52 protein-coding genes, 1 other RNA gene and 1 riboswitch (2 of these 54 cut by a window edge) are annotated in these 56346 nt (G+C 66.5%); of the genes, 16 read left to right on the plus strand and 37 right to left on the minus strand.

Annotated features, from left to right (window positions below):
- From pheT to queF, 8 genes are all read right to left on the minus strand, one after another.
- Nucleotides 1-1895: the 5' portion of a phenylalanine--tRNA ligase subunit beta gene (pheT, locus tag ACT53K_RS09715; protein WP_476228422.1), read on the minus strand. 529 nt of this gene lie to the left of the window's left edge; 1895 of the gene's 2424 nt are visible here — the first part of the coding sequence; its start codon is at nt 1893-1895; the stop codon falls past the left edge of the window.
- Nucleotides 1892-3076 carry a phenylalanine--tRNA ligase subunit alpha gene (gene pheS / locus ACT53K_RS09720; RefSeq protein WP_476228424.1) on the minus strand — a complete coding sequence of 395 codons (1185 nt, stop codon included), beginning with the start codon at nt 3074-3076 and terminating at the stop codon, nt 1892-1894. The genes pheT and pheS overlap by 4 nt, the downstream gene beginning before the upstream one ends.
- 71 nt (nt 3077-3147) lie before the next feature.
- Nucleotides 3148-3771: a LysE family translocator gene (locus ACT53K_RS09725; protein WP_476228425.1), complete on the minus strand. Its 624-nt coding sequence runs from the start codon at nt 3769-3771 to the stop codon at nt 3148-3150.
- An 84-nt stretch (nt 3772-3855) separates the two neighbouring features.
- On the minus strand, nt 3856-4221 hold the full coding sequence (gene rplT / locus ACT53K_RS09730; RefSeq protein ID WP_010543146.1) for a 50S ribosomal protein L20: 366 nt from the start codon (nt 4219-4221) through the stop codon (nt 3856-3858).
- Nucleotides 4222-4236: 15 nt separating this feature from the next.
- Nucleotides 4237-4440: a 50S ribosomal protein L35 gene (gene rpmI / locus ACT53K_RS09735; protein ID WP_010543145.1), complete on the minus strand. Its 204-nt coding sequence runs from the start codon at nt 4438-4440 to the stop codon at nt 4237-4239.
- 135 nt (nt 4441-4575) lie between these two features.
- On the minus strand, nt 4576-5859 hold the full coding sequence (locus tag ACT53K_RS09740) for a glycoside hydrolase family 130 protein (RefSeq protein WP_476228426.1): 1284 nt from the start codon (nt 5857-5859) through the stop codon (nt 4576-4578).
- A gap of 48 nt (nt 5860-5907) precedes the next feature.
- Nucleotides 5908-8178 carry a glycosyltransferase family 4 protein gene (locus ACT53K_RS09745; RefSeq protein ID WP_476228427.1) on the minus strand — a complete coding sequence of 757 codons (2271 nt, stop codon included), beginning with the start codon at nt 8176-8178 and terminating at the stop codon, nt 5908-5910.
- 140 nt (nt 8179-8318) lie between these two features.
- Entirely contained in the window at nt 8319-8765 is a 447-nt protein-coding gene (gene queF / locus ACT53K_RS09750) for a preQ(1) synthase (RefSeq protein WP_476228739.1), read from the minus strand.
- 53 nt (nt 8766-8818) lie between these two features.
- Here queF and ACT53K_RS09755 point away from each other — a divergent pair, with 53 nt between their 5' ends.
- Complete coding sequence (locus tag ACT53K_RS09755; protein WP_476228428.1) at nt 8819-9649, plus strand: sulfurtransferase; 831 nt, start codon at nt 8819-8821, stop codon at nt 9647-9649.
- Nucleotides 9646-10833, plus strand: a complete 1188-nt coding sequence (gene metC, locus ACT53K_RS09760) for a cystathionine beta-lyase (RefSeq protein ID WP_476228429.1) — start codon at nt 9646-9648, stop codon at nt 10831-10833. The genes ACT53K_RS09755 and metC overlap by 4 nt, the downstream gene beginning before the upstream one ends.
- A gap of 6 nt (nt 10834-10839) precedes the next feature.
- Here metC and ACT53K_RS09765 read toward each other — a convergent pair whose 3' ends face one another.
- Nucleotides 10840-11271, minus strand: coding sequence for an RrF2 family transcriptional regulator (locus ACT53K_RS09765; protein WP_476228430.1), 432 nt, complete (start codon nt 11269-11271; stop codon nt 10840-10842).
- A 59-nt stretch (nt 11272-11330) separates the two neighbouring features.
- On the opposite strand from ACT53K_RS09765, the gene ssrA reads away from it, so the two are divergent.
- Nucleotides 11331-11676: a transfer-messenger RNA gene (ssrA, locus tag ACT53K_RS09770) on the plus strand.
- Nucleotides 11677-11729: 53 nt separating this feature from the next.
- Here the strand turns inward: ssrA and ACT53K_RS09775 are convergent.
- The 12 genes from ACT53K_RS09775 to rimP all read right to left on the minus strand — a co-directional run bounded on the left by ACT53K_RS09775 (nt 11730) and on the right by rimP (nt 24097).
- Nucleotides 11730-12167 (minus strand): hemerythrin domain-containing protein, encoded by a 438-nt coding sequence (locus ACT53K_RS09775; protein ID WP_476228431.1) that lies wholly within the window; start codon nt 12165-12167, stop codon nt 11730-11732.
- Nucleotides 12168-12344: 177 nt separating this feature from the next.
- Complete coding sequence (pnp, locus tag ACT53K_RS09780; RefSeq protein ID WP_476228432.1) at nt 12345-14672, minus strand: polyribonucleotide nucleotidyltransferase; 2328 nt, start codon at nt 14670-14672, stop codon at nt 12345-12347.
- Between the two features lie 176 nt (nt 14673-14848).
- Nucleotides 14849-15118, minus strand: coding sequence for a 30S ribosomal protein S15 (gene rpsO / locus ACT53K_RS09785; protein ID WP_459117956.1), 270 nt, complete (start codon nt 15116-15118; stop codon nt 14849-14851).
- A 21-nt stretch (nt 15119-15139) separates the two neighbouring features.
- Nucleotides 15140-16105, minus strand: coding sequence for a tRNA pseudouridine(55) synthase TruB (gene truB / locus ACT53K_RS09790; protein ID WP_476228433.1), 966 nt, complete (start codon nt 16103-16105; stop codon nt 15140-15142).
- 39 nt (nt 16106-16144) lie between these two features.
- On the minus strand, nt 16145-16729 hold the full coding sequence (locus tag ACT53K_RS09795) for a thymidine kinase (RefSeq protein WP_476228434.1): 585 nt from the start codon (nt 16727-16729) through the stop codon (nt 16145-16147).
- Nucleotides 16729-17160 carry a type II toxin-antitoxin system VapC family toxin gene (locus tag ACT53K_RS09800; RefSeq protein ID WP_476228435.1) on the minus strand — a complete coding sequence of 144 codons (432 nt, stop codon included), beginning with the start codon at nt 17158-17160 and terminating at the stop codon, nt 16729-16731. Before ACT53K_RS09800 ends, ACT53K_RS09795 begins: the two co-directional genes overlap by 1 nt.
- Nucleotides 17105-17398 (minus strand): AbrB/MazE/SpoVT family DNA-binding domain-containing protein, encoded by a 294-nt coding sequence (locus ACT53K_RS09805; RefSeq protein WP_476228436.1) that lies wholly within the window; start codon nt 17396-17398, stop codon nt 17105-17107. Before ACT53K_RS09805 ends, ACT53K_RS09800 begins: the two co-directional genes overlap by 56 nt.
- A gap of 31 nt (nt 17399-17429) precedes the next feature.
- On the minus strand, nt 17430-17828 hold the full coding sequence (gene rbfA / locus ACT53K_RS09810; RefSeq protein WP_476228437.1) for a 30S ribosome-binding factor RbfA: 399 nt from the start codon (nt 17826-17828) through the stop codon (nt 17430-17432).
- Nucleotides 17829-18177: 349 nt separating this feature from the next.
- Complete coding sequence (infB, locus tag ACT53K_RS09815; protein ID WP_476228438.1) at nt 18178-20973, minus strand: translation initiation factor IF-2; 2796 nt, start codon at nt 20971-20973, stop codon at nt 18178-18180.
- A gap of 4 nt (nt 20974-20977) precedes the next feature.
- Complete coding sequence (locus tag ACT53K_RS09820; protein WP_476228439.1) at nt 20978-21682, minus strand: DUF448 domain-containing protein; 705 nt, start codon at nt 21680-21682, stop codon at nt 20978-20980.
- Between the two features lie 222 nt (nt 21683-21904).
- The gene (gene nusA, locus ACT53K_RS09825; protein ID WP_476228440.1) at nt 21905-23524 is read right to left on the minus strand and encodes a transcription termination factor NusA; all 1620 of its coding nucleotides are present in this window, start codon (nt 23522-23524) and stop codon (nt 21905-21907) included.
- 6 nt (nt 23525-23530) lie between these two features.
- On the minus strand, nt 23531-24097 hold the full coding sequence (rimP, locus tag ACT53K_RS09830) for a ribosome maturation protein RimP (protein WP_476228441.1): 567 nt from the start codon (nt 24095-24097) through the stop codon (nt 23531-23533).
- Between the two features lie 233 nt (nt 24098-24330).
- On the opposite strand from rimP, the gene ACT53K_RS09835 reads away from it, so the two are divergent.
- Nucleotides 24331-25617, plus strand: a complete 1287-nt coding sequence (locus tag ACT53K_RS09835) for a PQQ-dependent sugar dehydrogenase (protein ID WP_476228442.1) — start codon at nt 24331-24333, stop codon at nt 25615-25617.
- Between the two features lie 53 nt (nt 25618-25670).
- Here the strand turns inward: ACT53K_RS09835 and ACT53K_RS09840 are convergent, their stop codons facing one another.
- Nucleotides 25671-26048 carry a PaaI family thioesterase gene (locus tag ACT53K_RS09840; protein ID WP_476228443.1) on the minus strand — a complete coding sequence of 126 codons (378 nt, stop codon included), beginning with the start codon at nt 26046-26048 and terminating at the stop codon, nt 25671-25673.
- The gene (locus ACT53K_RS09845) at nt 26045-26497 is read right to left on the minus strand and encodes a PaaI family thioesterase (protein ID WP_476228444.1); all 453 of its coding nucleotides are present in this window, start codon (nt 26495-26497) and stop codon (nt 26045-26047) included. The genes ACT53K_RS09840 and ACT53K_RS09845 overlap by 4 nt, the downstream gene beginning before the upstream one ends.
- 98 nt (nt 26498-26595) lie before the next feature.
- On the opposite strand from ACT53K_RS09845, the gene ACT53K_RS09850 reads away from it, so the two are divergent.
- The 3 genes from ACT53K_RS09850 (at nt 26596) to ACT53K_RS09860 (ending at nt 28946) form a co-directional block, all read left to right on the plus strand.
- Nucleotides 26596-27372: a crotonase/enoyl-CoA hydratase family protein gene (locus ACT53K_RS09850; protein ID WP_476228445.1), complete on the plus strand. Its 777-nt coding sequence runs from the start codon at nt 26596-26598 to the stop codon at nt 27370-27372.
- A gap of 71 nt (nt 27373-27443) precedes the next feature.
- Entirely contained in the window at nt 27444-28514 is a 1071-nt protein-coding gene (gene aroC / locus ACT53K_RS09855) for a chorismate synthase (protein WP_476228446.1), read from the plus strand.
- A gap of 120 nt (nt 28515-28634) precedes the next feature.
- On the plus strand, nt 28635-28946 hold the full coding sequence (locus ACT53K_RS09860) for a hypothetical protein (RefSeq protein WP_476228447.1): 312 nt from the start codon (nt 28635-28637) through the stop codon (nt 28944-28946).
- A 56-nt stretch (nt 28947-29002) separates the two neighbouring features.
- On the opposite strand, the gene ACT53K_RS09865 is transcribed toward ACT53K_RS09860, so the two are convergent.
- Both ACT53K_RS09865 and ACT53K_RS09870 read right to left on the minus strand, forming a co-directional pair.
- Nucleotides 29003-30292 carry an adenylosuccinate synthase gene (locus ACT53K_RS09865; RefSeq protein ID WP_476228448.1) on the minus strand — a complete coding sequence of 430 codons (1290 nt, stop codon included), beginning with the start codon at nt 30290-30292 and terminating at the stop codon, nt 29003-29005.
- 126 nt (nt 30293-30418) lie between these two features.
- Nucleotides 30419-33409 carry a PAS domain-containing protein gene (locus tag ACT53K_RS09870; RefSeq protein WP_476228449.1) on the minus strand — a complete coding sequence of 997 codons (2991 nt, stop codon included), beginning with the start codon at nt 33407-33409 and terminating at the stop codon, nt 30419-30421.
- A 120-nt stretch (nt 33410-33529) separates the two neighbouring features.
- Between ACT53K_RS09870 and ACT53K_RS09875 the strand changes: the two genes are divergently transcribed.
- Entirely contained in the window at nt 33530-34537 is a 1008-nt protein-coding gene (locus ACT53K_RS09875) for a fumarylacetoacetate hydrolase family protein (protein WP_476228450.1), read from the plus strand.
- 21 nt (nt 34538-34558) lie between these two features.
- Here ACT53K_RS09875 and ACT53K_RS09880 read toward each other — a convergent pair whose 3' ends face one another.
- From ACT53K_RS09880 to ACT53K_RS09890, 3 genes are read right to left on the minus strand one after another with little or no spacing between them, the layout of a single operon-like run.
- Nucleotides 34559-35095 (minus strand): 2'-5' RNA ligase family protein, encoded by a 537-nt coding sequence (locus ACT53K_RS09880; RefSeq protein WP_476228451.1) that lies wholly within the window; start codon nt 35093-35095, stop codon nt 34559-34561.
- The gene (locus ACT53K_RS09885; RefSeq protein ID WP_476228452.1) at nt 35095-38505 is read right to left on the minus strand and encodes an error-prone DNA polymerase; all 3411 of its coding nucleotides are present in this window, start codon (nt 38503-38505) and stop codon (nt 35095-35097) included. Before ACT53K_RS09885 ends, ACT53K_RS09880 begins: the two co-directional genes overlap by 1 nt.
- 7 nt (nt 38506-38512) lie before the next feature.
- Nucleotides 38513-40051, minus strand: coding sequence for a Y-family DNA polymerase (locus tag ACT53K_RS09890; protein ID WP_476228453.1), 1539 nt, complete (start codon nt 40049-40051; stop codon nt 38513-38515).
- Between the two features lie 186 nt (nt 40052-40237).
- On the opposite strand from ACT53K_RS09890, the gene ACT53K_RS09895 reads away from it, so the two are divergent.
- Nucleotides 40238-40423 carry a hypothetical protein gene (locus ACT53K_RS09895; protein WP_476228454.1) on the plus strand — a complete coding sequence of 62 codons (186 nt, stop codon included), beginning with the start codon at nt 40238-40240 and terminating at the stop codon, nt 40421-40423.
- Between the two features lie 157 nt (nt 40424-40580).
- On the opposite strand, the gene ACT53K_RS09900 is transcribed toward ACT53K_RS09895, so the two are convergent.
- Nucleotides 40581-41291 carry an ImuA family protein gene (locus ACT53K_RS09900; protein WP_476228741.1) on the minus strand — a complete coding sequence of 237 codons (711 nt, stop codon included), beginning with the start codon at nt 41289-41291 and terminating at the stop codon, nt 40581-40583.
- A gap of 246 nt (nt 41292-41537) precedes the next feature.
- Between ACT53K_RS09900 and ACT53K_RS09905 the strand changes: the two genes are divergently transcribed.
- The 3 genes from ACT53K_RS09905 to ACT53K_RS09915 all read left to right on the plus strand — a co-directional run bounded on the left by ACT53K_RS09905 (nt 41538) and on the right by ACT53K_RS09915 (nt 45281).
- Nucleotides 41538-42809: a thiamine pyrophosphate-dependent enzyme gene (locus ACT53K_RS09905; RefSeq protein ID WP_476228455.1), complete on the plus strand. Its 1272-nt coding sequence runs from the start codon at nt 41538-41540 to the stop codon at nt 42807-42809.
- A gap of 160 nt (nt 42810-42969) precedes the next feature.
- Nucleotides 42970-43974 (plus strand): alpha-ketoacid dehydrogenase subunit beta, encoded by a 1005-nt coding sequence (locus ACT53K_RS09910; RefSeq protein ID WP_476228742.1) that lies wholly within the window; start codon nt 42970-42972, stop codon nt 43972-43974.
- A gap of 5 nt (nt 43975-43979) precedes the next feature.
- On the plus strand, nt 43980-45281 hold the full coding sequence (locus ACT53K_RS09915) for a dihydrolipoamide acetyltransferase family protein (protein WP_476228456.1): 1302 nt from the start codon (nt 43980-43982) through the stop codon (nt 45279-45281).
- 7 nt (nt 45282-45288) lie between these two features.
- On the opposite strand, the gene ACT53K_RS09920 is transcribed toward ACT53K_RS09915, so the two are convergent.
- The 4 genes from ACT53K_RS09920 to ACT53K_RS09935 form a co-directional block, all read right to left on the minus strand.
- The gene (locus ACT53K_RS09920; RefSeq protein WP_476228458.1) at nt 45289-46236 is read right to left on the minus strand and encodes a hypothetical protein; all 948 of its coding nucleotides are present in this window, start codon (nt 46234-46236) and stop codon (nt 45289-45291) included.
- A gap of 199 nt (nt 46237-46435) precedes the next feature.
- Nucleotides 46436-47239, minus strand: coding sequence for an enoyl-ACP reductase FabI (gene fabI, locus ACT53K_RS09925; protein WP_476228459.1), 804 nt, complete (start codon nt 47237-47239; stop codon nt 46436-46438).
- Nucleotides 47236-48201 carry a YihY/virulence factor BrkB family protein gene (locus ACT53K_RS09930; protein WP_476228460.1) on the minus strand — a complete coding sequence of 322 codons (966 nt, stop codon included), beginning with the start codon at nt 48199-48201 and terminating at the stop codon, nt 47236-47238. Before ACT53K_RS09930 ends, fabI begins: the two co-directional genes overlap by 4 nt.
- A gap of 6 nt (nt 48202-48207) precedes the next feature.
- The gene (locus ACT53K_RS09935) at nt 48208-49146 is read right to left on the minus strand and encodes a DnaJ C-terminal domain-containing protein (protein WP_476228461.1); all 939 of its coding nucleotides are present in this window, start codon (nt 49144-49146) and stop codon (nt 48208-48210) included.
- Between the two features lie 664 nt (nt 49147-49810).
- On the opposite strand from ACT53K_RS09935, the gene ACT53K_RS09940 reads away from it, so the two are divergent.
- The 3 genes from ACT53K_RS09940 to ACT53K_RS09950 all read left to right on the plus strand — a co-directional run bounded on the left by ACT53K_RS09940 (nt 49811) and on the right by ACT53K_RS09950 (nt 51698).
- Complete coding sequence (locus ACT53K_RS09940) at nt 49811-50149, plus strand: hypothetical protein (protein ID WP_476228462.1); 339 nt, start codon at nt 49811-49813, stop codon at nt 50147-50149.
- A 1-nt stretch (nt 50150) separates the two neighbouring features.
- The gene (locus tag ACT53K_RS09945) at nt 50151-50702 is read left to right on the plus strand and encodes an RES family NAD+ phosphorylase (RefSeq protein ID WP_476228463.1); all 552 of its coding nucleotides are present in this window, start codon (nt 50151-50153) and stop codon (nt 50700-50702) included.
- Between the two features lie 192 nt (nt 50703-50894).
- A riboswitch (ZMP/ZTP riboswitch) is annotated at nt 50895-50975 on the plus strand.
- 15 nt (nt 50976-50990) lie between these two features.
- Nucleotides 50991-51698 carry a DJ-1/PfpI family protein gene (locus tag ACT53K_RS09950; protein ID WP_476228464.1) on the plus strand — a complete coding sequence of 236 codons (708 nt, stop codon included), beginning with the start codon at nt 50991-50993 and terminating at the stop codon, nt 51696-51698.
- Here ACT53K_RS09950 and ACT53K_RS09955 read toward each other — a convergent pair.
- Entirely contained in the window at nt 51695-52231 is a 537-nt protein-coding gene (locus ACT53K_RS09955; RefSeq protein ID WP_476228465.1) for a YceD family protein, read from the minus strand. The genes ACT53K_RS09950 and ACT53K_RS09955 overlap by 4 nt on opposite strands.
- Nucleotides 52228-52740, minus strand: coding sequence for a ubiquinol-cytochrome C chaperone family protein (locus tag ACT53K_RS09960; protein WP_476228466.1), 513 nt, complete (start codon nt 52738-52740; stop codon nt 52228-52230). The genes ACT53K_RS09955 and ACT53K_RS09960 overlap by 4 nt, the downstream gene beginning before the upstream one ends.
- A gap of 115 nt (nt 52741-52855) precedes the next feature.
- Between ACT53K_RS09960 and ACT53K_RS09965 the strand changes: the two genes are divergently transcribed.
- The gene (locus ACT53K_RS09965) at nt 52856-53332 is read left to right on the plus strand and encodes an outer membrane protein assembly factor BamE (RefSeq protein WP_476228467.1); all 477 of its coding nucleotides are present in this window, start codon (nt 52856-52858) and stop codon (nt 53330-53332) included.
- A 26-nt stretch (nt 53333-53358) separates the two neighbouring features.
- On the opposite strand, the gene pbpC is transcribed toward ACT53K_RS09965, so the two are convergent.
- Nucleotides 53359-55473 (minus strand): penicillin-binding protein 1C, encoded by a 2115-nt coding sequence (pbpC, locus tag ACT53K_RS09970; RefSeq protein ID WP_476228743.1) that lies wholly within the window; start codon nt 55471-55473, stop codon nt 53359-53361.
- Nucleotides 55474-55574: 101 nt separating this feature from the next.
- On the minus strand, nt 55575-56346 hold the 3' portion of the coding sequence (locus ACT53K_RS09975) for an alpha-2-macroglobulin family protein (protein WP_476228468.1). Its footprint extends 5000 nt past the window's final position; only the last 772 of its 5772 coding nucleotides appear in the window; its start codon lies off the right edge, out of view; its stop codon occupies nt 55575-55577.

The raw sequence follows: 56346 nt of genomic DNA on the forward strand, positions 1-56346 counted from the left end.
AGCAGCGCCAGCGCCTCGGCCTTGGCGTCGAACGCATCGAAGGGCTGGGCCTTGCCGGCCTGCCAACCGCGCGCGGCCTTGGCACCGGCCAGCACCACGCCCAGCGTGAGTCGCTCCTTGTCCGCCAGATAACGGCGGCCGACCTCGAACAGGCGGACGCTGGTCGCGCCGCGCTTGAGGTTGCGCTCCGCCGCCGCCAGCAGGCCGGGCAGCAGCGACGGGCGCATGACTTTCATGTCCTCGCTGATCGGGTTGGCGAGCGTCCAGGCGCCGCCGCCGAACACGGCTGCCTGTGACTCCGGCAGGAAGCTCCAGGTGATCGCCTCGTTCAGCCCGCGCGCGGCGGCGGTGCGGCGCATCCGGCGCTCGAGCTTCTGCTCGGGCGTGGCGGTGGGCGTCGCGACACCGGGCGTACGCGGCAGCGGGGTCGACGGCACCTTGTCGATGCCGGCGATGCGGATCACTTCCTCGACGATGTCGGCCGGGCCGTCGATATCGCGGCGCCAGCTTGGCGCGGTGACGCGGAACGCGTCGAAGCTTTCGCCCAGTTCAACCGGATCGCCATTGCCGTCGAGCGGCTGGACGGTGAAGCCGAGGCTTTCGAGGATATCGACCTGCTGCTCTGCCGGTACGGCAAGGCCGCCCAGCGTCTCGGCCAGCTTGGGATCGTAGCCGATCACCGCGCCGACCTTGGGCGGCGTGCCGCTGCGGGTGACTTCGCTGGGGGTGCCGCCGCACAGCGCCAGCACCAGCCGGGTCGCGATCGCCAGCCCTTCGTCGAGGAATTCGGGATCGACGCCGCGCTCGAAACGGGTGCGGGCATCGCTGGTCAGCAGCAGCTTCTGGCCGGTGCGGGCGATATGCTCGGGATCGAAATAGGCGCATTCGATCAGCACGTCGGTGGTGTCGTCCGAACAGCCCGAATGTTCGCCGCCCATGATGCCGCCAATGTCGTGCACCGCCGCGTCGTCGGCGATCACGGTCATCGTGTCGCTGAGCGTGTAGGGCTTGCCATTCAACGCCAGCACGGTCTCGCCGTCCCGGGCCTTGCGCGCGACCAGCCCGCCCGAGAGCTTCGCCATGTCGTACACATGGAGCGGACGGCCGAGGCCGAACATCACGAAGTTGGTGATGTCGACCAGCGCGGAAATGGGCTTCTGTCCCACCGCCTTGAGGCGACGCTGCAGCCACTCGGGCGAGGGGCCGTTTTTCACGCCGCGTACCGCCTGGCCATAGAAAGCCGGGCAGCCTGCGCTGTCGTCGGTGCGCACGTCGGGGCCAGCGCCCTGCGGCACGATCGTCGGCAGGTCCGCGACCACCGCGTCGAGCGGCTTGAGCGTGCCGAGGCCTGCTGCCGCCAGATCGCGCGCAATGCCGCGCACACCCATGCAGTCCTGGCGATTGGGCGTGATCGATACGTCGATCACCGGATCGTCGAGGCCTGCATAGTCGGCGAAGGCGGTGCCGACCGGCGCATCGGCGGGCAGCTCGATGATGCCTTCATGGTCCTCGCCCAGCTCCAGCTCGCGGGTCGAGCACATCATGCCGTTCGATTCGATGCCGCGCACCGCCGCGACCTTCAGCGTCATGCCATTGGCCGGCACCACCGCGCCGGGCAGGCCGAGAACGCCAACCAGCCCCGCACGCGCGTTCGGCGCGCCGCACACCACCTGCAACGGGCCTTCGCCGAAATCGACGCTCAGCACCTGCAGCTTGTCCGCCTGGGGGTGGCGCTCGGCGGTCAGCACGCGCGCGACGCGGAAGCCGCTCAGCCGCTCGCCGGGGTTCTCGACGCCTTCGACTTCAAGACCGACCCGCGTAAGTGCCTCGAGAATCTCGGTCAGCGAGGCCTCGGTCTCCAGATGCTCCTTGAGCCAGCTCAGGGTGAACTTCATGCGCCGACTCCCCCGCTCAGCGTGGGCACGTCGAGCGCCGAGAAGCCGTAATGCTTGAGCCAGCGCAGATCGCCGTCGAAGAAGGCGCGCAAGTCATCCATCCCATATTTGAGCATTGCCAGCCGGTCGACGCCCGTGCCGAAGGCGAAGCCCTGCCATTCGTCCGGATCGAGCCCGCAGGCCTCGATCACCCGCCGGTGCACCATGCCGCTGCCCAGCACTTCCATCCAGCCGCCGCCGGGCGCGTCGCCGCTGCCGCCGATCACGCGCTTGCCTTCCTTCCAGGTGAAGCCGACATCGACTTCGGCCGAAGGCTCGGTGAAGGGGAAATAGCTGGGGCGCAGGCGCAGCACGATATCGTCGCGCTCGAAGAACGCCTTGAGGAACGTCTCCAGCGTCCATTTCAGATGGCCGAGCGTGATGCCCTTGTCGATCACCAGGCCTTCGATCTGGTGGAACATCGGCGTGTGCGTCGCGTCCGAATCCGAGCGATAGACACGGCCCGGCGCGATGATGCGGATCGGCGGCTTCTGGCTGGTCATCGTGCGGATCTGCACCGGCGAGGTGTGCGTGCGCAGCACCATCTTCGGCTGCTCCCTCTCCCCTTCAGGGGAGAGGGCTGGGGAGAGGGGCATATCGGAAGCGGCGGCATCCTGCCCCTCTCCCCGACCCTCTCCCCGCGAGCGGGGAGAGGGAGCCATATAGAAGGTGTCGTGCATCGCGCGCGCCGGATGCGTTTCCGGAATGTTGAGCGCGGTGAAATTGTGCCAGTCGTCCTCGACCTCGGGGCCAGTGGCGACGGCGAAGCCGAGATCGGCGAAGATCTCGGCCAGTTCGTCCATGACCTGGCTGACCGGGTGGACCGAGCCCGGGGCGACGCCGTCGACCGGCAGCGTCATGTCCACCGTCTCGCTGGCGAGGCGCGCATCGAGCGCGGCCTGCTCCAGCGCGGCCTTGCGCGTGGCGAGCGCTTCCGTGACGGCTTCGCGTAGGCCGTGGATGCGCGGGCCTTGTTCCTGGCGCTCGTCGGGGCTCATGCCGCCCAGCGTCTTGAGCAGGCCGGTGATCGCGCCCTGCTTGCCGAGCGCCTGGACGCGCACCGCCTCCAGCGCATCGAGCGCTCCGGCGGCATCGATCGCGGCAAGCAACTCGCCGCGCAGGGTATCGAGATCGGTCGTCATCGTTTTCCGTTCACTGTGCGAGGTGGCTGGAACCCCAGACGGGCTCCCAGGTCAAGGCATTTGCGGGAACGCTACACCCGGCTGCCCAGCAGTGCAGCACCGAAGGCGACGAACACACCCCCGGTGACGCGGTTGAACATCCGTTGCCGCGCCGCCGGCGCCAGCCAAGCCGCGAGCGAGCGGCCGCCCAGCGCATAGACCGAGAACCAGAAAGCCTCGATCACCGCGAAGCTGGCAATCAGGATCGCCAGCTGCGGCAGGAACGGGCGGGTCACGTCGAGGAACTGCGGGAACAGCGCGGCGGCGAAGACGATCAGCTTGGGGTTGGACAGCCCCGTGCCGAGCCCGGTCAGGTAGCGCGCCCGCACCGACTGGCGCACCGGCACCGATGCGTCGGCATGCGCCGCTTCCACCGGCGCGCGCCAGGCCTTGATCCCCAGCCACACCAGATAGGCGACACCCGCGTAACGCAGCACGTCGTACAGGCCCGGCGACGCCTTGAGCAGCGCGCCCAGTCCCGCCGCCGAGGCGACCAGGCAGAACAGATTCGCGCTCATCAGCCCTGCCGTCGTCGGCAGTACCCGGCCCGCGCCCTCGCGGATGCTCTGCACCATGACGTGGAGCATGTTCGGCCCCGGCGTCATCGACACGAAAAACACAGCCGTGACGTAGAGCCACCAGGTTTTCATAGCCATGGGATCGTCCCTCCCGGTCGGAATGAAAAAGGGCGCCGAAGCCGCAGCTTCGACGCCCCATTTTCAGCTTGCTCGCAGTACCGCTCAGGCGGCCTGGGGCAGTGCCGCCTTCGCCTGCGCGATGATGGCGGTAAACGCCTCGCCTTCGTGCATCGCGATGTCGGCCAGGACCTTCCGGTCGAGTTCGATACCGGCCAGCTTGAGGCCGTGCATGAACTGCGAATAGGTCAGGCCTTCGGCGCGGACGCCGGCGTTGATGCGCTGGATCCACAGGGCGCGGAAGCTGCGCTTCTTTACCTTGCGGTCGCGATAGGCGTACTGGCCGGCCTTTTCGACGGCCTGGCGCGCGATGCGGATCGTGTTCTTGCGACGGCCATAATAGCCCTTCGCCTGATCCAAAATCCGCTTATGCTTCGCCTTGGTGGTCGTACCACGCTTCACTCGTGCCATTTTTCAGGACCTCCCTTACTTCAGGCCGTACGGCGCCCACGCCTTGACGTGTGCCACGTCGGCGTCGGCCAGCACGCTGGTGCCGCGGTTGGTACGGATATACTTCGAATTGTGCGAAATCAGGCGGTGGCGCTTGCCGGCGACGCCGTGCTTCACCTTGCCCGTGGCGGTGAACTTGAAGCGCTTCTTCACACCGCTCTTGGTCTTGAGCTTGGGCATTTTCGTCTCCTTATGGTTCGACGATTGCAGACAGCCTCGGCAGCCCTATTAGCCGGACGGTCCCTCGATCGCGGAAAGGCGGCCCCTTAGCGGAACGACGCCGGCAATGCAACCACCGTGCGTTGCCGGCGCCGCTCAGTCCATCTGCGCGATCAGCGCCTTGATCGGCGTGAAGGCGAAGGCCACCGAACTGTCAGCCACACCATAGGGAATGAACAGGCTGTCGCCGTGGCGAATCGCGCCGCAGGTATAGACGACATTGGGAACATAGCCTTCGCGGTCCTGGTCGGCGGCGGCCAGCAACGGCTCCTTCGATCGCGCCAGCACCTTCGACGGGTCGTTCTTGTCGAGCAGCGCGGCACCGATCGAATATTTGCGCATGGCGCCCACGCCGTGCGTCAGCACCAGCCAGCCGTCGTCGACTTCGATGGGCGGCCCGCAATTGCCCATCTGCACCAGTTCCCAGGGAAAGCGCGGCTTGATGAGCAACTCGCCGCCTTCCCAATGAGTGATGCTGTCGGAGGCGTGGAGGAAGATATTCTCGCCGTCCTGCCGGCCGAGCATCATGTAGCGGCCGTTAACCGTGCGCGGAAACAGCGCCATGCCCTTGTTGCGCGCGGCGCTGCCGGTCATCGGCACCAGGTCGAAGCTGCGCCAGTCGCGGGTGCGCAGCAGCTCCGACTGGATCACCGATCCGTTATAGGCGGTATAGGTGCCGATCCATTCGGGCGTGCCGTCGGCATGGTGGAAATGGCAGATGCGCAGATCCTCCAGCCCGTTCGACTGGGCGCGGGTGATCGGGAAGATCACCGTGCCCGACAGCGTCGAATCGCGGTGGCGATAGACGCGCACCGGCCCCTCCGGCATCCGCTCCTCATTCTCGCGCGCGTCCGCGGCGGTGGCAAAGGGCGGCTCGGGGGCGAGGGTCAGCTCGTTCTGGTCGGTGATGATGCCTTCGCGGAACGCCACCGACGAAATATGCCCTTCGCCCACGGCGCGCAGCGACATCAGGATGCGCATGCTGCCGGGCGGCATGCCGCTCTGGTCATAATGCGGCACGGCGCTGGGGTTCATCAGCGCGGCGGCGGCATAGCTATATTCGTGGCAGAAATAGGCGCCGAGCAACTGCCGCTTCTCGTCGCCGATCATGCTGCCGTCGAGCTGGAGCAGCGCTTCGATTTCGTCATAGCGCGTCATGAACACGCGGCGCGTCTGCCAGTGGCGCGCCTCGAAATCCTTGAGCACCAGTTCCAACTGCGTACGCGCCTCGGCCGGGGGCAATGCCAGCACTTCCTGCACGATTCGCTCGGTTCGGCTGGGCGCCTGCCCGTTCGACGCCCAGGCGATGTGGAAGGGCCGCACCACTACGCGCGAAGGGTCGGCCCGCAGCCTCAGGCTATGGTGGAACAGTTCGAGCATCGGCAACCCCCGGGCGACCCAGTCTTTTGGCTGCCGCCGATCCGCGGATCAGGCAACTGCCATTTCCGGTCCTGCCACGATTTTTGCGCGCATTGAAAGAGCCGAGATCGCGCAATTCGCCAACTGGAGTGCCAGAATCGACTCGGCGCCCTGGTTTCGGTTGAGGCCGGTGGGCATCAGCCCGTCGAAACAGCCGCCATCGGCCACCGTCGCTAGCGGCGTATCAAGGTCATTGGCGCCCAGATACCAGCGATAGGCGCGCATCGCCTCTTCCGCCCAGCGCGCTTCGCCGGTTACGTCATGCGCCGCCAGACAGGCGTCAATCGTCGCCTGTGCTTCCAGCGGCTGCTGGTCGAACGGCAGCGGATCGGCATAGGGTCGGCCGAAGCTTTCGGTGCCCACGGCGCGGAAGCGTCCTTCGGGTGAGGTCTGGCGCGCCACGATCCAGTCCAGCGTGTCGAGACCCACCGCCACGAAGTCGCGCCGCCCCAGCGCTTGCCCTGCGCGCAGCAGTGCTTCGGGCAGACGGGCATTGTCATAGGCGAGCACGATTTCGAACCAGCGCCATTCGGGCCGGCGCGCTTGTTCGAGCAGCGCGATCAGCTCCTCGCCGAAGCGGGTGAGGATTTCACGCGCGAGCGGATGGCCGGGATGCGCCTCTGCCATTGCCGCAGCGCCCAACATCGCAAAGGCGCGGGCGCGCGGGCTGCCCAGTTCGAGTGCGATCGACGCCGTTTCGTCGAACAGCACCGATGCCCAGTCGCGATGCTTCTGCGCGCGGGCATCACGGGCGGCGACGCCCAGCGCCCAGAGCGCCCGGCCGTTGGAATCTTCCGACCCTTCTTCCTCGCACCAGCTGCGGTCGAAGTTCATGAAGTTGCGGAACCGGCGCGTGTCCGGATTCCAGGCATGCTGGACGAAGCCGCCATAGACCGCCATCCATTTGTCGCGCACGACCTCGTCGATTTCGTCGATCCGGCACATCAGGATCAGCGCACGGGCATTGTCGTCGATGCAATAGCCGTGGCGACGATCCGGCACCGAATAGATCGAATGCTGGAGCATGCCGGTATAGTCGCTCATCCGCTCCACCGCGCTCAGATCGGGAGCGAGCGGCGCCAGTTCGGCAGCAGTGCGGGCAATGCGCTGCGGCTTTTCGCCCAGAACCTGCTCGATTGCGCCGACCGCGCGTTCGGCCAGCCGCGCCCACAACATCGTTCGGCCGCGTGCATAGGCGCGGTCAGCCAGCGCCTGACGTGCGGGCGTGTCGCCGAGCAGGCGGTTGATCTCGCGGGCAAAGGCGGCGCTGTCGCCGAAATCGACCAGCAAGCCGTGCTCGTCGGCAAGGATTTCGGTAGCGTGAAAATAGGGCGTCGAAACGACCGGCTTGCCCATGCTCACCGCATAGGAAAGCGTGCCCGACGTGATCTGCGCCGGATTGGGATAGGGGGTGGCATAGATGTCCGCCGCCTGCAGATAATCGAGCAACTCATGCTGCTCGACGAAACGGTCGACAAAGGCGACATGGTTTTCCAGGCCCAGGTCGGCAATCTGCGCCTTCAGCCGGTCGCGATAGGCTTCGCCTTCATGGGCGACCAGATTGGGGTGGGTGGCACCCAGGATCACGTACAGCGCGTCTGGATGGGCAGCGGCGACTGCGGGCATCGCCTCGATCATCGTCTCGATGCCCTTGCTGGGCGCGAGCAGGCCGAAGGTGAGGATCACGTGTCGCCCTTCCCAGCCGAAGCGCGGCTTGAACGCATCAGCATCGGCAAAGGGGCGGTCGGGTACGCCGTGGGAAATCACGACGATCTTGCTGTCCTCTACCCCGTGGACGCGCTGCAGTATCTCGCGGCCCTTCTCGGCCATGACGATCAGCGTCGAGGCGCGGCGGATCAGCGCTTCCATCACCCGGCGCTCGTCGGCGCTCGGCCGCTCGAGCACGGTGTGGAGCGTGGCGATCACCGGAATCGAGACACGGTCGGTCAGCGCGAGCAGCATGTCGCCAGCTGCACCGCCGAAAATGCCATATTCATGCTGGATCCACAGCGCCTCGGCACCACTCGCCTCGATCGCGCGGGCGGCATCGAGATAGGCGGCGCGATCCTCCTGTGGGATCGCGCGCGTCACTTGCGGCGGATAGGCGTAATGGCCCGGCTTGTCGTCCATTGCATAGACGTCGACCTGAATAGCCGGATAGCGTTCGGCAAGTGCCGAATAGGTGTCGCTAGTAAAGGTTGCGATCCCGCATTTGCGCGGCAGAAAGTTGCCGATCAGGGCAAGATGCCGGATCCTCGGTTGAATCGGAGACCGTGCCATGGCTGACCTTTCGCTAATGCATCATCAATTCGGCCCGGGACGGGCCTAATGCCTTGATAAACTCCCGCTTTTCGAATCAGTTGCAGATGTGCTGCAATGCACCACGCTATACCCGCCGAGGCGGTCTGTAAATCTGACGTTCAGCCGCGTCCGCGGTATCCGGGAACGTCCTGATCCGGCACCCAGACGTCCTCGGGTGCCTTGCCCGATTGCCAGAACACGTCGATCGGAATGCCGCCGCGCGGATACCAATAGCCGCCGATCCGCAGCCATTCCGGCTGCATTTCGCGGAACAGCCGCTCGCCGATGCCCACGGTGCAATCTTCGTGAAAGGCGCCGTGATTGCGGAAGCTGCCCAGGAACAGCTTGAGCGACTTGGATTCGACGATCCGCTCGCCCGGCACATAGTCGATCACCAGATGCGCGAAATCGGGCTGGCCGGTGATCGGGCAGAGCGAGGTGAACTCGGGTGCTGCAAAGCGCACCAGATAGCGGCTGCCCGGCCGGGGGTTGGGCACATAGTCGAGCTCCGCTTCTTCGGGGCTGGCGGGCAGGGCGGATTGTTTTCCGAGATGCTTGGCGTCCATGCGCGCCATGTAGGCGTTTGCGATGCGGTTTCCATAGGGGTAGGACCGCCCCCATGGACGGATTGATCAGCACGCAGGCGCTTGCGGCGCAGCTTGGTACGCCGGACCTGCTGGTCCTCGATGCTACCTATACCTCCACCATTCCCGGTGCGGCGAAGCAGGATCCGCGTGCCGAGTTCGAGGCCGGGCACATTCCCGGCGCGCGGCTGCTCGACCTCGACATGCTGGTCGATGCCGACAATCCGCTGCCGTCGATGCTGCCGAAGCGGGCCGTGTTTGAGGCGCGCATGGCGGCGTTGGGCGTGACCGGCTCGACGCGCATTGTCCTTTACGACAACAGCCCACATCACACCGCTTGCCGTGCCTGGTGGGTGCTGCGCATGTTCGGGGTGCATGCCGCCATTCTCGACGGGAATATCGGCCATTGGCGCGCTGAAGGGCTGCCGCTGGAGACCGGTCCGCACATCGCTACCCCCTCCAGCTTCAAGGCGGGGGAACCCAACGCGCAGCTCCGCACGCTGCAGGATATGCGGACGACCAGTGAGCAGATCGTCGACGCTCGTTCGGCAGCGCGCTTTTCCGGTGCGGAACCCGATGCGCGTCCAGAATGCGCCGCCGGGCATATTCCGGGATCGAAGAACATGCCCTCGGGCCGGTTCTTCCAGGTTGACGGGCATTGGTTGCAGCCCGCGGCGCTCCAGGCGCTGTTCGACGATGCCGGCATTGACCTCACCAAGCCGCTGGTCGCCACCTGCGGTTCGGGCATCACGGCGGCGATCATCGTCTTCGCCGCACATCTGCTGGGCCACGAAATTGCGCTCTACGACGGCAGCTGGACCGAATGGGGCGCGCATCCCGAAACGGAAAAGGCAGTGGGCGCATGAGCCAGGAAGACAAGGACGCTACCCGCGTCGTGCACGCGGGGCGCCGCCCCGAATGGACGCAGGGCATCGTCAATCCGCCGGTGTGGCGTGCATCGACGATTCTCTACGACAATATCGCCGAGATGCGCGAACGCGGCAGCGCCGACACGCATCACAAGCTCTATTATGGCCGGCGCGGCACGCCGACCCAGTGGTCGCTCGCCGATGCGCTGACGGCGCTTGAGCCCGGCGCCGAGGCGACCTTGCTCTATCCGTCAGGTGTGGCGGCGATTACCACTGCATTGCTGGCGGTGCTGTCCCCCGGCGACGAAGTGCTGTTGCCCGACAGCAGTTACGAGCCGACCCGCGCGTTCGGCAACGGCATGCTCAAGCGCCTGGGCATCACCGCGACCTATTACGACCCGCTGATCGGCGAGGGCATTGCCGCACTGTGCAGCGAGCGTACGCGGGCGATCCTTCTCGAAAGTCCGGGCAGCCTGACCTTCGAGGTTCAGGACATCCCCGCGATCGTCGGGGTGGCGAAGGCGCGCGGCATCACCACGCTGCTCGACAATACCTGGGCGGGGCCGCTGTTCTTCCCGGCGATCGAGAAGGGGATCGACTATACGATCCTGTCCTGCTCCAAATATGTCGTCGGCCATTCGGACGTGATGCTGGGTTCGGTCACGGCGGCACCGGGCCAGTATGAGCGGTTGCGGGCCGCGACCTATCAGCTCGGCCTGTGTGCCAGCCCCGACGACGCCTATCTGGCGGCGCGGGGCCTGCGTACGATGGAAGTGCGCCTCCGCCAGTCTGGCGCGAGCGGGCTGAAGATCGCGCAGTGGCTGAAGTCCCGGCCGGAAGTGGCGCGGGTGCTGCATCCGGCGCTTCCCGACTGTCCGGGGCACGACCTGTTCGTGCGCGATTTCCGGGGAAGCTGCGGCCTGTTCTCGTTCGTGCTCAACGGCGGGGACGAGGCGGCACGCACCGCGCTGATCGACGGTCTGCGCCATTTCGGCATCGGGTTCAGCTGGGGTGGTTATGAGAGCCTGGCGATCCCGGCCGATCCGCAGCGCATCCGCACGATCGTGCCGTGGCAGGCGGAAGGGCCTGCGGTCCGTCTCTATATCGGTCTGGAAGACGCCGACGATCTGATCGCGGATCTGGAAGCGGGGCTGGCCCGCTTCACTGCCGCGCGCGGATAAGTCGGGTCACGCCGCTGCCAGATCTTCCGCAACGGCATCGGCCAGGCTGGTGCCGTCGAGGATGCGGGCAGTTTCGTCGCGTACCCGCGCCATCGCCTGTCGGATCGCACAGCTCGCCTCGTCCTTGCAATCGGCGCAGCGACGATAGGCCGTGCGGCTGACGCAGGGGACCAGCGCTAGCGGCCCCTCGATCACGCGAATGATTTCACCCAGCGAAATCAGATGGGCCGGACGAGCAAGTCGATAGCCGCCCATCTTGCCGCGCGTGGAGAACAGGAAGTCCGCCTCGCGCAGATCGGCCAGGATCAGCTCGAGAAATTTGCGCGGTACATTGGCTTCCGCGGCAATCCGGTTCATCGGAACCGGCGCGCCCGTGATGGGCTGTTCGGCCAGGAAGAGCATCGCGCGAAGCGCGTACCGGGAACGCTGCGTCAACATTACGCATCCTCCTTGCCTATCGAATGCGGCGCTGTGAAGGCCCTTAGGCGCTTCAACATGACCTTTTCATTAAGCGGAAAGCCCCTATATGGGGTTCTGCCGGGTTCGCCCGGCTATGGCGATAAACTGCGGCGTGCAATAGACGCAGCGGACCCGGGGGCAGTACCCGGCGGCTCCACCATAACCGGTGGTGTATCTGGACACCGTTTCTGACGGGGCCGAACCAGGATCGACGTGTGTTGAAAAGCGCTGTTTTCGTCCGGAGTGGGTCCACCGTGACGGCCCATTTTACAAGTGCCAACGATAACGAGGCGCTCGCGATTGCGGCCTAACCCAAGACCTCACGGTCTAGGTTAGATTGACAAAAGCGCGGTTGGACCACACCGGGCAACAGAAGTGGATTCCAGCGGCCGCCAGGGGGGCCGGGCAACAGAACCCCCTGGACCGTATCCGCGAACTTATCGCGCCGCGACTTGCGCTTTGGGCGAAGGTGAAAGCGCGCTGGCAATCAGCAGGTCTTCTTCCAGTTTCACGCGGTCGCGCAGGCGCGGCAGCATGGCGCGCGATGCCTCTGCGAAGCCACCCCGATCGGCGGCGATCGCCTCGGGTGTCCAGCTCTGCAGATAATCCTGCCAATTGGCCTTCAGCCGCTCGAACTCGTCGCGGACATTCTCTGCCGCATCCTGGGAAATGCCGGGCTGCGCCGCCATCGCCAGCGTGTAGATAGTCGCATCTTCGCGATCGAGATGGTCCGCCACTGCCTGCAGCAAATGGTTCAGTGTCATCGACAGCGTCTGCGGCGGCGCATCGGTGTCGAGCATGTCCGAAAGGCGTCGCGCAAGTACCTCGATTGTCTGATGATCATGCCGCAATTCGGTTATCGTCGCTCTGCTCATGAAGCCCTCCTGAGGTAGCCTCTTGCGCTCTTCGTGGACCAAAGGTCAGTCGGAATATCACTTATGGCGAATGTAACGAATATTTATACAATACTCGCCGCTGATTCGCACCAGTAAAGAAAAAGGGCCCGATCGCTCGGGCCCTTTTCTTGTTTTGGGTATCGCGAACCGATGAGGTCAGTCGCGGTCACCGGTCAGGAACGCTGGCAGGCCGACATCGCCGCCGTCTTCCTTGTCCTCGCTGCGCTCGCGGCGCGGCTTGTCGCCACGGTCGCGGCGCGGACCGCGATCGCCACGCTCGCCGCCACGGCCGCCTTCGCGACGGCGGTCGCCGCCGCGATCGCCACGATCACCCCGGTCGCCGCGCGGCTCGCGCGGTTCGCGGGCGGGGCGGGTATCTTCCAGCTCGGCGCCGGTTTCCTGATCGACGACGCGCATCGACAGACGAACCTTGCCGCGCGGATCGATCTCGAGCACCTTGACCTTCACTTCCTGGCCTTCGCTCAGGACGTCGGCCACCTTCTCCACGCGCTCGTTCTTGATTTCGGAGACGTGGACCAGGCCGTCGCGGCCGCCCATGAAGTTCACAAAGGCGCCGAAATCGACCAGGTTCACCACCTTGCCGGTGTAGACCTTGCCCACTTCGGGCTCCTCGACGATGCCGAGGATCCACTTCTTCGCGGCTTCGATCTGGTCGAGGTCCGACGAGCTGATCTTGATGATGCCCTCGTCGTCGATGTCGACCTTTGCGCCGGTGGTGGCGACGATCTCGCGGATCACCTTGCCGCCGGTGCCGATGACGTCGCGGATCTTGGTCTTGTCGATCGTGATCGTCTCGATGCGCGGTGCGTGCGCCGACAGTTCGGTGCGAACTTCGCCCAGCGCCTTGTTCATCTCACCCAGGATATGGGCGCGACCGGCCTTCGCCTGGTTGAGCGCTGCTTCGAAGATTTCCTTGGTGATGCCGGCGATCTTAATGTCCATCTGCATCGTGGTGATGCCTTCGGTGGTGCCGGCCACCTTGAAGTCCATGTCGCCCAGGTGATCTTCGTCACCCAGGATGTCGGACAGGATCGCGAAATCCTTGCCTTCCAGAATCAGGCCCATGGCGATGCCGGAGACCGGGCGCTTGATCGGCACGCCCGCGTCCATCAGCGCCAGGCTACCGCCGCACACCGACGCCATCGACGACGAGCCGTTCGACTCGGTGATGTCGCTGGTCAGGCGGATCGTGTAGGGGAAGTCTTCCTTGGCGGGCAGCACCGGGTGCAGCGCGCGCCATGCCAGCTTGCCATGGCCGACTTCGCGACGGCCCGGCGCGCCGAAGCGGCCCACTTCGCCGACCGAATAGGGCGGGAAGTTATAGTGGAGCATGAAGCTCTGGTAGCTGAGGCCGTTCAGGCCATCGATCATCTGCTCGGCGTCCTTGGTGCCGAGGGTGCAGGTTGCGATGGTCTGGGTCTCGCCGCGGGTGAACAGCGCCGAACCGTGCGCGCGCGGCAGGAAGTGCGTTTCCGCCTCGATCGGACGGATCTGCGTGGTGGTGCGGCCGTCGATGCGCTTGCCGTCCTTCAGGATGGCGGTGCGGACGATCTCGGCTTCCAGCTTCTTGGTCAGCTTGATGCCGGCCATGACTTCCTGCGGGGACAGGCCGTCCTCGGTGAACTGCGCCTTCGCCTTGGCACGCGCCTCGTTGAGCGCGTTCGAGCGGGCCGACTTGTCGGTCAGCTTGTAGGCGGCGGCGATGTCCTTGCCGATCAGCTTCTTGATCTTGTCCTTGAGCTTGGCGTTGTCGTCCTGCGACGCCATTTCCCACGGATCCTTGGCGGCCTGCTCGGCGAGCTTGACGATCGCCTTCACCACTTCGCGGCACGCATCGTGCGCGAACAGCACGGCGCCGAGCATGACCTCTTCCGAAAGCTCCTTGGCTTCGGATTCGACCATCATCACCGCGTCATAGGTGGCGGCGACGACGAGATCGAGCTCGCCCTCGGCAACCTGCGCGTCGGTCGGGTTCAGGATGTATTCGCCGTTGAGATAACCGACGCGCGCCGCGCCGATCGGGCCCATGAACGGCACGCCCGACAGGGTGAGGGCGGCGGACGCGGCGATCATCGAGAGGATGTCGGGCTCGTTCTCGCCGTCATAGCTCAGCACCTGCGCGATGGCGTTGACTTCGTTGTAGAAGCCTTCCGGGAACAGCGGGCGGATCGGGCGGTCGATGAGGCGGGAGACGAGCGTCTCCTTCTCGGTGGCGCCGCGCTCGCGCTTGAAGAAGCCGCCCGGAATGCGACCGGCGGCCGAGAATTTTTCCTGATAGTGGACGGTCAGCGGGAAGAAGTCCTGGCCTTCCTTTACGCTCTTCGCAGCCGTGACGGCGCAAAGCACCACGGTTTCGCCGAGGGTCGCGATCACCGCGCCGTCGGCCTGGCGGGCAACCTTGCCCGTTTCGAGAGTCAGCGTCTTGCCGCCCCACTCGATCGATACAGTCTTCTTGTCGAACATTTCGTTTCCTTCACTCCCCGGTGCCAATCACGCGGGGGGCCTATGCGTGAGCCGATTGTGGCTCGTGGGACCGACCGTATTGCCGGATCCCCCGTCTGCCCCGGCACATGCCGGGACTGCCGGTGCGTTATCGCACCGGAATGACAAAAAGGCGACCCGAAGGTCGCCTTTCCGTGTTACTTGCGAAGACCCAGCTTCGCGATGAGATCGGTGTAGCGGGTCGCGTCCTTCTTCTTCAGATAGTCGAGAAGGCTGCGGCGCTTGTTGACCAGCATCAGCAGACCGCGGCGCGAGTGATTGTCCTTCGCGTGGGTCTTGAAGTGCTCGGTCAGGTTGGCGATGCGCTCCGAGAGGATCGCGATCTGCACTTCGGGGCTGCCGGTATCGCCCTCTGCCCGGGCGTGTTCCTTGACGAGCGCGTCCTTGCGCTCCTGCGTGATCGACATGCGTTTTCCTTCGACATCATGCTACAGGTTGAACCCGCGAACGACCCGGATGCGTCCGGCCTCTGCCTCTACCAGCGCGACCGGGGTTTCTCCCGAAAGCGCGAAATGGAGGCCATCGTCTGCGGCGATCCCGACCAAGACCTGTCCCTGACGGAGCAGCCCTGCCTGATCGGGGGAGAGAGATAGAGCCGGGATGTCGTCCAGCCCCGCCCTCAACGGCAGGAGAATGTCTTCAAGGCGCCGCTCCTTAGCGGCACGGGCAAGAAAGTCCAGCGAAATCGCCTGATCGAGCGTGAACGGCCCGGCCTTGATCCGGCGCAGATAGGTGACGTGGCCGACGCTGCCCAGCGCAACCGCGATGTCGCGCGCGAGGCTGCGGATATAGGTGCCCTTGGAGACATGGGCGCGCAGGGTGATTTGCTGGATATACTCGTCGCCCTCACCCTTCCCTATCCCATCGGGAGAGGGAGGGAGCGGCGAAGCCGCGGAAGGGTGAGGGTGACTGACCTCTGGGGCCGCTATTACCTCCAGCCTGTAAATCGTCACCGCGCGACTCTTCAATACCACCGCTTCGCCGGCGCGCGCCAAATCATAGGCCCGCTCGCCATCCACCTTGAGCGCCGAATAGGCCGGCGGCACCTGTTCGATCGGTCCGGTGAAGCGCGGTATAACTGCCTCGATCTGCCCCAGGGTCGGCCGCACCGCGGACTCGGCAACCATCTTGCCCTCGGCGTCGAGCGTGTCCGTCTCCACCCCGAACTGGATGGTGAAATCATACACCTTGTCGCTGTCGAGCATCCGGCCGGCGAGCTTGGTCGCTTCGCCCAGCGCGATCGGCAGCACGCCCGTCGCGAGCGGGTCGAGCGTGCCGCCGTGGCCGACCTTCGCCTTGCCATAGCCGCCCTCGCGCAGCGCACGCTTCACTGCGCTCACGCCCTGCGTCGAGCCGAGCCCCAATGGTTTGTCGAGAATGATCCAGCCATGCATCGCGCGCGGCTTACGCCGGTGGGCGTGGAACGCAACCGTTCAGCCGATTGCGCCGCGCCGCTCGGTAAAGTGGCGGCGGCAGAGTGCGACGTAGCGGTCGTTGCCGCCAATCTCGCGCTGCTCGCCTTCGCGGACCGCCTGGCCCTCGCCATCGACGCGCAGGTTCATCGTCGCCTTGCGGCCGCACTCGCAGACCGACTTGATCTCCACGAGCGAGTCGGCAAGCGCGAGAAGTTCGGCACTGCCTTCGAACAGCACGCCGCGGAAATCGGTGCGCAGGCCATAGCAGAGCACGGGAATTTCGTCCTCATCGGCCACTGCCGCCAATTGGCGAACCTGCTGCGCCGACAGAAACTGCGCCTCGTCGACCAGTACGCAGGCGAGTGGGGCGGCGAAATGCGCATCCTGGATCGTCGCGCGCAGGTCGCTGTCCGCCTCGAAGGGAATCGCACCGGCATGGATGCCCAGGCGGGAGTCGATCACGCCGTGCCCGCCGCGATCATGCACGCCGGCGGTGAACAACAGCGTGCGCATGCCGCGCTCGCGATAGTTGAAATCGGCCTGGAGCAGCGTGGTCGATTTGCCCGCGTTCATCGAGGCATAGTAGAAATAGAGCTTGGCCATCAGGCGAGAGTCTCGATCGAAACGGGTGGGTTCGGACCGGCGGCGCGCTGGATCGCCCGATCGAAAGTCGCGAACATGCTGGCTGGGCCCGCGGCCAGCAAATGGAGCATGTCCGCAAGGTCTGCGCCTTGCGAAAACCGATCCAGTGCCCAGACGAGCGCACCAGCGTCCTCAACCTGGACAGTCGGGAGGTCGATCAGGTCGCGCAAGGCTTGCGCAACCGCGTCTATGGGTTGTCGATAGCGCGACCGCAAAAGCCATTCGAGTTCGAGGAGCACGCTGTTCGATATATAGACATCACCGCGCAGTACCTCGGTTGCGATTGCGGACTGGACCGGATCGTCCCCAATCAGAAAGCGCGCGAGGACGTTCGTATCAACCGCGCGCACGATTGTCCCGCGCGGCTGCGGCGCGGGCGGCAGCTTCTCCAATTGCGTCGTTCATATCGTCAATGCTGAGCGCAGGCCCATCGTATTGCAGCTTCGCGCGAATGGCGCTGGCAATCTCGTCGAAGGAGCGGCCCGATTTGGTTGTAATGGGCCGCAACACGATCGAAGCGCCGCTGCGCACGACCTCCAACTGCTGACCGGGCAGGAAGCCAAGCGCGTCCCGAACTTCTTTCGGGATCACAACCTGGCCTTTTGCCGAGAGAGTTGTGGTGGCATTCATGCTGGTAAGATGCGTCTTACTGGCGGCGGTGTCAATCGCTGCCCTCGCCGAGGTCGCGTGCGACGTTCGGCGCGCGGAGCAGCTTGTCGATATGGCTGCCTTCGTCGAAGCTTTCGTCGGAGAGGAACTTCAGCTTCGCGGCATATTTCATTTTCACCCGATGCGCGACTTCGCGCTGGAGGAAGGCGGTGTTGGTGCGCAGCGCCTTCAGCACCACCTCCTCGTCCTTGCCGAGCAGCGGCTTCACGAACACGGTGGCGTGACGCAGGTCCGGGGACATGCGCACTTCGGTCACCGAGACCATGTGGCTGGCCAGCACCTCGTCATGCACGTCACCGCGCTGGAGGATTTCACTCAGCACATGGCGCACCTGTTCGCCGACGCGCAGCACGCGGACGGAGCGGGTTTCATCGGTTTCGTTGTTGCGCATCTTGTGATTCTGACCGGTTTTCGCTATGTGAGAGACACTGCAACTGTGACTGTTGGCAAGACGTCACCTCTTGAGCCCGGGTGTTCCAGCGCCCGGGCTCAAATCGTTTTGGGCTCCCGGCGTTCCAGCACCAGGAGCCCGCACTGGGTTATCTGCGACTCAGCTCGATGAGCTTAGCCACCAGCCCGAGCAACGCGACGATGAATGTCGCGAAACCCAGAACCAGACCTGCAACTACTTCTATTGGCACATGAACCACCTCCTTTTCGGCCGCAGGTGCAGCCGAAAAGGAAGCGTATCACAGACTAGCCTGCCAAGGAACAAAAACGGAACATTGGCGACCTTGCCGTTACAGCGTACGATCGCGCAGTTCGACTTCGAAGGTTTCCAGATAATCGCCCGGCTTGATGTCGGTGAAGTTCTGCGTGAACGTCACACCGCACTCGAGACCGGCGCGCACTTCGGCGACATCGTCCTTGAAGCGACGCAGCGACGCGATTTCGCCATTGTAGATGATGACGTCGTTGCGCGTGATGCGTGCCTTGAGCGCCTTGCGAATGAAGCCGTCGACGACCAGCAAACCGGCCGCCTTGCCGTGCTTGCCGGCCGAGAAGACTTCCTTGATCTCGGCGCGGCCGACGACCGTTTCGAAGGCTTCCGGACCCAGCTCGCCCGCCATACCGGCGCGGATCTCGTCGGTCAGGTCGTAGATGACGTCGTAATATTTCAGCGCCACCTTGTTGCGATCGGCAATTTCGCGCGCCTTGGCATTGGGACGAACGTTGAAGCCGATGATCGGTGCGCCGCTGGCACCGGCCAGCGTCACGTCGCTTTCCGTGATACCGCCGACGCCCGAATGAAGGATGCGCACCTTGATCTCGTCGGTCGATATCTTGTTGAGCGCCCCCACGATCGCCTCGACCGTACCCTGGGTATCGGCCTTGACCACCAGCGGATATTCGATCGCCTGCTTTTCCTTGAGCGCGGAGAACATGCTCTCCAGGCTGGCCGGTGCCTGGGTGGTGCGCTTCTGGAGCAGCACGCCCTGGCGATATTCGGCGACTTCGCGGGCACGCGCCTCGCTTTCGACCACCTGCAGCGGATCGCCCGCCATCGGCACGCCCGACAGGCCGAGCACCTCGACCGGCATGGCCGGCCCGGCTTCCTTGATCTGGCGACCCTTGTCGTCGATCATCGCGCGGACCTTGCCGCTTTCGGCACCCACCACGAATACGTCGCCGACGCGCAGCGTGCCGCGGTTGACGAGGATCGTCGCGACCGGGCCGCGGCCCTTGTCGAGCTTCGCCTCGATCACCGTGCCCTCCGCGGCGCGATCCGGGTTGGCACGCAGTTCGAGGAGTTCGGCTTGGAGCTGGATCTTCTCGATCAGTTCGTCGAGGCCGATCTTCTTCAGCGCCGAAACTTCGACATTCTGGACGTCGCCGCCCATTTCTTCGACGATCACCTCGTGCTCGAGCAGGCGCTCGCGCACCTTTTGCGGATTGGCGCTGTCGAGGTCGACCTTGTTGATCGCCACGATCATCGGCACGCCGGCCGCCTTGGTGTGATTGATCGCCTCGATCGTCTGCGGCATCAGGCCGTCATTCGCCGCCACCACCAGCACGACGATGTCGGTGACGTTCGCACCGCGCGCGCGCATTTCGGTGAAGGCTTCGTGACCCGGCGTGTCGAGGAAGGTGATCTTCGACTTGTCCTTCAGCGTGACCTGATAGGCGCCGATATGCTGGGTGATGCCGCCGGCTTCGCCCTTCACCACATCGGTGCCGCGCAGGGCATCGAGCAGGCTGGTCTTGCCGTGGTCGACATGGCCCATGATCGTGACGACCGGGGGACGCGGCTGGAGCTTGTCCTCCGGATCCAGCTCGGTATCGATCTGCAGATCGACGTCGCTCTCGCTGACGCGCTGGACGTTGTGGCCGAAATCGGTGACCAGCAGTTCAGCCGTGTCCTGGTCGATCGACTGGTTGACGGTGACCATCATGCCCATCTTGAACAGGGCCTTCACCAGATCCGCGCCCTTTTCGGCCATGCGATTGGCGAGTTCTTGCACCGTGATCGCTTCGGGAACGACCACGTCGCGGACCTGCTTGACTTGCGGCTCGCGTGCGCCACCGAACGAACGGCGGCTTTCCTTCTCGCGGGCGCGCTTCAGCGCGGCGAGCGAACGGGCACGCGCACCATCGTCGCCACCCAAAGCGCGGGTAACGGTCAGCTTGCCCGATTGGCGGCGGTCGTCGCCCTTGCGGTCGCGCTGCGGCTTGGCCGGTTCGGCACCCGGACGGCGTGCCGGGGCGCCGGGCGAGGCCGGGCGAGCGGCACCGGCGGCTGCTGGCCGTGCGGCACCGGCAGGTGCGCCCGCCGGACGGGCGGCCTGCGATGCAGCGGCCTGGGGCTGCGCTGCTTCGGGTTCCGGCTTGGGTGCGGGCTTCGAGATTTCGGGGCGCTGCACGGGCGTGAAGCGACGCGGCGCAGGCAGGCCGGCGTCGAGCTGCAGCGTGATCGGGCGCGGCGGCGCAGGCGGCGCCTTGGGCGCAGACTTCGCGGCTGCAGGCGCCGGGTCTGCGGCAGGGGCCGGCGCGGGCGCTGCTTCCGCAGTCGGAGCAGGTGCTGCTGCTGCCGGCTCGGGCGCAGGGGCAGGTTCCGGCTCGGGCGCTGGCGCTGCCTCGACCGGCTGGGCTGCTTCCGCTTCGGCGCGGGCACGCTCTTCGGCGCGACGGCGCTCTTCCTCGGCGGCCTCGGCACGCTCGCGCTCTTCACGACGGCGTGCTTCCTCCAGCGCCTGCATGCGCTGTTCTTCCGCCTCGCGCAGCAGCTTGGCCTGGCGTTCCTGCGGGGACAAATTGTCCATTGCCGGGCGCGGGGCCGGTGTCGCCGGGCGCGGCGCCGCTTGCGGGGCGCGAGCAGCCGGAGCAGCAGGGGCGGGCGCAGGCGCAGGGGCCGGCGTCGCTTCTTCCTGCGGCGCACCCTGCGGGCCGAGAACACGGCGGCGCTTCACTTCCACGACCACGGTGTTCGAACGGCCATGGCTGAAGCTCTGCTTCACCTTGCCCGTCTCGACCGTGCGCTTCAGTCCCAGCGGCGCGCGCATGCCCAGTTTCGGCTTGTCGTTTTCGGTGTCGCTCATGCGGCTACTCAAGTTCCTCAAAGTGTACGTCGTTCAATGGCACGCCGGACGGAAATGCCGATGCGCCTTGCGAGGCTGTTTCGCAAGGCACAGGAGCAGTCTCGAGTCCGATAAAATTCAGCCAGCGGTTGAGCGCTTCGCTCGTCCGCTGCGCCGCCCGGGCGTCGGTCAGGCCGGCATGTACCACATTTTCGCGGCCAAGCGCCAAGGACAATATGGTACGTGGCAAGGGCAATGTTAAGCCCTTGAGTGCAGAACCTTCGCGATCCGATCCCACGCGCCATGCCTGGGCCAGTCGGCGGCTGCCATCCTCGCCTGCATCGGCGGCGTGGAGCAGCAGATGGAGCCGGCCGCTGCGGGCGGCCTTTTCGATCCGCTCGGCACCGATCACGACATGGCCGGCCTTCGCCTCCAGCCCGAGCCGGTCGAGCGCGGCGCGCTCCAGCTGGGTGGCAATCCGGTCTTCCAGATCGTCGGGAATGCGGATGTCGCCGGTGCGCAGGCTGCGCGACAGCGCCGCTCGCAAGCGCCCCTTGTCGCGCGATGCGGTAAGCCCTGCCTTGTCCACAGAAATCCACGCGCCGCGGCCGGGGGCCTTGGCGCGAATGTCCGGCAGCACTTCGCCCTCCGGCGATAGCACGAGCCGGATGAGCCCTTCGCGCGGCGCTTCTTCCCGCGACAGGATGCAGGTGCGAACTGCGTCGCTCATCGGCCCCTCCCGTTACGGAAGAAGTGCAAACGGCGCGGATATGCGCTCCCCTCCCGCTCGCGGGAGGGGCTGGGGGAGGGGCTGAAACGGATCAGCGCACCTTCCACGTCGATCCCTCCCCCGACCCCTCCCGCAAGCGGGAGGGGAGCGAAGGCTGGCAACGCAGCCGCAGCAGCGCCGATGCGGCGTGCTGCGGAGCCTAACGATGTCAGTCGGCGCGTATCATTGTTCGGAGTCCGCAATTGCGTCCTCCTCGCCCGCTTGCGCGGGTTCTTCATCGGCGAACCAATGGGCGCGGGCCGCCATGATGATCTCGTTGCCCTGTTCGTCGCTCAGGCCATATTCGGCCAGGATGCCGCCCTTGGCTTCCTTGCGCGGCGTGTCGTCGCCGCGGCGACGCGGTTCCGAACGCTTTTTCTCGACCAGTTCGTCGGTCGCCAGATCGGCCAGGTCGTCGAGCGTCTTGATGCCCGCCTTGCCGAGCGTGACCAGCATCGCTTCGGTCAGATACGGCATGGTGGTCAGTTCGTCCGACACGCCCAGCGCGCGGCGTTCCTCGCGATTGGCTTCTTCGCGGCGCTCCAGTGCTTCCTGTGCGCGGTTCTGCAGTTCCTGCGCCAGATCCTCGTCGAAGCCTTCGATCGCCGCCAGCTCGTCGAGTTCGACATAGGCGACTTCTTCCAGCGCGCCGAAACCTTCGGCAACCAGCAGCTGCGCCAGCGTCTCGTCGACATCCAGCTCGTTCTGGAACATTTCCGAACGCTCGACGAATTCCTTCTGGCGCTTTTCGCTCGCATCTGCCTCGGTGAGGATGTCGATCGCCTTGCCGGTCAGCTGGCTGGCGAGGCGGACATTCTGGCCGCGACGGCCGATCGCGAGGCTGAGCTGGTCGTCGGGAACGACGACTTCGATGCGGTCTTCTTCCTCGTCGATCACGACGCGGCTGACATTGGCCGGCTGCAGCGCGTTGACGACGAAGGTCGCGGTGTCCGGCGACCAGGGGATGATGTCGATCTTTTCGCCCTGCATTTCCTGCACGACGGCCTGCACGCGGCTGCCCTTCATGCCGACGCAGGCGCCGACCGGATCGATCGAGCCGTCATGGCTGATCACGCCGATCTTGGCGCGGCTGCCCGGATCGCGGGCGGCGGCCTTGATTTCGATAATGCCGTCGTAGATTTCCGGCACTTCCTGCGCGAACAGCTTCTTCATGAAGTCCGGATGCGCGCGGCTGAGGAAAATCTGAGGGCCCCGATTTTCGCGGCGAACGTTCAGGATGATCGAGCGGACGCGATCGCCCACGCGGACCACTTCGCGCGGGATCTGCTGGTCGCGGCGGATCACGCCTTCGGCGCGGCCGAGGTCGACCACGACATGGCCGAATTCGACGCGCTTCACGACGCCGGTGATGATCTCACCCATGCGATCCTTGAATTCGTCAAACTGGCGCTCGCGCTCGGCGTCGCGGACCTTCTGGAAGATGATCTGCTTCGATGCCTGCGCCTGGATGCGGCCGAACTCGATCGGGGGCAGCGGATCGACGATGAAGTCGCCGACCTTCGCGCCCTTTTGCAGCTTCTGCGCGCCCTTCAGGTCGACCTGCTTGAAATAGTCGTCGACGGCCTCGACCACTTCGACGACGCGCCACAGCCGCAGGTCGCCGGTGTTCGGATCGAGCTTGGCGCGGATGTCGTTTTCGACGCCATAGCGGTTCTTGGCGGCGCGCTGGATCGCGTCTTCCATCGCTTCGATCACGATGGCCTTGTCGATCAGCTTCTCGCGCGCAACCGCATCGGCGATGGCAAGCAGTTCTGCCTTGTTGGCGGAAATGGCGGTGGCCATTCGGGCTTATCCTTCTACTTCGATAATCTTGTCGGCGCCCTCGGCGGAGAGCGGCGCGGTGGCGGCAATCAGGCGGTCGGTCATCGTCAGCTTGGCATCCTCGATCGCCGCGAACGGCAGCACATGCGCGGTGCCGTCCTGCGTTACGATCGTGATGCTCGCAGCCTCTGTGTCGATGCCCGCGAGATCGCCCTTGAACTGTTTGCGCCCGTCCAGCTTTTCGGCGAGCGTGATGCGGGCTTCATGCCCCTTCCAGTCTGCAAAGTCGCTCAGCCGGGTCAGCGGCCGGTCGATGCCCGGCGAGCTGACTTCCAGCCGATAGGCATGGTCGATCGGATCGCGCCCTTCGGCTTCCAGCCGGTCGAGCAGGTCGGAGATGCGGCGCGACAGATCGGCGCAGTCGTCGATCGTCAGCTGGCGCGTGTCGGGGCGCTCGGCCATCACCTGCAGCGTCGGATCGCTCTGTCCGCCGAACATCTTGACGCGCACCAGCGCAAAGCCAAGCGCCTTTGCTTCGGCTTCGATCTGTCGGGTCAGTTCGGCGAGTTCCGCCACGCGATTCTCCAATGGCATTCAAGCAGCTTCAGCGCCGGAACCGCGGGGGCTCCGACCTCGATCATGTTTGACGATGTCCGAGAAAGCACCTGCCATATACGCGCAGCCAGCGGCGGGAGCAAGGGGGCGTGGCAAGCGACTGGCGAAATGACAGGAAAAGCCGAAATTGCGGCAGCCCGGCCAAATGGCGGTTGCAACTCTTTGCCGAACCGGGTGGTTTCGGCGGAGCCCCTCATGCCGGAGATTCGCCCATGCCCCGCTCGCCGATGCTGATCGCGCTGGCCTTCACCACGGCCTGTTCCTCGCCGGCATCGAACGCCCAGCAGCCGGCTGCCGGCAGCCCGACGCCCGCCCCCTCGCCGATCGCGGTGCCAAGCGGCACGCCGGCGCCGGTCCCTGCAGGCTTGCCCTTCACTGTCACGCGCATTGCTGATTTCGATTCGCCCTTTGCCGTCACCTTCCTGCCCGACGGCGCCGCGCTGGTGACGGAAAAGGCAGGCCAGCTGCAGCTCTGGCAGGCAGGCGAGACGACGCAGGCGGTAAGCGGCGTGCCCAAGGTTGCAGCAGGCGGGCAGGGCGGCCTGCTGGATGTCGCGCTGGCACCGGATTTCGCCAGCAGCAACCTGATCTATCTCACCTATTCCGAACCGCGCGCGACCGGCAGCGCGCTGGCAATGGCCCGTGCCCGCCTGACGCGCGGCAAGGCGCTGGCGCCGCGGCTCGACAATGTCGAAGTGCTGTTCCGCAGCGGTGCCGATGGTCAGGGCGGTCAGTTCGGTGCGGTGATTGCCTTCGCGCCCGATGGCAAATCGCTGTTCCTCTCCTCGGGCGAGCGGCAGCGCTTTACGCCGGCGCAGGATCCGAACCAGGCGCTCGGCAAGATCCTGCACCTCACGCTCGACGGCAAACCCTTTGCGGGCAATCCCGATGCCGGAAAGGCCGGTGCGCAGACGATCCAGGTGATCGATCCCCCCGCCGATACCGAGGTCGCGAAGACTGCCAAGACGCGCAGCTTCACCTTTGACGGGGCCAATCCGGCACCCGCCTCGACCTGGAGCAGCGGGCATCGCAACCCCTACGGCCTCGCTTTCGATGCGGCGGGCAATCTCTGGGAGCATGAGATGGGGCCGCAGGGCGGCGATGAGCTGAACCTGATCCTGCCCGGCAAAAATTACGGCTGGCCCAATGTCTCGTTCGGCGAGAACTATAACGGCACGCCGATTCCCAAGCCGAAAGCGGGGGACGGCTATGAAATGCCCAAGCTCTATTGGGTACCGTCGATCTCGCCGGCCGGGCTGCTCTATTACACCGGCAATGATTTTCCGCAGTGGAAGGGATCGCTGCTGATGGGCGCTCTGTCGGGGCAGGCGCTGATCCGCATCGCTATCAGCGGCGCCGATGCCCGCAAGGCCGATCAATGGGACATGGGCATGCGTATCCGCGATGTGGCGCAGGGGCCGGACGGATCGCTTTGGCTGCTGCAGGATGGCGGGCGTGGCGATGGCGGGTGGCTGATGCGGCTGAGCCCCAAGCAATAGGGGCGAAAACCGCCTGATTGCGCTCCCTCTCGCCAGCAGGAGGGGAAGCCCCGCTATCGCACGATCAGGTAATTCATCCGCGCCGATGCAATCGGCCGGTCTTCCTCGTCCTGCCAGGCAATGGCGCTGACATTGGCGACGCGGTTGCCCAGCCGGGTGACGATGCCGCGGGCGCGGGTTTCCTTCTCGCGGCCGCCGCGCATATAATCGACCGTTACGTTGACCGGCTTGAACCGCGCGCCGCCATCGGCCTCGAGCGCGCGGATCAGTGCGCCGATCGCGGCCATTTCGAGCAGGCCGCCGATGGCGCCGCCGTGCAGGAAGCCCGGCCTCCCGACGACATCGCCGGAAAAGGGCATGACGAACACCGGCGCATCTTCGCCCGGCTCGATGTGCAGGCCCAGCAGCTCGGCATAAGGGGGCAGTTTCACCAATAGCCCTCCGCTGCCATGAACGTTCCCGCGACATGCGCCAGCGGGTCGGCGGGATCGCCGTCATGCGCCTGCCCGCGCACAAAGGCGATCGAGCGGGTGAGGCGATAGCATTCGCCGCGGCCTATCACCGTCTGGCCGCTGCGTGCCGGCCGCAGATAGTCGATACGCAGGTCCAGCGTTGCATGTGGACGGAAGGTGCCGAGTTTCAGCCACACGGCGACGCTGGTTGCCATGTCCATCAGCGCCAGAATCGGACCGGAGGCGAGTACGCCGGTTTCCACCTGCCCCACCAGATCGGCATGCCACGGCAGTTCGAGTTCCGCCCAGTCGTCGCCATGGTCGCGATAGCCGACGCCCAGCCGGCCGCCATGGCTGGCGAAGCGCAGCTTGAAGAACATCTGCGGATCGAAGCGCGGGGGCGCCGCGGGTTCGCTGGTACTGGACATGCCTCTTGGTAACGGTGCTCCCTTGCCCGCGCAAACGCTTCGCCGCACTATCGCTGGCAGGACCGGCGCCCGGCGAGGCGCGCGGCAGGAGGATGCAGATGAGCGAGCGCGTGACCTGGACGATGGCGGAAGGCGTGGCCGAGGTGCGGCTGGCCCGGCCGGACAAGATGAACGCGCTCGATCCCGCAATGTTCGACGGAATCATCGCCACCATCGATGCGCTGGCCGCCACGCCCGGGCTGCGTGCGGTGGTGCTGTCGGGCGAGGGGCGCGCCTTTTGTGCCGGGCTCGACATGGCGAGCATGGCCAATGCCGGCGAAGGTGCCGACCTGGCGGTGCGGACGCACGGCCTTGCCAATCGCTTTCAGCAGGTCGCCTGGGGCTGGCGGATGCTGCCGGTGCCGGTGATCGCGGCGGTGCACGGCGTGGCGTTCGGTGGTGGGCTTCAGATCGCCAGCGGCGCGGATGTGCGGGTCGCCGCACCCGACACGCGGCTGTCGGTGATGGAACTGAAATGGGGCATCGTGCCCGACATGGGCGGTTTTGTGCTGTGGCGCGGGACGGTGCGTGACGATGTGTTGCGCGAACTGACCTATACCGCGCGCGAATTTAGCGCGGCTGAAGCGCAGGCGTTCGGCTTTGTCACGCGCCTTGCCGACGATCCGCATGCCGAGGCACTGGCGCTCGCCCGCGCGATTGCGGGGCGGAATCCGGAGGCGGTGCGCGCCGCCAAGCGGCTCGCCAATCACGAGGGAGACGCCGCCGCCGTGCTGATGGCCGAAAGCGTCGAGCAGGCGGGCTTGCTGCGGACGCCCAACCAGATCGAGGCGGTGATGGCCAATATGCAGAAGCGCGCGCCGCAGTTCCGCGACTGAGCACAAGGGTTGCGGGGCGGCGCCACACCTGCGAAACGGCCCGCTTTCCCAACCAGCGGCGCGGAGGGCCGATGTCGTTCAACAGCTTCGGTCGCGTATTCCGCTTCACTACCTGGGGCGAAAGCCATGGGCCGGCGCTGGGCGCCGTGGTCGATGGCTGTCCGCCGGGGCTGAACCTGAGCGAGGGCGACATCCAGCCTTTCCTCGACCGCCGCCGCCCGGGTCAGTCGCGCTTCACCACCCAGCGGCAGGAACCCGATCAGGTTCGCATCCTGTCCGGCGTGTTCGAGGGGCGCACCACCGGCACACCGATCGCCCTGCACATCGACAATGTCGACCAGCGATCGAAGGACTATTCGGAAGTCGCCAAGGCGTACCGCCCCGGTCATGCCGATTATGCCTATGACCAGAAATATGGCTTTCGCGACTATCGCGGTGGCGGGCGTTCCTCGGCGCGCGAGACGGCGGCGCGGGTGGCGGCGGGCGCGGTTGCGCGGCTGGTAATCCCGGAAGTGACGATCACTGCCTGGGTCGAGGCGATCGGCGGCGACGCGATCGACTATGCGAAGTTCGACGCCGGTGAGATCGGCAACAATCCGTTCTTCTGCCCCGATGCGGAGGCTGCCGCCCGCTGGGAGGGGCTGATGGATGAAGCGCGCAAGGCGGGCTCGTCGCTGGGCGCTGTGGTGGCGTGTGAGGCGACCGGCGTGCCGGCAGGCTGGGGCGCGCCGCTCTATGCAAAGCTCGACAGCGAACTGGCGGCAGCGTGCATGTCGATCAACGCCGTTAAGGGCTTCGAGATTGGTGACGGGTTCGGCGCCGCAGCGCTGCGCGGCGAGGAAAACGCCGATGCCATGCGGCCCAATGCTGAAGGTGGCGTCGATTTCCTTGCCAACCATGCTGGTGGAATCGCCGGGGGCATAGCGACCGGCCAGCCGGTGCGGCTGCGCGTCGCGTTCAAGCCGACCAGCTCAATCCTGATCCCCGTCGAGACCGTGACCCGCGAAGGCGAGGCGAGTGAAATCCGCACCAAGGGGCGGCACGACCCCTGTGTCGGCATTCGCGGGGTACCCGTGGTGGAAGCCATGGTGGCGCTGGTGCTGGCGGACCAAAAGCTGCTGCATCGGGCTCAGGTCGGCTGACCCCCGGCTCGCTCTGCCCTCAAGCTGTTGTCTCGGCGGGATAATCCGCGGGGAGTGATTCAACCCGAACCGTGCAGGCGCGTTCAGGTGGGGCGTATTCAACAGCAGAGGACTGCCGATATGACGCTCAAGATCCTGATTTCCGCGGCCGCACTGGTCGCTGCGCCTGCCGCTTTTGCCCAGACCACGCCGGGGCAGACGACTCCCGGTCAGACGACGGCCGACCCGACGGGCCAGCACCGGCCGGGCCAGACGACGACGGACCAGGGTTCGATGACGCCGGGCACGACCACGTCGACGCCCGACACCACGACCACCACCCCGGACACGACGACCTCGACCCAGCCGACCGATCCGACGGCTGGCCAGGCGGGTTCTACCGCCAGCGGCAGCGATTCGGCCGATCGTCCGAAGCGCAAGCGTCCGCACTAAGCGCTGGTCGCCCCCGCGTTGCACGATGCAGCGCGGGGGCGATGCTTTTTACCTGCTCAGTCCGCGAAGGGGTCGCGGACGAGAATCGTGTCTTCACGTTCCGGGCTGGTCGACACCAGCGCCACCGGACATTGAATCAGCTCTTCCACCCGCCGGATATACTTCACCGCCGCCGCCGGCAGCTCGGCCCAGCTGCGCGCGCCGGCGGTCGATTCGTGCCAGCCGGGGATCGTCTCGTAGATTGGCTCGACTGCGGCCTGATCGGCGGCATTGCTCGGATAATAATCGAGCACCTCGCCGCGCAGACGGTAGCCGGTGCAGACCTGGATTTCATCGAACCCATCGAGCACGTCGAGCTTGGTCAGGGCGATGCCGGTGATGCCGGAAACCGCGACCGACTGGCGCAGCAGCACCGCGTCGAGCCAGCCACAGCGGCGCTTGCGGCCGGTGACGGTGCCGAATTCATGCCCTCGCGTACCTAGCCGCTCGCCGACTTCGTTGTCCTGCTCGCTGGGGAAGGGGCCGGAACCGACGCGGGTAGTATAGGCCTTGGCGATCCCCAGCACATAGCCGACCGCACCCGGACCCATACCTGATCCGCCCGCCGCCGTACCGGCGATGGTGTTGGAGGAGGTGACGAACGGATAAGTGCCATGGTCGATGTCGAGCAGCACGCCTTGCGCGCCTTCGAACAGAATGCGGCGGCCGCGCGCTCGTGCCTCGGCCAGCATCTTCCACACCGGCTGGGCGAAGGGCAGGACGAAGCCGGCAATCTCTCGCAGCGCCTCGACCAGCGCAGCGCGGTCGATCGGCGGCTGGCCGAAACCGGCGCGCAGCGCGTCATGGTGCGCTGCGAGACGATCGAGCTGTGGGCCGAGATCGTCGAGATGGGCAAGGTCGCACACCCGGATCGCGCGGCGGCCGACCTTGTCCTCGTAGGCGGGGCCGATGCCGCGGCGCGTGGTGCCGATCTTGCCCGCGCCGCTCGCATCCTCGCGCAACCCGTCCAGATCGCGGTGGAATGGCAGGATCAGAGGGCAGGTGTCCGCGACCTTCAGCGTATCCGGCGTCACTTCGACACCCTGCTCGCGTAGCCGGGCGATCTCGTCACGCAGTGCCCAGGGATCGAGCACTACGCCATTGCCGATCACGCTGGGCGTACCGCGCACGATCCCCGAGGGCAGCAGCGACAGCTTGTAGACCTTCTCGCCCACCACCAGCGTGTGGCCGGCATTATGCCCGCCCTGAAACCGCACGACCACATCGGCCCGCTCGGCGAGCCAGTCGACGATCTTGCCCTTGCCTTCGTCACCCCATTGGGCGCCGATCACTGCAACATTTGCCATGGATACACGTCCTCCGCCTGCCGGGGCGGACCCGGGCCGCCCTTCGACAGGACTCGGCGGCCGGGCTGAATCATCCGGGCGTGTTGCCCGAAGCCGCGGCGCGCATGGCGAACCGCAGCGCGCGCGTCAAGGCCCGGTGTGTGCCGATCCGTCCAGCGCTGCCCGCACCGCGACAGCCAGGGCGGCAATATCGAACGGCTTGGCGAGGATGGTGACGCCCGGTTCGGTTATCACCGGCTCGTCGGGGGCATAGCCGCTGGTGAGGAGGATTTTCAGTTGCGGGTGTCGCTCAGCGGCCAGCCGCGCTAGTTCGCGCCCGCTCATTTCGGGCATCACGACATCGCTGAATAGAAGCGATACCGGCTGGCTGCGTTCGAGCAGGCGAAGTGCCTCTGGTCCGTCATGCGCGAAGAAGACCGCATAGCCGAGCTCGCGCAGCGCCTCGACCGAATAGCTGCGAACCCGCTCCTCATCTTCGACCACCAATACCGTTTCCCCGGCCTCGGCGCGTGGCAGGGCCTGTTTGGCGGCGGGTAGCGGCGGTTGGGGTATGACACCCGGCGCGGCCGGAAGCCATACCCGCACTGCCGTGCCCTGATCTGGCCGGGTATCGATCGCGACATGGCCGCCCGACTGGCGGACAAAGCCGAACACCTGACTCAGGCCCAGCCCGGTCCCCTTGCCCACGCCCTTGGTGGTGAAAAACGGATCGAACGCCCGCGCGGCGACATCGGGTGCCATACCCGATCCGGTATCGCGCACGCCGATCTCGACATAATCGCCCGCTGCAATCTCGTGTGCTTTGGCTGCGCTGTCATCCAGCGTGACATTCGCCGTCTCGATCGCCAGCGTGCCGCCCTGCGGCATGGCGTCGCGGCCGTTCACGGCAAGGTTCAGCACGACATTTTCGAGCTGGTTGCGATCCGCCACCACCGGCCAAAGCTGTCGTGCCAGCTGCGTCTCGATGGTCACGCCTTCGCCGAGCGTGCGCAGCAGCAGCTCTATCATGCCTTCGATCATCTCATTTGCATCGAGTGCAGTGGGCGCCAGCGGCTGCTGACGCGAAAAGGCGAGCAACCGCTGGGTAAGTGCCGCTGCCCGGGTGGCGCCATCACGCGCGGCGACGACATAGCGGTCGAGATCGGTGCGTCCCTGTTGCAGCCGCCGCTCCAGCAGATCGAGCGCGCCGATAATCACCGCCAGCATATTGTTGAAATCATGGGCGATGCCGCCGGTAAGCTGGCCCACCGCTTCCATCTTCTGCGCCTGACGCAATTGCGCCTCGGCGGACATCAGCTGTTCGGTCCGCTCGCGTACTGCAGCCTCCAGCTCCTCGCGCGAGCGGGCCAGCACTTCGCGGGCGTCCACGATTTCCTGGATGTCAGTGCAGGTGCCGAACCAGCGGGTGATTCGCCCCGCCTCGTCGCGCACCGGCTGCGCGCGGCCCAGCACCCAGCGATATTCGCCGCTATGGTGGCGCAGCCGATATTCGATGCGGTAGAGTTCCCCCGTCGCCAGCGAATGTTCCCACACCGCCCAGGCGCGGACCTGATCCTCCGGATGGAACATGCCGGCCCAGGCGGTGCCGTCGGTACTGCCATAGGGAACGCCGGTATATTCATACCAGCGGTCGTTATAATAATCGTGATAGCCGTCGGCACGGGTCGACCAGACCATCTGGTCGATCGAATTGGCGATGGCGCGGAATTTGGACTCGCTTTCGCGCAGCGCGAGCACCGCATCGGCGCGCTCGACCGAATCCCAGCTCGTTTCGACGACATTTTCGACGAACGCGATTTCCTCCGGCGTCCAGTCGCGCGGTGCCGCGCTGTTGGCGTAGAGCGTCGCCACCCACTGGCCGCCGCGCAACAGCGGCACGCCGATCGCCGAGGGGGAGACGCGGCTGAGCTGCGTTTCCGGGAACAACGCGCGCGTATCGGCCATCACCATGGTGCGGCCCCGGCGATAGCTGTCGACTAGCGGCCCCACTGCATCGACCGGCATCACGCCGCTCAGCGGGGGCAGTTCGCCATTGGTCCAGCAGGGGCCGAAATGCAGCTCTTCACCCGCTACGCGATAGAAGCCGACGCGAGCCAGCCCCAATTGCCGCCCAAGCTCCGACACCGCCAGTCGCATAATCGCGTTGGGCGTATCGAGCGCGCGCTGGCGTTCGGCCAAGCTGTGGAGAAAGGATTGGGCCTCGTTCGCGCTACGCAGTTCCTCGGCTGCCTCCTCGGCGGCCTGTTCGGCCCGTTTGCGAGGCGTGAGATCGGTGACGGCGATGAAAAGGCCGGTGACGTTGCCATCCCCCGACTTGATCGGATGGAGGACGAAGTCGAGCACCCGGCGCTCGGCATCAGCATCGGGCTGTCGGCGCAGCAACACATCGCGGTTGATCGCGCGATAGGGTTCGCCGGTGCGATAGACGGTGTCGAGCACGTCGATATAGCCTTGGTCGATCACTTCGGGCAGCGCGTCGGCCAGCCGCTGGCCTTCCACTTCGGCGCGGCCGACCAGGTCGAGATAGGCCGGGTTGGCCAGCACGAAGCGATGCTCCGGCCCTTCCAGCAGCGCAATCGCACCCGGTGCCTGCTGGAAATAGTCGCGCAGCCGCTCCAGTTCGGCCTTTCGTGTCCGTTCGGCGAGTACGACGCGGGTGGTCTCATTGCCCTGGTTGAGAATGCCCAGCACCCGACCTTCGGCATCGCGAATTGGCGTGAAGCTGTAATTCCACCAGGTTTCTCGCGGCACGCCGTCGCGCGCCATCGGCAGCATTTGGTCATAGGCGGCAAAGCCGCGGCCGGTTGCTACCACCTGTTCCATCTGCGGTCCTACGACGTCCCAGATGTCGGCCCAGACCTCCGCGCCGGGGCGTCCCAGCGCCCACGGGTGCCGCTCGGCGGGAATCGGCGCCCAGGCATCATTGTAGACCAGCCGAAATTCCGGCCCCCAGTAAATGGCTGTCGGAAAACTCGATGCCAGCGCAACATCCACCATACGCTGCAAGGGTTCGGGCCACTGCTCGGGAAGGCCCAGCGGGTGAGTCGACCAGTCGAAATCGCGGATACGCCCGGCCATTTCGCCGCCATGATCCAGGAATCGGAGCGGAAAGGCCATGCAGACTTCGATGATACCCACCCCGGCATAAGTCAATCAGCGCTCCAAATCCCGGGGAGGCAGCACGGTTCCGTGGTGGGTAAAACTGCGATAAGGCGGGCGCGAAGGAGATGGTGTCAAATGAAACTAGCGAGCCTCAAGCACGGCCGCGACGGCAAGCTCGTCGTTGTCTCGAACGATCTCGCCTGGTGCGCGGATGCGACGCATATTGCGCCCACGCTGCAGGCGGCACTGGACGATTGGGAGCGGGTCGAGGGCGATCTGCGCAACCTTGCCACCGACCTGGAGCATGAAACCATCCCGATGATGCGCTTTCACGAGCGCCACGCCGCGGCCCCGCTGCCGCGCGCCTATCAATGGGCAGACGGGTCGGCCTATGTGAACCATGTCGCGCTGGTGCGGCAGGCGCGCGGGGCGGAACTACCCGACAGCTTCTGGCACGATCCGCTGATGTATCAGGGCGGATCGGACGGGTTTCTGGGCCCGCGCGACGCGATTCCGCTGAGGGACGAAAGCTGGGGCTGTGATCTGGAGGCCGAAGTGGTGGTCGTCACCGGCGACGTGCCGCTGGGGGCCAGCCGCGAAGAGGCGCTGGCGGCGATCCGGCTCGTCGGCCTGACCAACGATGTGTCCTTGCGCAACCTGATCCCGGGCGAACTGGCCAAGGGTTTCGGCTTCTTCCAGTCCAAGCCGGCCAGCGCCTTTTCGCCGGTGTTCGTTACGCCCGATGCGCTGGGCAGTTGGTGGCAGGATGGCAAGCTCCACCGTACGCTGATGGTCGATGTGAACGGCAAGCCATTCGGCCGAGTCGATGCCGGTGAGGATATGACCTTCGATTTCGGCACATTGATCGCCCATGCCGCCAAGACGCGGGCGCTGGGTGCCGGTACCATCATCGGGTCGGGCACCGTATCCAACCGCGATGCGGATGGCGGACCGGGCAAACCGATCGGCGAGGGCGGCAAGGGCTATTGCTGCCTGGCCGAGGTGCGTACGGTCGAGACGATCCTGCGCGGTAGCGCGGAGACGCCGTTCCTCAAGGCGGGCGATACCGTCCGCATCTGGGCGGAAGACGACAAGCACCACCCGATCTTCGGCGCGATCGAGCAGACGGTGGTGGCGGGGTGATCTCCGGCTGTCGGGGCGGCTTCAGAAATCGAAGCTGCCCTGACGGTCGACGAGTGGCCAGCGGCCCAGTTCGATATGCCGGTGGGCGCCGACGATGCTGTGAATCAGCACGAAATCGGTTGCGGTCCAGCGGATCGGGCTGAGGGCGCGGGAAAAGGGCCGCCCCTTGCGGTACATCAGCGTGACATGGGGGCGGAAGTGCCAGCCCGTTCGCAGCAATCCTACCCTTGCCATGCTGTGCTGGAGCGATTCCGCCAGCACGGCTAGCGCGGGGATGCACCGGCTCGGCCGCAGCGCAATCGATTCGCCGCTTGCGGAAAGCTGGTCCAGCGCCATCGGTATCGTGCCCGCCAGAACGCCTTCGCCGATCGCATGCAACTGCGCCGCGACCGTCGCGAGCGGATGGTCGAGATCGTCGGTGATTGCGAGTGTGGCGTGCAGGCGGCTGTCGGATATTTTGCTATCTGCCGGCCCTAACTGGTCCCGATGCCATGCGATCTGGTTGCACACGGGGGAAGGCCGGAGCGCGAAGAAGTAGCGATGGGCGATCGCGACCATCAGTGGAAATCGTGCGATTTGATGGGGATAATGTCCTCGCGCCGTGACGGCCAGCTTTCGGACGTGCGCTGCCGGGGATAGGCGTGGGCCGGATCGCTCGATCTGGCCCGTTTACGGTCGCGCGTATCGACGGTGCTGCCATGGGTTGCGCCGTCACCGGGCATCGTCATCTGCGGCAGGCCGCGTGCGCCGACGCTGCGGAGCAGTTCGGTCAGGTCGGTGATCGTCTCGGCGATCAGGTGTAGCACCTCGCCTTCGCGCTGGAGGCGCCCGCGCACCGAAATCATGGGTGCCGCAAGGATGATCGGGCGGTAGAGTGCGAAGCGTGCCGGCCAGACGATCGCATTGGCGATGCCGGTCTCGTCCTCCAGCGTCAGGAAGATGCTCTTGGCGCTCCCCGGCTTCTGGCGGACGAGGACGATACCGGCCACCTCCACCCGGGCGCCGTCCTTCAGGGCCTTGAGGTCGCCGCACGGGCGGATGCGGCGTGCGGCGAGCGTGCCGCGCAGGAAGTGGAGCGGGTGCGCGCGAAGACTTAGCTGGGTGGCGCGGTAGTCCTCCACCACCTCTCGGCCGGCGGTGAGCTGCGTGAGCGAGACAACCGGCTCGGCCGCCTGAATCGACCCTTCGATCGCGGCGAACAGCGGCAGCGGTGCCTGGTCGAGCGCCTTGATCGTCCAGAGTGCCTGGCGCCGATCCTTGCCGAAACAGCGGAAGGCATCGGCATTGGCGAGCTTCTCCAGCGCGGCGGGCGACACGCGGGCGCGGCGCCAGACATCTTCGATCGAGGTGAAGGGCCGTGCGGCAAGGGCAGCGAGGATCGCCTCGGCATCGCGGGCGGACAGGCCCTGCACCACCCGCATGCCGAGGCGGAGGGGGAGGAGGGAAGTGTGTGCCGCACTGCGCTCCCCTCCCGCTTGCGGGAGGGGTCGGGGGAGGGGGCTTTCGATCTTGGCGGTAGATGTGGTTGTCAGCCCCTCCCCTAGCCCCTCCCGCAAGCGGGAGGGGAGCGCAGGTAGAGAGGGTCGTAAGACCCGCGTATCCCACTCGCTGTCGTTTACGCACACCGCACGCACCTCGACCCCATGCTCGCGTGCATCGCGGACGATCTGCGCCGGCGCATAGAATCCCATGGGCTGCGCATTGAGCAGCGCCGCGCAGAAAATGTCCGGATGGTGGCACTTCATCCAGCTAGAGGCGTAGGCAATCTTCGCGAAGCTGGCCGCGTGGCTCTCGGGAAAGCCATAGCTGCCGAACCCTTCGATCTGTTTGAAGGTCCGTTCGGCAAAGTCCTGTGTGTAGCCCTTTTTGAGCATTCCGCTGATCATCTTCTCGCGGAAATGGGTGACGCCGCCGGTCGATTTGAACGTTGCCATTGCGCGGCGCAGCGCATCGGCCTCGGCGGGCTCGAAACCCGCGCCGACAATGGCGACCTTCATTGCTTGTTCCTGGAACAGCGGCACGCCGAAGGTCTTCTCCAACACGTCGCGCAGTTCCTCGCTCGGATACTCGACGGCTTCCTTCTTCTCACGCCGGCGCAGATAAGGGTGAACCATGTCACCCTGGATCGGCCCCGGCCGCACGATCGCGACCTGGATGACGAGGTCATAGAATTCCCGTGGCTTCAGCCGCGGTAGCATCGACATCTGCGCCCGGCTCTCGATCTGGAAGGTGCCGAGTGTGTCGGCCTTCTGGATCATGGCGAACGTTGCCGGATCGTCCTCCTGCATCGCGTCTGATGCGAGCGTCAGCTTCACGCCCTTGTGCTGCTCGAGCAGGTCGAACGCCCGCCGCATGCAGCCGAGCATGCCGAGCCCGAGAATGTCGACCTTCATCAGGCCGAGCTCCTCGATATCGTCCTTCTCCCATTCGATCACCCGCCGGTCGACCATCGCCGCCGGTTCGACCGGCACGATCTCGTCGAGATTCGCCTGCGCCAGCACGAAGCCGCCGGGATGCTGCGAGCGGTGGCGCGGCGTGCCGATCAGCTGGCGCGCAAGGTCGAGCGTCAGTGCCAGCCGCGGCTCGCTGGCGTCGAGGTTGAGCGCGGCGGCATCGGCCTCGCTCACGCCTTCATTCGACCAGCCCCAGACCTGCCCCGCAAGTCCCGCGGTCACGTCCTCGGGCAGCCCCAGCGCCTTGCCGACCTCGCGCACCGCACCCCTTGTACGATAGCGGCTGACTACGGCGGTTAGCGCGGCATGGCGGGCGCCATAGGTCTCGTAGATCCACTGGATCACTTCCTCGCGCCGCTCATGCTCGAAATCGACGTCGATATCGGGGGGCTCGTCGCGGTCCTCGGAAATGAACCGCTCGAACAGCAATTTGTGCTTCACCGGATCGATCGAGGTTATGCCTAGCAGGAAGCAGATCAGAGAGTTCGCCGCACTGCCGCGCCCCTGGCAAAGTATCTCCTGCGCCCGGGCAAAGCGGACGATCGAATGAACGGTCAGGAAATAGGGCGCGTAGCCGAACTTCTCGACCAGCCCCAGTTCCTTCCCCAGCAGTTCGGCATAGGCGGGCGGCGGCCCCTCCGGAAACGTCGCGGCGAGCGCGTCGCGGGCGAGCTTGGCCAGCGCTTCCTGCGGGCTGCGGCCGGACATTACCACTTCGTCTGGATAGCGATAGAGCTTGCCCAGCTCGCGCGGATTGAAGCTGCAGCGCTCGACTACCGCTTCCACGGCGTGCAGTGCCTCGGGCCAGGCGGCGAAGCGGCGCGCCATTTCGTGCGGGGGCTTCAGGTGCCGGCCGGCGCTGCGGGCGCGGCGGAAGCCGAGATCGTCGACCGTGGTGGTGTGGCGGATCGCGGTCATCACGTCGTGCAGCATCCGCCGGTCCGGATGATGATAGAGCACGTCGCCGGTGGCGAGCGGGGTCAGGCCATGTGTGGCAGCAGCTTCCGCCAGGCCATGCAGCCGCACCGCCTCCTGGGGCCGGCGATGCCGAGTGAGCGCCACATGACCGCGATCCCCGAACACATCCGCCATCCAGCGCAGCGCCGCCGGATCGCCACCGTCCGCCATGCCGGGGACGAGTGCCGCGACCAGGCCGTCCGCATGCCCCGCCACATCCTCCCAATGGAGGAAGCATTGCCCCTTCTCGCCATGCTGCGCGTCCGCCCGCGCCTTGCCGATGCTGAGCAGCCGGGTGAGTCGCGACCAGGCGGCGAGATCCTCGGGCCACACCAGCACCCCGTTGCCGTCGGTCAGATCGAGCCGACAGCCGGTGACCAGTCGCACGCCGGTCTGCTCCGCCGCAACAAGCCCGCGCACGATGCCGCCGACACTGTTGTGATCGGTAATGCCCAGCGCGGGCATGCCGTACGCCGCCGCAACCTCGAACAGTTCCGAAGGGGCGGAGGCGCCGCGGAGAAAGGAATAATGGCTGGTGACCTGGAGTTCGCTGTACATGGACAACTCACCCGAACAGGCCGTGCAGATACCAGCTGAGGTCGCCGGTCACTGCGCGCTCGCCATCGCCCTTGCGGAATAGCCAGTAGCGGCGACCGCGTTCGTCCTCGACGCGGAAATAGTCGCGCACGGCATGGGTCTCCGCCGCGCGCTTCCACCATTCGCCATGGATGCGCTCCGGCCCGTCGGCGCGAACCACCTCGTGCCGTTCGCCGCGCCAGGTGAAGCGGCGCGGCGGCTGATCGGGGAGTTCGGCCAGCACATGGTCGAGCCGTTCGGGCCGGCGCAGCAGGCGAATCGGGCGCGGCCAGTCCGGATGCCAGGGCGGCAGCGGCGCGTGACGATCAAGCTGGCGGACATCGTCGGCCTTCAGCGGCGGGGCTGCGCGCTCAGGCGGGTCGAGGGGCGGCAGAGCGACGGCAGAGCGCTCGGGTACGTCGCTTTCCACCGGCTGCATCCGCCACAGCCGGGCCATGCCGATCCGCGTTGCCAGCGTGTCGATCAGCGGCGCGAGATCGGGCACCGTCTCGTCATCGAGCCGCTCGTCCACCGGCAGCGCGCCTAGCGGCTCGCTGCGCAGCAAATGCAGCGTCATCGCATCGAGGCCATAGCCGGGCTCGATGCTGTCGATCCGGCGCGCGAGCAGGCGGAGGAGATGCGCCGGATCGCGGCTGGCGCGCGCGAGGCCCATACCGATCCGCTGCGGTACCCCGTCCACCCGATCAGCGACCAGCCCGATGCGGCGGGCACCTTGTCCCGCTTCCGCCAGCGCCTCGACGAAACGGCGGACGAGATCGCCCAGCCAATGGGCGATAGCCTCGGGGGTGGCGATCGGCTCGGCGAAGCGTTGGGTGACGGCAATCGGCTCGGGCGGAGTGACGGGGGTAATCGGCTCGGCGATGCGGCCCAGCGCCTGGTCGAGCCGTGCGGCGATCGTCGTGCCGAAACGGCGGACCAGCGGCGCGCGGGGGAGGGCGGCGAGCTGTCCGATATTATCGATGCCCAGCCGGTGGAGCAGCGCGATTGCGTCCTCCTCCAGCCGCAGCGCCTCTACCGGCAAGGGCGCGAGCCAGTCGCCATGGTCACGGGGCGGGCAGATGAGCAATGGCTCGGGGCGAAAGCGGGCGAACGCCCAGGCGGCGCCGGCGGTGTCAGCGACAGCGATTCGGCTCGCGAACCCCAGCCGTGCAAGCAGGGCGTACAGCCCGCGCAGCATGGCCGCCTCGTCGCCATGGAGATGGGCGACGCCGGTCAGGTCGAGGAACAACAAGTCATCGCCGGCGATGGTGACGCTGGGTGACCATCGCCGGGCGAGGCTGTGTGCCAGCCGGTTGAGATCGGCGCGGTCGCCTTGCGGATCGGCGGGGTCGATGCGGAGACAAGGCACCATTGCCCGTGCCTGAGTGACTGCCATACCGATGCGGATGCCGGCAGCGATGGCAGCCGGGCAGACGGCGGCGACTTCGCTGCGGCTGCCGGTGCGGCGGAAGAGGATGCGGGGGGACGTATCCCTCCTCTCGTCATCCCGGCGAAAGCCGGGATCCATTATCTTCTCCGTCGAAGAAGAAGCTGAAACCGCCAGGCGAATGGATCCCGGCTTTCGCCGGGATGACGGTTGTGGGCAGGCCGCGGGCGCAGCAAAGGACGGCGCAATTGCGCGCCCCGTCAACGCCAGCCGCACCACCCCGCCAGCCATCGCGCCGCCCTCGTCGGGCCGCATCCGCTTGAAGGCATGGTCTGCAGCTTCGCTGCGCCGGCCGAGTTCGCGCATTGGCGGGCGCTGGTGCAGTGGCAGCGCGGCGATGGCGGCATCGCGCGCAGCCCGCGCCCAGCGCGCGCCCGGCCGCCACCCGCCGCCGCGCTGGACGGAGCAGGCGGCGTCCAGTTCGGCGGTGGCGAGCGTGTGGAGAGATGCTAGACGTTCGTCGCTTTCACCACCCTCCCGCTTGCGCGAGGAGATGGGGGAGGGACTGACGTGGAAGGTGCGCTGTGCCGTTTCCGCCCCTCCCCCAACCCCTCCCGCAAGCGGGAGGGGAACAGAAGGCATAGCATCGGTGGAAGGCGCCCGGCCCCGCTCAGGCGGCAGCGCGCGCCGCTCGGCCCGCCGCACGCGGTCGAGCGACCAGTGGGGCAGGAAGAGCGCAGCGACCCGTTGCATCGCAAGCCTCCACCAACAGTTGGAACGATTCCCCCCCACGTTGCCGTGCCAGCGACAGCTCCCAGCGCGGCCGGCCCACGCCCTCCACCGGCAACGGTGCCGAGGGAGCACAGCTAACCCGCCAGCGTGTAACCGCCGCAGACGGCGCGCCGAAAGGATCGCTTCCTTCGCGGGCATGGCGCTTGAGCAGCAGCGCGATCGTGCGGCCGCCTTCGGCCACCAGTTGCAATCGCCGGGTGGCGGGCATGGCGACTCGCTTCACTTCGCCGATCACCGCACCCAGACCACGATGTCGCAGCCCTTCCTCCATGATCGCGAGCAGTTCGTCGTCGTCGCGCGCCTCGGCATAGATGACGCGCTTGGGGTCGAGCCCCACCTGCGCCAGCCCAGGGGCGAACAGGTCGCGGCGGCGCACCACCCACAGCACCGGACCCCAACAGCGCGCGGCAATCCCGCCGAGGAAGGTGGTGGCGGCGCAATCGTCGGTCAGGTCGGGCGAGGCGCCGGCAATTTCGTGCAGCGCATCGAGGCGTAGTCCTGCGTCCGCCAGCCGCGAATCGAGCTGCTCCAGCCCGAACGGCAGCACCGGGCGCCTGCGGAATCCGGTGCCGTCGATGGCGCTGAGCATTGCGCGCAACTGGTCGAGAGTGGCAGGATCGGGCACGGCGACTCGCTCGGGGTTGATGACAGGTCCGACTCGTTCGTTCCTATTTTGTTCCAATCTCGTCGCAAGTCAATCGGACTCCGAAGGTCAAATTTTTAGGCCAGCCCTGCTGCCCCATCTCGACAGCCGCTTTGAAATTTTATAACAGAGTCGCGCAATTCGAGTTCGTGCGTTGTCCGTGGCGACACGGCCGTTTTTGATGGAGAGACCATGACGGTGGACGCCCCGCGCGCCAACCTGCCGCCGCTATCGCTGCATGTGCCCGAGCCGCGATTCCGCCCCGGGGACGAAGCCGATTTCAGCGACCTGTCGATACCCCCAGCGGGTGCCGCGCGCCGGCCAGACAGCGCGGAAAAGGCAGAGCAGTTCCACGACCTCGCTTATGGCTTGATCCGCGTACTCGACGATTCGGGGAACGCCGTTGGTCCGTGGAATCCGCGGCTGGATGCAGAGGCGAAGCGCAAAATGCTGCGCAGCATGGCGCTGACCCGCGCCTTCGACGAGCGCATGTTCCGCGCCCAGCGCCAGGGCAAGACCAGCTTCTACATGAAGTCGACCGGCGAGGAGGCCGTGTCCGTCGCCGCCGCGCTGGCGATGGCCGGCGACGACATGTGTTTCCCCAGCTATCGCCAGCAGGGCATCCTGATCACGCGGGGCTATCCGCTGATCGACATGATGAACCAGATCTATTCGAACAAGGGCGATCCGCTGCAGGGCCGGCAGCTGCCGATCATGTATTCGTCGAAGGAAACGGGTTTCTTCTCAATCTCCGGCAACCTCGCCACGCAATACCCGCAGGCGGTGGGCTGGGCGATGGCGAGCGCGGCGCGCGGCGACACTCGCATCGCCGCCACCTGGTGCGGCGAAGGCTCTACAGCGGAAGGCGACTTCCACTCGGCGCTCACCTTCGCAACCGTCTATCGCGCGCCGGTGATCTTCAACGTCGTCAACAACCAATGGGCGATCTCGAGCTTCTCCGGTTTTGCCGGTGCCGAGGCGACCACCTTTGCGGCGCGGGCGATTGGCTATGGCATCGCCGGGCTGCGCGTCGATGGCAATGATGCGCTAGCCGTGTATGCGGCGACCCAGTGGGCGGCTGAGCGCGCGCGGACCAATCAGGGGCCGACGCTGATCGAGCATTTCACCTACCGCGCCGAGGGGCATTCCACCTCGGACGATCCCAGCGCCTATCGCTCGGCCGGCGAGCCCAATGCCTGGCCGCTCGGTGATCCGATCCGGCGGCTGAAGGACCATCTGATCGCCTTAAGCGAATGGGACGAGGAACGCCATGCGGCGATGGACCTCGAGCTCGCCGAGACGGTGAAGGCCGCGCAAAAGGCTGCCGAGAAGAACGGCATCCTCGGTCACGGCATGCACCAGCCGTTCGAGACCATGTTCGAGGGCGTGTTCGAGGAAATGCCCTGGCATTTGAAGGAACAGAGCGACCAGATGATCGCCGAGCGCAAGGCGGCCGGCATATGAGCGGCATGGACTGCCAACATATCACCCTCACCCTTCCCATCGCTGCGCGATGGGCCCCTTCCCTCTCCCACCGGGAGAGGGAGGGAGCGCCGAAGGCGCGGAAGGGTGAGGGTGGCCGCACCACGCTCCCCGGAGGTGCAGCATGAGCACCACTACCCGTATGAACATGATCCAGGCGATCAATTCCGCCATGGACGTGATGATGGAACGCGACCCCAATGTGGTCGTGATGGGTGAGGATGTCGGCTATTTCGGCGGCGTGTTCCGCGCGACCGCTGGGCTCCAGGCCAAATATGGCAAGACCCGCGCCTTCGATACGCCGATCACCGAGATCGGCATTGTCGGCGTGTCGATCGGCATGGGCGCCTATGGCCTGCGCCCCGTGCCCGAAATCCAGTTCGCCGACTATATCTACCCGGCGCTCGACCAACTCGTATCCGAGGCGGCGCGGCTGCGCTATCGCTCGAACGGCGACTTCACCGCGCCGATAACGGTGCGCTCGCCCTATGGCGGCGGCATCTTCGGCGGACAGACGCACAGCCAGTCGCCCGAGGGCATCTTCACGCACGTCTCGGGAATCAAGACGGTGATCCCGTCGACGCCCTATGACGCCAAGGGCCTGCTGATCGCCGCGATTGAGGATAACGATCCCGTCCTCTTCCTCGAGCCCAAGCGCATCTATAACGGCCCGTTCGACGGCCATTATGATCGCCCGGCGAAGAACTGGACGGCGCATCCCGCCAGCGAAGTGCCCGAAGGCTATTACCGCGTCGAACTCGGCAAAGCAGCAACGGTGCGCGAAGGCGAGGCGGTGACGATTCTATGCTACGGCACGATGGTGCATGTCGTCGCGAGCACCATCGAGGAGCTGGGCGTCGACGTCGAGATCATCGACCTGCGCACCCTTGTGCCGCTCGACATCGCGGCGATCGAGGCGTCGGTGAAGAAGACCGGCCGTTGCATGATCGTCCATGAAGCGACGCGCACCTCCGGCTTCGGTGCCGAGCTTTCCGCCTTGGTGCAGGAGCGCTGCTTCTACCATCTCGAAGCGCCGATCGCCCGCGTCACCGGTTTCGATACGCCCTATCCCCACAGCCTCGAATGGGCCTATTTCCCGGGTCCGGTGCGGATCCGCGAGGCGCTCAACAAACTCCTCAAGGATTGACGCCCATGGCTCGTTTTACCTTTCGTCTGCCGGACATCGGCGAAGGCATCGCCGAGGCAGAGATCGTCGCCTGGCACGTGAAGATCGGCGATCGCGTGGAGGAAGACCAGCAGGTCGCCGACATGATGACCGACAAGGCCACGGTGGAGATGGAATCGCCCGTCTCCGGCGTGGTGGTCGAGCTCGCCGGCGAAGTGGGCGACCAGGTGCCGATTGGTTCGGCGCTGATGGTGATCGAGGTCGAAGGCGAGGCGGAGACGCCGGTCGAGGAACAGGTCGAGGCCGAGAATCCGGGTGTGGAGGAAGCGACCGAGGCTGAAGCCGGCGCTCCCCTTCCGCTTGCGGGAGGGGCCGGGGGAGGGGCTGAAACTGCGCCCACACCCGCCACTACCACGTCACCTCCTCCCCCCGCCCCCCTCCCGCAAGCGGAAGGGGGAGAGAAGGTGCACGTCCTCGCTTCCCCCGCCGTGCGCGCCCGTGCGGCCGACCTCGGCATCGACCTTGCGCAGGTGAAGCCGGCCGAGGGTGATCGCATCCGTCACGCCGATCTCGACGCCTTCCTCCGCTATGGCAGCGCGCAGGGCTATCACGCGCCGCACGCCAGCCGCGCCCGCGAGGACCAGCCGGTGAAGGTGATCGGCATGCGCCGCCGCATTGCCGAGAACATGGCCGCGTCGAAGCGCGCCATCCCCCACTTCACCTATGTCGACGAGATCGACGTCACCGCGCTCGAAGCGATGCGCGCCGACCTCAACGCCAACCGTGGCCAGCGGCCCAAGCTGACCATGCTGCCCTTCCTGATCGTCGCGCTGTGCCGCACGCTGCCCGACTTCCCGATGCTCAACGCCCGCTATGACGACGAGGCCGGTGTGGTGACCCGCCACGGCCGCGTCCATCTCGGCATGGCGACGCAGACCGATGCCGGGCTGATGGTGCCGGTGATCCGCGATGCGCAGGACAAGAATGTCTGGCAGTTAGCGAGCGAGATCACGCGCCTTGCCGAAGCTGCGCGCACCGGCAAGGCGAAATCGGAGGAACTGAGCGGCTCGACGCTCACGGTCACCTCGCTCGGCCCGCTCGGCGGCATTGCCACGACGCCGGTAATCAACCGGCCGGAGGTGGCGATCATCGGCCCGAACAAGATCGTCGAGCGCCCGGTTTTTCACGGCGATGATATCGTCCGCGCCAAGCTGATGAACCTCTCAATCAGTTGCGACCATCGTGTCGTTGACGGCTGGGATGCCGCAAGCTTCGTTCAGGCGGTGAAGAAGCTGCTGGAAACCCCGGTTCTGCTATTCGCCGATTGAGCCCCGCTCAGCGCGCGAAGAAGATCGATTCGCTAAGCGCCTGACGCACGGCGTCGCGGCCTTCGATCATCCTTGCGCGTTCCGCCCGGTCGATCCCTTCGGCCTCGGCGGCAAGCGACTGGCGCTGGGCCTGGAGCTGGCGGAACGTCGCCATGTCGGCGGCACTTGCAAAGCCGAAATAGCCGCCGGCATTCGACCAGCTCTTCTTCGCCAGCAGCACGCACAGCTGATGGGTAGCATCGAGCATCGCCAGCCGGTTCTGGAGGCGCGGATCGCCTGCCCCGTCGGTGCCGGCCATGGTGGCAATGCCCTTCTTCGCGCCCTCGGCCAGTTGCGCGCCGGCAATCGCCTGGCGCAGTGCGGTGCGGGCCTTGGCGCGATCGGCACCGGCCGCCTCGGCCTGCCGGCGCAGCGCCGTGAAGGCATTGCAATCGGCAATCGCGCGCGGGTCCTGGCCCAGCGTGTAGGGGCTGTTGAGCGCGCCCACGCCCAACCGCTTCAGTCCCTCGTCATAGCTGTGTTCGGCCTGCTGCTCGGCGGCGGCGACCTGCGCGAAATGCTGCGAGATCGGGCCGCGGCCGGCGGCATCGGCGGGGAATTGCGGCGTGCCGTCGGCGGTCAGCTCGAGGTCGGCGAAGCTGCTGGCATCGGCGCGCGCCCGGCTCTGGAACTGGCCGTTGGCGACCAGCCCGGTGCCGATGCCGGCAACCGCCAGCAGCGCGAGCGAGCCCAGCCGCCAGCCCATTTCCGCACGGCGGATCGTCCAGACGAAGCCCGCCAGCCACAGCAGAATGCCGAGCACGAAGCCCGCCCCCAGCAGCAGGGCGAAGGGCTGCGGCGGCAGCAGCCGCGGCGCGGCAATGGCGGCGAGCACGAGCACCGCGCCGCCGGTCAGCACGGCGATCAGCGGATGGCCGTGCGGCGCCTGTTCCGCGATGGTTTGTTCGTCCGACATGATACCCCCAACCATATAGGCTCCCCCCGCCGGCGCATTGCCTAGCAATTCGGTTGCGGCGCGCAACGATTTCGGGGCCTAAAGATCCAGGCTGGATGCATTCTCTCGGCGATGCAGGGCACTGCGGCGCCCCGTTACAAGGGGGCGCCGCTGCGGCGCGGGCAGGGCCTGATCGCCCCGGCCGCGTCGGCTGGCAGGATTAGGAAAGCGCGATGTCGGGCGCGTCCTCTGCCTTCATGCCGATCACGTTGTAGCCGGCATCGACATGGTGGATTTCGCCGGTGACGCCGGCCGACAGATCCGACAGCATATAGAGCCCGGCGCCGCCGACATCCTCGATCGTCACGTTGCGGCGCAGCGGCGAGTTCAGCTGGTTCCACTTCAGGATATAGTTGAAATCGCCGATGCCGCGCGCCGCCAGCGTCTGGATCGGGCCGGCGGAAATGGCGTTCACCCGGATATTTTCCGGCCCCATGTCCATCGCCAGATATTTGACCGACGTCTCCAGCGCCGACTTGGCCACACCCATCACATTGTAATGGGGGACAACCTTTTCCGCGCCATAATAGCTGAGCGTCAGCAGGCTGCCGCCGTTCGGCATCAGCCGCCGCGCTCGCTGGGCGACGGCGGTGAAGCTGTAGACCGAGATGTTCATGGTCATCAGGAAATTGTCGAGCGTGGTGTCGTAATAGCGCCCGCGGAGCTGGTTCTTGTCCGAAAAGCCGATCGCATGGACGACGAAGTCGATCGTCGGCCAGCGCGCCGCCAGCGTTTCGAACGTGCCGTCGAGCGCCGCCATATCGGCGACGTCGCAATCGAGGAGGAAGTCGGAGCCGAGCTGTTCGGCCAGCGGCTTCACGCGCTTCAGCAGGGCATCGCCCTGATAGGAAAAGGCGAGTTCGGCCCCCTGCGCATGCAAAGCCTTGGCGATCCCCCAGGCCAGCGACTTGTCGTTGGCGAGGCCCATGATGAGCCCGCGCTTCCCTTGCATCAATCCGGTCACTTCGTCTGAATCTCCTGTCCTTGCTGCCCCTCTAGACCGGGTTCGGGCGTTTCCGCCAGTGCGGCGTTGAGTTCGGCCCCTACGACAAGGCCAAGCCCGACGAGGAAAAAGAAGATCAGCGTCACCATCACGCCCGCCAAGCTGCCATAGGTGGCGCCGTAGCCGCCCATGGTTCCCAGCACCCGCGGCAGAATGGCGGTGACGGCCATCCACCAGCAGGTGGTGAACGCCGCGCCCGGCCATTTGGGGCAGGCGGTGCGGCGATACCGGCTAGGCGTGAGCCAGTAGAACAGGATGTAGAGCGCCCCGAACAGCGCAAAGCCCGGTACCAGCCGGCTGAACGCCGCGAAACGCTGTGCCTCCACCGCCCAGGGCAGCACCCGGTAGAGGAACTGCTCCACCCCGGTCAGCAGTACTTGCACGGCAAAGGCCAGCATCACCAGCAGGACCGACAGCACGATCAGCCCGATCGCCCCCAGCCGGTATCGCCAGAAGGATTCGCCCGCCGGCACGCCATAGGCAGAACGGACGATGCTGCGAATCGTCTCGATAAAGCCGGCGGTGGTCCAAAGCCCGACCAGCGCGCCGAACCACAACAGCCAGCCGGTGCGGGCATGCAGCACTTCCACCACCGGATCGCGCAGCAGATGGGCGACATCGGGCGGCACGGTGCGCAGGAATGCCTCCAGCGCGTGCACCCCGGTGCCGGTGCGGCCGAGCAGGCTGGCCACCGCCGTGGCGACGATGAAGAAGGGGAACAGCGTTACCAGCGACAGATAGGCAAGGTTGCCGGCATAGGTGAACCCGTCGTTGAACGTGCCGACCACCACGCGCTTCAGCACTTCATAGACGCGCTCGGGCATACCCAGATCGCTGAGCCGGCGGTGGATGGTACCGCCCGCGCCTGTCCGCCGCGCCTCGGGCGATTGCGGCGAGAAGGGGAGGCGCTGCGGGTCGTCCACAGGCGGTCAGACGCCCATGCGGCCGCGCGGGTTCCCCTTGTTCTGCCAGCCCTGTGCAAATTCGATCAGCGCATCGTCATCGACCGGCAGGTCGACCATCAGCGTGACGAGCAGGTCGCCGCGCCCGCCCGCCTTGTGGTGGAAACCCCGCCCCTTTAGGCGCAGCACCTTGCCCGAGGTGGAGCCCTTGGGCACGGTGAGCATCACCGGGCCGTCGGGTGTCGGCACGCGCACCTGCGCGCCCAGCACCGCTTCCGCCAGCGTCACCGGCAGGTCGAGCCGGATGTCGTCGCCCTCGCGGGTGTAGAAACGGTGCGGCTGGATTTCGATGGTGACGATGGCGTCGCCGGGGCCGCCCGGGCCTTCCTCGCCCTTGCCGGCAAGGCGCATCTGCGTGCCGTCCTCCAGCCCGGCGGGCAGCTTCAGGTCGATCGTCTTGCCGTCGCGCAGGGTGATGCGCTGCGGCGCCAGCCGGGCCGCATCCTCGAACGCCACCGCCAGGCGATAGGCGATATTGGCGCCCTTGGGCTGCTGGCGCCGGCCGAACCCGCCAAAGCCGCCGCTGAACCCGCCACCGCCGCCGCGCTTGCCGCCGCCGAACAGCCCTTCGAAAATATCGCCGATGTCGCTTTCGCCGCCGCCGAAATCGAAATGGCCGCCGCCGGGGCGAAAGCCGCCGCCCGCGCCGGCGCCTGCGCCGCCAAAGCCGAATGGCGCGGTGGGGTTGCCGTCGCCGTCGATCTCGCCCCGGTCGAACCGCGCGCGCTTGTCGGCATCGGTCAACAGGTCATAGGCCTGCGTCACCTGGCTGAACCGTTCGGCCGCCTTCGGATTGTCCTGGTTGCGATCGGGGTGCAGCTCCTTGGCCAGCTTGCGATAGGCCTTCTTGATGTCCGCCTCGCTCGCACTGCGCGCCACACCCAGCGTTGCGTAAGGATCCGCCACCTAATTCCCCAGTTCGTACCAAAAAATCTGCCCGTCCCTTATAGAAGGGCGCTCGCCGGGAACATCGGCGCGCGAACCGTTTCGCGCAAGGGGCGGCAGTGCAGGCGGTACCTGCACGATTGTCGAAGTTTAGGAAGTTTAGGCACCTCGCGTATATCTCGCAGGCCGGTTCGGTGCCGACGCCGAGCGGATTTTCCTGCGGGCGGGCGGGACGAAGTTTAGGCTCACGCGCGCATGCGCGAGAGGTGAGGGGGTATTGATCCGGCGGGTGCAAAGAGCGGCGCCTTGTGAGGTGCGATTCGAACATATGGGGAACAATGGGGTGGTTGGCAAGGGCGGTTCGCGACCAGATTCGGCTGCACCAAACGGCGAATGGCACCAACCTGAAATTGCATTAGCGTTTCACGAATTGACTTTGTGAAATGAAAATGTATATAAATTGGGTCGATTAGGAAGGCTCGGCTATGGCTGCTACGCTTCACGTCCTCCGACCACAGACGCCCCCGCTTGCCGGCTTTCTCCGTCTTGGGCTTACGGGCCACCGCAAATCCGTCTCCGCGATGCGCGCTCCGGCCTTGATTCAAAAGAAGCCTGATACCCGGTCGCCCGCCACCATCTTCAGGGGCGGATCAAAGGGCATTAGCGCGGTTTTCGGACGATAAATATGGCAAGTGCAGTCGCTACAATCATCAACGACCTGCGGGAGCGCGGAGGGCTGAAAGGCACGGACGTCGCGAACATCGCGGCCGTGTCCCCCGCCACGGTATCGCGCTGGACTACCGGCACGTCGTTCCCGCAGCCCAAGACCCAGCTTCTGATCTCGGATCTTCGCTATGTCGTTGATCGGCTCGCCGACCTCTACGATCCCGAAGAGACGCGCCTCTGGCTCTACGCCAAGCATCCCTTGCTCAACGGCGAGCGTGCGATCGATCTCATCCACGAAGGTCGCGCGGATGCGGTGCTGGGTATCATCGAAGGGCTGAACGAAGGGACGTACAGCTAAGGTGACGGGCTCGCCGCGGATGCATGACCGGGCGATCCTTGACGCCCTTGAGGCTACCGAAACGACAGCATTAACCTTGGACGTGTGGCGGGTCACACGGTCGGATCGCGATCCGATCCGCGGTTCTGCGGCACCGGGGCGGTGGAGCCCCGGCGGTTCGATCGAAGTGCTCTACACGAGTCTCCAACGCGATGGCGCGCTTGCCGAAATCGGGTTTCGGCTCGGCCTCGAACCCGTCTGGCCAAGTCGCATCTCGCATCAGATCCACGCGATTGGAGTCCAGACCGAGCGGACCCTCCATTTTGCAGACGTGCCGGCGCTCGCTGCATTCGGCATCAACACCGATCGCTATTCCAGTTTCGACTATGAGGCTTGCCAGGCGCTTGCGGCGGCTGCGCACTTCATGGAGTTCGATGGGCTTCTTGTCCCGAGCGCTCGACATCGCTCTCAGAATCTCGTCGTGTTCATGGACCGCGACGCTGCGACCTCGCTTGAGGTCCGCTCAACCGAGGACGTGGACTGGGCAGCATGGCGACGCGGCAACAAGCGGTAGAGCCGGCGCGACATGACGGGAAGCCCAGACGGGAGAGGCTGCCCGTTGCAATGGTGACGCAGGTGTTGGTCGCGGCGCGGAGAGGCGCTGTCGGGATATGAAAATCGCTACCGGCGCAGGCGGAATGGAGACCTGATTCTTTCGCAGCCTCCGCTCCCCCGATGACAGCGGCGGAGCAAGATGCTATCCCAACCCTACCCGCGTGACTGGCGATCGGATGGAGCACCATCGGGGAGCGCGGGGTAGAATGGCCGCATCGCCTGGGCACCCTTCCCGATGGAGGAACCTGTGGCCGAACCGCTCCATATCGCCTTTCTGCTGTTTCCCGGCGTTACCCAGCTCGATCTGACCGGCCCCGCGCAGGTGCTGTCGCGCCTGGGCGATGTGAAGATCGATCTGGTTGCTGCGTCTCTGGCGCCGGTGCTGACCGACGCGCAATTTCCGCTCCTGCCCAGCGCGACTTTCGATTCGCTTGCCGCAACCGATCTGCTCTGCGTGCCCGGCGGCTTCGGCACCGTGGCGGCGATGCAGGACGAAGCGACGCTCGCCTGGCTGCGGCAGGTGGGGGAAGGCGCGCAGTGGGTGACGAGCGTGTGCACCGGCTCCTTGCTGCTGGCGGCGGCGGGGTTGCTCACCGGTTATCGGGCGGCCTGCCACTGGGCCTCGCGCGACCAGCTTGCCTGGTTCGGCGCCGAGCCGGTTGCCGAGCGCGTGGTGTTCGATCGCAACCGCGTGACGGGCGGCGGCGTGACGGCGGGCATCGACTTCGCGCTGGCGCTGACGGCTGCGATACGGGGCGAGGCGCATGCGCGGCTGGTGCAGCTAAGCCTCGAATATGATCCTGCGCCGCCGTTCGACAGCGGCTCGCCCGACCGCGCCGATGCCGAAACGCTGGCGCGCTATCACGCAATGGTCGAGCGGAACGCGCCCGGCCGCGCCGAACAGGTGCGCGCCGTGGCCGATCGGCTGAAGGCGCAGGGGCTGCTGCCCGCCTAGCCCCCCTTCTTCCCCAGCAAATCCTTCAACCCCGACAGCGCGCCCATCGGGCCGGCTTCCTCTTCGGTCTTCACCCCCGCCGCGCGCAGCACGTCGGCGGCGCGGGGGCTGCGGGGATAGGGGTCCAGCGCCAGCGCCATCGTTTCGGCCGCGGCCTCGCCAAGGTCGATCGTGCCGCCGGTGTAGAAGACGATGTCGCATTCGTCCTCGCTCAGCTCGACTTCGTCGTCGGCGCTGCCTGCTTCCGGCTCGGGGACGAAGCGAATCGCGAAATCTTCCTCCACCCTGGCCGGCAGCGGATCGCCGGTCACGACGCAGCTCTGGGTCAGCCGGGCGGAGAGATGGCCATGGGCGACGATGCCCTGCGCATCGCGGCGCAGGCGATAGACGGCCTCCAACCGCTCGATCGCGGCAAGGCCGAACCGGCGGGACAGGGCGGCGCGCTCGGCCTCGTCGGCGGCGACGGGGACTTCGCTTTCGCCCGCACCGATCTGGTCGAGCCGGTGGGGGCGGGAAAATTCGGGGGCGGTCATCGGGGCAGTTCTCCGGCGATCAGCTGCGCGATCGGCTGGGCGGCGAGTGCGGTGTGCAGGGCGCGAAGCTGCGCCTCGACATGCGCCAGCGCGGCGGGCTCGGGCTCGGCGCCGCGATAGAGGTTGCGCACCAGCGCAGGTGCCAGCGTGCCGCTTTCCAGCCCGGCGCGATAGGCGCCCAGCCGGCCGCCCAGCATGCCCATCATCCGCCCGACATGCTTGCCGACGATGATGTCGCCGATGCCGATCTCGCGCAACTGGCCGTCCATATCGTCGATAAAGCATTCGGCCAGCGCGGTGCTGGGGGCGATTCCCGCCGGTTCCGCCTCCAGCCGCAGCAGCACCATGCACAGCACGGCGGCGATCATGTCGAACCGTCCGTCGACCGTGTCGGGCACGGCGCCGTCGAGATACCAGTGCGGCGCGCGGCCGCGTTCCACCACGGCGCGATAGAGCTGCGGCGCGGTGCCGCGATCGGGGCGGCGCAGGAGCCGCTGGAGCATTCGCATCGCTGTTGTTCGTCCGTTCCTCGGTCGCGACCTTGTTTGGCCGCATTTTGCCGCATATTGAGGCGTTCGGTCCGCGATGCAATGCGCGGCCGGTTGCGTTTGCCTGGAGATTCCCATGTCGCTTTCCGTTCGCACGCTCGGCGCCGCCGCGTTGCTCGCCGCGCTCGGCACCACCGCCTGCGCGCCGACGCGGACGCACACCGGCTATGTTGTCGACAATGACCTGATTTCCTCTGTCCAGCCGGGCATCGATACGCGCCAGTCGGTGCTGCAGACGCTGGGCCATCCGACGCTGACCAGCCAGTTCAACGAAGGCGAATGGTATTATGTGTCGCGCGCCAACTCGAACCTGCAGTACAAGAAGCCGCGGGTGACGAGCCAGATGACGCTGCGCGTGCGATTCGATCAGGCCGGCAACGTCATCGCCGTCGACAAGACCGGTGCCGAGCTGATCGCCTCGGTCTCGCCCTATGGCAAGAAGACGCCGACGCTGGGGCGCCACCACAATTTCTTCCAGGATCTGTTCGGCAATATCGGCACGGTCGGTGCGGCCGGCGTAGGCGGACCGAGCGGCGGCAACACCGGCCCGTAAGCCGGTTGCCGCCCGGGCTGGCGGCATCAGCGCACGGTGAAGCGGATCTGGTCGATCACCCGGCCGCCCGCATCGACCAGCTGGAGCAGATGGCTGCCGGGCGGGGCGAGCATGAGCGGCGGCGAATCGGCCGCGCCCAGATCATGCCCGTCCATCCGCAGCCGATGCCCGGCCACGTCGCCGCTGAGCTGGATCGCCAGCCGCTGGTTGGCGGGCGGAATGTCGGGATCGAGCGCATAGATGCTGCCCGAGGCGGGATTGGTGATGTGCGGCCGCCGCGCGGCCTCCGGCGCCAGCGCGACCCGGTCGAGTGCGGTGCCGGTCAGGAAATATTCGCGGCGCGGCTGCTCGGCGCCCTGGGCGAAGCGGACGGTGCGGGTCTCGATTCCGGCGGGGCGAGGCGGCGCGCGGCCGGGCCGGCCCTCGTGCAGCGCCACCATCACGTCGCGCCACACGGGGGCCGCGCCGCTGGTGCCGGAGACGGCGCGCATCGGATCGCCTTCGAGATTGCCGACCCAGACGCCGACGGTGAAGCGATCCGAAAAGCCGATGCACCAATTGTCGCGCATCGCCTTGGACGTGCCGGTCTTCACCGCCGCCCAGAAGGGGAGGCGCAGCGCCGAATCGGGGCCGAAGGTGGCGACGCGGGCATTGGGATCGGCGAGCATGTCCGCCACGATCCATGCCGCCGCCGGGGTGGTGACGGCGCGCGGCGGGAAGGTCTTCGCATCGGGTTCGACATGGAGCGGCGCCCAGCGCCCGCCGATCGCCAGGCTGCGATAGGCGGCGACCTGTTCGACCAGCGTCACTTCGGCCGAGCCTAGCGCCAGCGAATAGCCATAATATTGGCCGTCCTCGGTCAGCCCGCGATAGCCGGTGTCCCATAGCCGGTCGCGAAACGCATCGACACCGACCAGCAGCAGCGTCCGCACCGCCGGCACGTTGAGCGATCCGGCCAGCGCCACCCGCGCCGATACCGGCCCCTTGAAGGCGCGGTCGTAATTCTGGGGCACGTAGAGGCCCGAGGCGGTGTCGAGCTGCACCGGCGAATCGTCGAGCAGCGAGGCGGCGGTCAGATAGCCTTTCTCGATCGCCTCGGCGTAGAGGAAGGGCTTCAGCGTCGATCCCGCCTGGCGATAGGCGGCGGCGCCGTCGACCTGCGGCGCAGTCGATTCGCCACCGATGCCGCCGACATAGGCGAGGATCGCGCCGGTCGCATTGTCGGCGACCACCACCGCGCCGTCGCGCGCCCGGCTGCCGCCCAGATCCTGCAACTGGCGGCGTAGCGCGGCGATGGCGACGCGCTGGATGCCCGCGTCGAGCGTGGTCTTCACCCGCATCCCCGGCGCGGTGAGCAGCTTGGCGGCGAGGTGCGGGGCAAGGCCCGGATCGAGCGCCAGGCTGCGCGCGGGGCCGAGCATCGAGGCGGCACCGGCGGCAAGGCTCGCGCAATCCGCCCGCCGCGCCATCGCACAGGCACGCGCGGCGATGGCGGCGGCGCCCGCGCGCGGATCGGGCAGCAGTGCGGCGAGCAGCAGCGCATCGTCCTGCGTCAGCGTCGCGGGTGTCTTGCCGAACAGGCTGAGCGCAGCGGCGCCGATCCCCTGCGACTCCCCCCGGAAGCCCGCAAGGTTCAGATAGGCCTCGAGAATCTGGTCCTTGGTCCAGACCCGCTCGATCAGCGCACCGGCGCGCATCTGGCGCAATTTGTCGATCCAGCCGCGCCGGCCGGGCCGGGCCAGCTCGGGCGCCAGAAACGCCGCGACCTGCATCGACAAGGTGGAGGCGCCGCGCGGGCGCTTGCCTTCGATCCGGTCGCGCAGTGTGGCGGCAATGGCAAGCCAGTCGATGCCGGCATGGCTGGCGAAGCGGCGATCCTCAGCGCCCATGATCGTATCGCGCGCCACCGGGGCCACATCGCGCAGCCGCGTCCAGGCAAGCCGCCGTGCCAGGAAATCGACGCGGCTGCTGTCGATCAGCGTGCCGTTGCGGTCATAGAGCCACGCCTCGCTCGGCTGCCAGTGCGTGCGCACGGCGGCGGGGGATGGAAGCGGTGGGGGGGCGGTGATCCAGTCGAGCGCCACCAGCCCGGCGACGAGCAGGCACAGCGCCGCCAGCGCCAGCCTGGTCGGTGCCAACAGCCAGCGCCAGCCGCCCGCGCGCAGCCAGCCCCAGGCGGCGCCCGGCGCCGCGTCGATCTGCGCAACGATGCGGCGGAGAGGAGTGACGAATGCCGGTTTCGTCACCGCTCCGCCACAGTCACCGTCTCACCCGGCAACTGGGCGCGGATTTCGGGGGCATACATCGCCTCCACTCGCGATGCCGGCAGGCGGAAGGTGCCGGCCGTGTTCAGCCGCATCGTATAGGTGACGGTGAAGCTGCCGCGCGGCATCCAGCCGAAAAAGGCGCGCCAGCTGTCGCGCCCGCGCTCGATATAGCTGGGGCTCGAATCGCCTTCGCTCTTGCTCTGGTCGAGCAGTTCCGACTGGCCGCCCAGATTGCCCAGCACCGTGGCGCCGGCGGGCAGCGGGTCTTCGATCACCACCCAGTTGCGCTCGGCCGAGGCATCGACGGTGATCGTCACCTTGACGACGTCGCCGCGAGTCAGCGTGCCCGGCCGTGCCGCCTGCACCACTGCGACGCTGCGGCGCATCTTGTACCCGGCCATCAGCGGCTGGGTGAGCGGCACCGCCGCGCGGACGCGCACGAACGCCCAGGGGCCGGCCCCGCCGCTCTGGCCGAGTTGCAGCGGCGCCTGCACGCCGGGCAGCGGCAGGCTGAAGCTGCGCTGCGGTTCGGCCAGCGGCCAGCTCCGGGTGATGCGGGTGCCGCCCAGTTCGGCGGTGGTGATGCCCGCGATCGCCTGTGCCGGATAGAGCGCCGCAAACCGCCGTGCCGCCAGCGCGCCCCAGGCATTGGACGGTGTCGTGTCCCAATGGCCGCGCTGCTGGCGCATCGCCACGCCGACCATCATCTTGGCATTCTCGTCCTGCCAGCCGGGGCGGCCGAGCGTG

Source organism: Sphingomonas sp. DMC8 (assembly GCF_056314185.1).

What these genes read in the sequence shown, in the direction of transcription:
- ACT53K_RS09965 (WP_476228467.1), top strand. Translation starts at nt 52,856, where the DNA reads ATGTCGCTTTCCGTTCGCACGCTCGGCGCCGCCGCGTTGCTCGCCGCG.
- ACT53K_RS09895 (WP_476228454.1), top strand. Translation starts at nt 40,238, where the DNA reads ATGGTCTGCAGCTTCGCTGCGCCGGCCGAGTTCGCGCATTGGCGGGCG.
- rplT (WP_010543146.1), bottom strand. Translation starts at nt 4,221, where the DNA reads ATGGCACGAGTGAAGCGTGGTACGACCACCAAGGCGAAGCATAAGCGG.
- ACT53K_RS09940 (WP_476228462.1), top strand. Translation starts at nt 49,811, where the DNA reads ATGGCAAGTGCAGTCGCTACAATCATCAACGACCTGCGGGAGCGCGGA.
- ACT53K_RS09845 (WP_476228444.1), bottom strand. Translation starts at nt 26,497, where the DNA reads ATGTCCAGTACCAGCGAACCCGCGGCGCCCCCGCGCTTCGATCCGCAG.
- ACT53K_RS09905 (WP_476228455.1), top strand. Translation starts at nt 41,538, where the DNA reads ATGACGGTGGACGCCCCGCGCGCCAACCTGCCGCCGCTATCGCTGCAT.
- ACT53K_RS09805 (WP_476228436.1), bottom strand. Translation starts at nt 17,398, where the DNA reads ATGAATGCCACCACAACTCTCTCGGCAAAAGGCCAGGTTGTGATCCCG.
- infB (WP_476228438.1), bottom strand. Translation starts at nt 20,973, where the DNA reads ATGAGCGACACCGAAAACGACAAGCCGAAACTGGGCATGCGCGCGCCG.
- rpmI (WP_010543145.1), bottom strand. Translation starts at nt 4,440, where the DNA reads ATGCCCAAGCTCAAGACCAAGAGCGGTGTGAAGAAGCGCTTCAAGTTC.
- ACT53K_RS09850 (WP_476228445.1), top strand. Translation starts at nt 26,596, where the DNA reads ATGAGCGAGCGCGTGACCTGGACGATGGCGGAAGGCGTGGCCGAGGTG.
- ACT53K_RS09890 (WP_476228453.1), bottom strand. Translation starts at nt 40,051, where the DNA reads ATGGATCCCGGCTTTCGCCGGGATGACGAGAGGAGGGATACGTCCCCC.
- pheS (WP_476228424.1), bottom strand. Translation starts at nt 3,076, where the DNA reads ATGACGACCGATCTCGATACCCTGCGCGGCGAGTTGCTTGCCGCGATC.
- ACT53K_RS09795 (WP_476228434.1), bottom strand. Translation starts at nt 16,729, where the DNA reads ATGGCCAAGCTCTATTTCTACTATGCCTCGATGAACGCGGGCAAATCG.
- queF (WP_476228739.1), bottom strand. Translation starts at nt 8,765, where the DNA reads ATGGACGCCAAGCATCTCGGAAAACAATCCGCCCTGCCCGCCAGCCCC.
- pnp (WP_476228432.1), bottom strand. Translation starts at nt 14,672, where the DNA reads ATGTTCGACAAGAAGACTGTATCGATCGAGTGGGGCGGCAAGACGCTG.
- ACT53K_RS09960 (WP_476228466.1), bottom strand. Translation starts at nt 52,740, where the DNA reads ATGCGAATGCTCCAGCGGCTCCTGCGCCGCCCCGATCGCGGCACCGCG.
- ACT53K_RS09775 (WP_476228431.1), bottom strand. Translation starts at nt 12,167, where the DNA reads ATGAGCAGAGCGACGATAACCGAATTGCGGCATGATCATCAGACAATC.
- ACT53K_RS09875 (WP_476228450.1), top strand. Translation starts at nt 33,530, where the DNA reads ATGAAACTAGCGAGCCTCAAGCACGGCCGCGACGGCAAGCTCGTCGTT.
- ACT53K_RS09900 (WP_476228741.1), bottom strand. Translation starts at nt 41,291, where the DNA reads ATGCTCAGCGCCATCGACGGCACCGGATTCCGCAGGCGCCCGGTGCTG.
- ACT53K_RS09725 (WP_476228425.1), bottom strand. Translation starts at nt 3,771, where the DNA reads ATGGCTATGAAAACCTGGTGGCTCTACGTCACGGCTGTGTTTTTCGTG.
- ACT53K_RS09740 (WP_476228426.1), bottom strand. Translation starts at nt 5,859, where the DNA reads ATGCTCGAACTGTTCCACCATAGCCTGAGGCTGCGGGCCGACCCTTCG.
- nusA (WP_476228440.1), bottom strand. Translation starts at nt 23,524, where the DNA reads ATGGCCACCGCCATTTCCGCCAACAAGGCAGAACTGCTTGCCATCGCC.
- ACT53K_RS09915 (WP_476228456.1), top strand. Translation starts at nt 43,980, where the DNA reads ATGGCTCGTTTTACCTTTCGTCTGCCGGACATCGGCGAAGGCATCGCC.
- rbfA (WP_476228437.1), bottom strand. Translation starts at nt 17,828, where the DNA reads ATGCGCAACAACGAAACCGATGAAACCCGCTCCGTCCGCGTGCTGCGC.
- ACT53K_RS09820 (WP_476228439.1), bottom strand. Translation starts at nt 21,682, where the DNA reads ATGAGCGACGCAGTTCGCACCTGCATCCTGTCGCGGGAAGAAGCGCCG.
- ACT53K_RS09860 (WP_476228447.1), top strand. Translation starts at nt 28,635, where the DNA reads ATGACGCTCAAGATCCTGATTTCCGCGGCCGCACTGGTCGCTGCGCCT.
- truB (WP_476228433.1), bottom strand. Translation starts at nt 16,105, where the DNA reads ATGCATGGCTGGATCATTCTCGACAAACCATTGGGGCTCGGCTCGACG.
- ACT53K_RS09880 (WP_476228451.1), bottom strand. Translation starts at nt 35,095, where the DNA reads ATGGTCGCGATCGCCCATCGCTACTTCTTCGCGCTCCGGCCTTCCCCC.
- ACT53K_RS09920 (WP_476228458.1), bottom strand. Translation starts at nt 46,236, where the DNA reads ATGTCGGACGAACAAACCATCGCGGAACAGGCGCCGCACGGCCATCCG.
- rpsO (WP_459117956.1), bottom strand. Translation starts at nt 15,118, where the DNA reads ATGTCGATCACGCAGGAGCGCAAGGACGCGCTCGTCAAGGAACACGCC.
- rimP (WP_476228441.1), bottom strand. Translation starts at nt 24,097, where the DNA reads ATGCCATTGGAGAATCGCGTGGCGGAACTCGCCGAACTGACCCGACAG.
- ACT53K_RS09745 (WP_476228427.1), bottom strand. Translation starts at nt 8,178, where the DNA reads ATGGCACGGTCTCCGATTCAACCGAGGATCCGGCATCTTGCCCTGATC.
- ACT53K_RS09865 (WP_476228448.1), bottom strand. Translation starts at nt 30,292, where the DNA reads ATGGCAAATGTTGCAGTGATCGGCGCCCAATGGGGTGACGAAGGCAAG.
- ACT53K_RS09835 (WP_476228442.1), top strand. Translation starts at nt 24,331, where the DNA reads ATGCCCCGCTCGCCGATGCTGATCGCGCTGGCCTTCACCACGGCCTGT.
- metC (WP_476228429.1), top strand. Translation starts at nt 9,646, where the DNA reads ATGAGCCAGGAAGACAAGGACGCTACCCGCGTCGTGCACGCGGGGCGC.
- aroC (WP_476228446.1), top strand. Translation starts at nt 27,444, where the DNA reads ATGTCGTTCAACAGCTTCGGTCGCGTATTCCGCTTCACTACCTGGGGC.
- ACT53K_RS09955 (WP_476228465.1), bottom strand. Translation starts at nt 52,231, where the DNA reads ATGACCGCCCCCGAATTTTCCCGCCCCCACCGGCTCGACCAGATCGGT.
- ACT53K_RS09910 (WP_476228742.1), top strand. Translation starts at nt 42,970, where the DNA reads ATGAACATGATCCAGGCGATCAATTCCGCCATGGACGTGATGATGGAA.
- ACT53K_RS09870 (WP_476228449.1), bottom strand. Translation starts at nt 33,409, where the DNA reads ATGGCCTTTCCGCTCCGATTCCTGGATCATGGCGGCGAAATGGCCGGG.
- ACT53K_RS09765 (WP_476228430.1), bottom strand. Translation starts at nt 11,271, where the DNA reads ATGTTGACGCAGCGTTCCCGGTACGCGCTTCGCGCGATGCTCTTCCTG.
- ACT53K_RS09755 (WP_476228428.1), top strand. Translation starts at nt 8,819, where the DNA reads ATGGACGGATTGATCAGCACGCAGGCGCTTGCGGCGCAGCTTGGTACG.
- ACT53K_RS09885 (WP_476228452.1), bottom strand. Translation starts at nt 38,505, where the DNA reads ATGTACAGCGAACTCCAGGTCACCAGCCATTATTCCTTTCTCCGCGGC.